We start from the raw sequence: 57,671 nt of genomic DNA, 5'->3' as shown, positions 1-57,671 counted from the left end.
AAAACGCGTTACAATTGTTGTGGTTATTAATTTGTCCAACTATACCAGTTACAGTAAGAGTGATTATGCGTACAGTCCTTAATGTATTGAACTTTGTACTCGGCGGTTTTCTGACCACCCTATCCTGGTTGCTGGCCACTCTGGTCAGTATCATTTTTATTTTCACGTTGCCGCTGACACGATCCTGCTGGGAGATTACTAAACTCTCTTTCGTACCGTACGGTAACGAAGCCATTCATGTTGATGAACTTAACCCTCAGGGTAAAAGCGCAATTATGAATACCGGTGGTACATTGCTGAATATCATCTGGCTGATATTTTTCGGCTGGTGGCTCTGCGTGCTTCATATCGCCACCGGTATCGCCCAGTGCATCACCATTATCGGTATTCCTGTGGGAATCGCTAATTTCAAAATCGCTGTTATCGCGCTTTGGCCTGTGGGCCGCCGTGTCGTTTCTGTCGAAGTCGCACAGGCTGCGCGTGAAGCTAACGCCCGCCGTCGTTTCCAGTAAATTTGACAAATTTAGTGAGTATTAATGCTTAGTCCAATTCTGCGTCGTTATACCTGGAACAGTGCCTGGCTGTATAACTTGCGCATCTTTATTGCGCTCACTGGCACTGCTGCCCTGCCCTGGTGGTTAGGTGAAGTTAAGCTCACTATTCCGCTGACCCTGGGTGTGGTTGCTGCAGCCCTTGCCGATTTAGATGACCGGCTGGCCGGGCGCTTGCGAAACCTTCTGATAACCCTGGTGAGTTTCTTTATTGCTTCGGCGTCTGTGGAGTTGCTGTATCCGTGGCCGCTGCTGTTTGGCATTGGATTGATGATTTCCACCAGCGGATTTATTCTGCTGGGCGGTTTAGGCCAGCGTTATGCCACCATCGCCTTTGGCGCGCTGCTCATTGCCATCTATACCATGTTGGGTATTTCTTTATATGACCACTGGTATCAACAACCGATTCTGCTGCTGGCAGGTGCAATCTGGTACAACTTGCTGACTCTGGCAGGCCATCTGATTTTCCCCATCCGCCCGCTGCAAGATAACCTGGCGCGTTGTTATGAAAGCCTCGCTCGTTATCTTGAAGTTAAAGCTACGCTTTTTGACCCCGATATCGAAGAAGAAAGCCAGGCTCCAATGCTTGAGCTTGCCATGGCTAACAGCCAGTTGGTGACAACGTTAAATCAGACCAAAGGTTCATTATTGACGCGTTTGCGTGGCGATCGTGGGCAGCGCGGCACACGCCGAACGCTGCACTACTATTTTGTCGCCCAGGATATTCACGAACGCGCAAGCTCATCACATATTCAATACCAGGCACTGCGCGACAAATTCCGCTACAGCGATATTATGTTTCGCTTTCAACGCTTGCTGTCCCTGCAATCTCAAGCCTGTTTACAGCTCTCGCGCTCTGTTTTACTGCGGCTGAAATATCAACACGATCCACGCTTTGAGCGTGCATTTACACATCTGGACGCTGCGATTGAAAGGCTGAAAACTGACCCGGCACTGGCGAACGAATTAAAAGCACTGGGTTATCTGGTGAGTAACTTGCGCGCAATTGACGCTCAACTGGCGACGATTGAGTCTGAGCAGGCGCTGGCAGCACCGGAAAATAATATCGAAAACCGCCTGCTTGATGACCGTTTGACCGGCTTTGGTGATATGTGGCAACGGCTGAAGCGCAATCTGACACCGGAGTCTGCTTTATTCCGCCATGCGGTACGCATGTCTGTGGTGCTGTGCGTCGGCTACGCGTTTATCCAGTTTACCGGGCTAAAACATGGCTACTGGATACTTCTGACCAGCCTGTTTGTTTGCCAGCCCAACTACAGTGCCACTCGTCGCCGCTTAGCGCTTCGTATAATTGGCACGTTAGTCGGCGTGGCAGTCGGTTTACCGGTTCTCTATTTTGTGCCGTCACTCGAAGGGCAACTGATTTTAATTGTTATCACCGGCGTGCTGTTTTTTGCCTTCCGCAACGTGCAATACGCTCACGCCACTATGTTCATCACGTTGCTGGTATTGCTGTGTTTCAACTTGTTGGGAGAAGGTTTTGAAGTCGCAATGCCGCGAATTTTCGATACCCTTTTGGGATGTGGGATCGCATGGGCGGCGGTGAGTTTCATCTGGCCTGACTGGCGATTCCGTCGGCTGCCATTAGTGGTAGAACGGGCATTCAATGCCAATTGCCGCTATCTGGATGCCATTCTCGAGCAATATCATCAAGGCCGTGATAACCGGCTGGAGTATCGTATTGCGCGCCGGGATGCACACAACAAGGATGCGGAGCTGGCATCTGTGGTATCGAACATGTCCTCAGAGCCCAGAGTCACACCGGAAGCGCGAGAAACGGCATTTCGCTTATTGTGCCTCAATCATACATTTAACAGTTATATTTCGGCGTTGGGCGCGCACCGCGAGATGCTGACCAATGAAGATATTTTGTTGCTTCTTGATGACGCCGTCTGTTACGTCGATGATGCACTGCATCATCTGCCTGCCGATGAAGAACGCGTTCAAAAAGCCTTGCAAGGGTTGTCCGAGCGGATAACTTCACTGGAGCCGCAACCAGAGACCAAAGAGCCGTTAGTCCTTCAGCAAATTGGCCTGTTGGTTGCACTTTTACCAGAAATCTCGCGCCTCCAGCAGCTTGTCACACAGCAGTACGATTAACCCGCATGCCGTTGTTCGTATAGCTGCCCCCACTCAACTAACTCCTGGCGCGTCGTCGCCGGGAGTGCTGCTTCATGAATACCGCAAATCGCCCCCGCCAGCGCCAGTAGTACTCTAACTCCCAGCCCCTTATTCACGCCCCTCAACTTTATCCATGACCGCTTTGCACCGTAAGCATGTAGCGTTCTGACATCCGCAATACCGGCTTCCCACAGCATCATCTCCAGACTGTGGGTTAAATTCGGGAGATCCTTGAGTCGTTGATGAGACTTATGGCGGGATTTTTCACGGCGGGCGCTAAACAATGCATCCGATGAGAGCTTTAAAAGCGTTTCTTGATCGTTCCACAACCCTTCATCAACTCGGAAGTAATTAAGTTCAATCGTCCGCCCACGTTTGTTATAGAGCAATGGCGCTGCCGCCCTCTTAACAAAATAAACCTCTGACTGCTCACAAGCTCTTAAGTAAAGTTCCCCTTCAGAAACCATAGCAAACACGACATTATCGACCGTCAGACTATAGCCTCCAAATAATGAACGATGGCTGATATCCCCTAGCGGGGATAAGCATTCTTTCGATTGATGAATCCTTGTATAAGATCGCTTCTTCATGAATATATCCTTAAATATCATGCTATAACACATCATTACGGCTTGTTACTGTTTCCAGTAACACGAAAATAGGTAACCTGATGACAGACGGCAATCACATTTTCGCATTCTGCAGATTTACGTGAAGAAATTGCGATATGCTTTCCGAAATTTAGATTGATCTTTGGCCTGACAGGTATTACTGTATATTCATACAGTAACCCATCAGGCGGGATTAACTATGCAATCACATAACGTTCTAACTCACGTTGCCCCTCTTTCTTCTTTGACTCAGTCATCAGCAGGTAACAATACTAAAGGGTTGATAAGTGAAGTGATCTATAGCGAAGATCAGCCATGGGTTACGCAACTGGTTCTGTTGCCCCTGCTCCAGCAACTGGGTCAACAGTCACGTTGGCAGCTTTGGCTAACGCCACAGCAAAAATTGAGTCGTCAATGGGTTAAATCGGCAGGTCTTCCACTTACAAAAGTCATGCAGGTGAGCCAGTTAGATCCACTTTTCACCGTAGATGCTATGGTAAAAGCATTGCAGACTGGAAATTACAGCGTGGTCATCGGTTGGTTGCCTAAAGAATTAACAGATGAAGAACATTTGCAGCTATCATCAGCAGCAGAAATGGGTAATGCGATCGGCTTCATAATGCGTCCGATGCACACCTCCAAAACAGGGTGTCGACCACGAACTGGCCTAAAAATTCATTCTAGTTTGTATCATTAAGTAAATTTAAGAGAAATCCTGGAACTTTTCTTCAGCTCCTGACAAATCTTTGTGATTCATAGTGGAACCGCGTCTCAAGCCGCTTGTAGCGGCATTCTCCAGAAATCTTTGAGTATAAATTCTGCGCAAACTTGTTAGAAAATGTGTACACAAGTCGTTTTTTTTCATATGCCTGACGGACATCACACTTGTAAGTTTTCAACTACGTTGTAGACTTTAGCTCGCCAGGGTTGCTCTTCCATAACACCGATTGATCGGTAGAGTAACAAGTGAGCATAAACTCGGGCGAAGGATTTAACCCTGGGCTTTAGAGCGATTTTAAAGCTCATGGCCTTTTTGGATGATAATGAGGCGCAAAAAATGAAAAAGACAGCTATCGCGATTGCAGTGGCACTGGCTGGCTTCGCTACCGTAGCGCAGGCCGCACCGAAAGATAATACCTGGTATGCAGGTGGTAAGTTGGGTTGGTCCCAGTTCCATGACACCGGTTTCTACGGAAACGGCTATGAGAACAACAATGGTTCAACTCACAACAGCCAACTGGGTGCTGGTGCGTTCGGTGGTTACCAGGTTAACCCGTACGTTGGTCTTGAAATGGGTTATGACTGGTTGGGCCGTATGGCTTACACCGGCAGCGTGAATAACGGTGCTTTCAAAGCGCAAGGCGTTCAACTGGCTGCTAAACTGAGCTACCCAATCACTGACGAACTGGATATCTACACTCGTCTGGGTGGTATGGTATGGCGTGCAGACTCCCAAGGTAACTATCGTAACGTTACTACTGGTGATGTCCGCCGCGTTAGCGACCACGACACTGGCGTTTCCCCACTGGCAGCAGTTGGTGTTGAATACGCAATCACCCGTGATATCGCAACTCGTCTGGATTACCAGTGGGTTAGCAACATCGGTGACGCACAAACAGTTGGTACTCGTCCAGACAACGGCATGCTGAGCCTGGGTGTTTCTTACCGTTTCGGTCAGTACGATGCAGCTCCAGTTGTAGCTCCAGCTCCAGCTCCAGCTCCAGAAGTACAGACCAAGCACTTCACCCTGAAGTCTGACGTTCTGTTCAACTTCAACAAAGCAACTCTGAAGCCAGAAGGTCAGCAAGCTCTGGATCAGCTGTATACTCAGCTGAGCAACCTTGATCCGAAAGATGGTTCAGTAGTTGTTCTGGGCTTCACAGACCGTATCGGTTCTGATGAATACAACCAGAAACTGTCTGACAAACGTGCACAGTCTGTTGTTGATTACCTGATCTCTAAAGGTATCCCAGCTAACAAGATCTCCCCACGCGGTATGGGCGAATCTAACCCAGTTACTGGCAACACCTGTGATAACGTAGCTCCTAAAGCTAAACTGATTGATTGCCTGGCTCCAGATCGTCGCGTTGAGATCGAAGTTAAAGGTATCAAAGACGTTGTAACTCAGCCTGCGGCATAAGTTACCGTTATAAAAAAACCCCGCTTCGGCGGGGTTTTTTGTTTCTGAATTCTAAGTAACCAGGAATAGAGAAGCACAGCGTCACAACAACTGCTCTTATTCTTTACCCAGCAATGCCTGCAGGTCTTGTTTGAGAGATGACATCTGATTGGCGTATTGTTCTTTACGCTCCGCATCTTCAATCAACTGTACAATCGTTTCCGACAGTGTGCATCCACGCCGATGAGCAAGGCCAGCTAAACGCTGCCAGACCAGATATTCCAGGTCGATGGATTTTTTACGCGTATGCTGATGCTCGGCATTAAAGTGCCGTTTACGACGCGCACGGATAGTTTGTTTCATGCGGTTGTGAAGTTCTGGATTCATATGCTGCTCTATCCAGCTCAACACACGCACCGGTTCATTCTCTAAGCGTAACAACTCATCAACAGCTTCTTTCGCTGCACTCGCCTCGATATAACGTGTGATTAGCTCGCCTTCGCGGTGTTTTTTAACCAGATACTTCCACTTCCAGCCGCTCTCGAGATTTTCCAACTGTTGATATTTCATTGTTGTCTCAGTGTGACCGTGTAACTCACTTCAGAATAACAGTTTTTTCTATTTTCGCTTACCTGAAAAATGAAAGCTGTGAGCTAAGTAAACTTGCCGCTCCGCATAAACCGTGTGCTGCCCTGGCTATTCTTGTATAATCGCGCCTTTGACATCTAATTAATAAATAGCGACTTTGACGACTAATCGACTTGAATGGCGTGCTCTTGTACCTGATACCGAAAGCTATCAGGAAATCTTTGCACAGCCTTATGATTCCGAAACTGCCCCTTTCTCCGCTGTACAACCTCGTCTGTCTTATGGACTTGTGCAGCTAAGCCAACCGGTAGCCTCGGCCGATCTGATGCTGGTAAAAGCCGCTGAAGAAGCCGAGTACCTTAATCTCATTGCCGCAGCAGCACGTGAATGCTGGTCGCAGGATAACGCTCTGACAGGCGGACATTACCTGATTGAAGGTTCGCGCATCACGCTACGCCCTGCCGAAACAGCTGAAGACAATTTTGCAGGCCAGTCTGAAGTCGTTGCCGCTGACTGGATTGAAGCGGAACAACTTTTCGGTTGCGTGCGTCAGTTCGCGGGTGAAATCACGCTGACACCGGGTCTGGTTCACCGCGCAAATGGTGGCATTCTGGTGCTGTCATTGCGCAGTGTTTTAGCGCAACCGCTACTGTGGTTGCGCCTTAAACAAATGGTCATTCAAGGCCGTTTCGACTGGATATCCCAGGATGAAACGCGTCCATTGCCTGTTAACATTCCATCACTGCCATTAAGCCTGAAACTGGTGCTGGTGGGTGAACGTGAATCGTTGGCTGATTTCCAGGACATGGAACCTGAACTGGCGACTTCGGCCATTTACAGCGAGTTTGAAGAGAATCTGCAGATCGCCTCTGCCGATGATATGGCGTTGTGGTGCCAGTGGATTTATGCCGTTGCGCAATCAAAATCCCTGCCAGTTCCTGCAACGGATGCCTGGCAGCCACTCATCCGTGAAGCCGTGCGTTATACCGGCGACCAGGAAACTCTGCCGCTGTGCCCGTCATGGATTAGCCGCCAGCTACGCGAAGTTGCCGCCTTCACTGAAAATGAAAGCTTTGGTGCCGAAGAGCTGACGCAAATGCTAGCGCAGCGCGAATGGCGTGAAGGTTATCTGGCTGAACGCATGCAGGATGAAATCCTGCTTGAGCAGATCCTGATCGAAACCGAAGGTGAAATGGTTGGCCAGATCAACGCCTTGTCGGTCATTGAATTCCCTGGTCATCCACGTGCATTCGGCGAACCTTCGCGCATCAGCTGTGTTGTGCATGTGGGTGATGGTGAATTTACTGACGTTGAGCGCAAAGCTGAGTTGGGCGGTAATATTCATGCGAAAGGCATGATGATCATGCAGGCATTTTTGATGTCAGAATTGCAGCTTGATCAGCAAATCCCCTTCTCCGCCTCGCTGACTTTCGAGCAGTCTTACAGCGAAGTCGACGGTGATAGCGCTTCAATGGCCGAACTGTGCGCGTTAATCAGTGCGCTGGCTAATGTGCCTATTTATCAGCATATCGCGGTGACAGGTTCAGTCGATCAGTTTGGTCGTGTGCAACCAGTGGGCGGCCTCAATGAGAAAATCGAAGGCTTCTTCCGTATTTGCCAGCAACGTGAGTTTAACGGCAAACAAGGCGTGATTATCCCGGTTTCTAATGTACGTCACCTTTGTCTGCACCAGGATGTTCTGGATGCCGTAGAACAAGGCCAATTCACGATTTGGGCCATCGACGATGTCACGGATGCACTACCCTTATTAACAAACCTGCCCTGGGATGGCGAAGGGCAAAATACGCTGTTGCGTGCGGTGCAAGAGCGAATCGCTCAGGCATCTGCGCAAGATATTCGGCACCGTTATCCATGGCCATTACGTTGGCTTAACTGGTTCAATCAAAACTGATCGGACTTGTTGAGCGTACACGTGTTAGCTAACATGCGTGCTTCATTATAAAAAGGCTTACTGTAAACATGGTAGATAAACGCGAATCCTATACAAAAGAAGATCTTCTTGCCTCTGGTCGTGGCGAACTGTTTGGCGCTGAAGGCCCACGTTTGCCTGCGCCATCCATGCTGATGATGGACCGCGTAGTCAAGATGACTGAAGACGGCGGTAACTTCGATAAAGGTTACGTTGAAGCAGAATTGGATATCAATCCTGATCTGTGGTTCTTTGGTTGCCACTTTATCGGCGATCCGGTAATGCCTGGTTGCCTGGGTCTGGATGCGATGTGGCAGCTGGTAGGCTTCTATCTGGGCTGGTTAGGCGGCGAAGGCAAAGGCCGTGCGCTGGGCGTGGGTGAAGTTAAACTCGCGGGTCAGATCTTGCCAACTGCGAAAAAAGTCAGCTACCGTATTCACTTCAAACGCGTTATTAACCGCCGCCTGATTATGGGCCTGGCAGATGGTGAAGTATTGGTTGACGGCCGTGTAATTTACACCGCTACCGATCTGAAAGTAGGTCTGTTCAAAGACACTACTGCTTTCTAAGCCTGATTGTATAAAGCTCTGAAACGCGAAACCTCCGCCATGCGGAGGTTTCTTTTTCTAAAGAGACAGTGATTACGCGGTAACCGCCCTGTCTTCCATGGCTTCTCGCCAGCCTCCCATCCAGTACGACCTTTGATTCAGTGTCTGATAAGGACACATCTCTTTGGAACGTCCGACGATACCTGCTTGATAACCACGTTGATGAGCCCGTTCCAGGCGATCTCGTTTTTGTCTCTTCATGCCTCGTTTCCCTCATTTCTTTAATCTGGTGGAAAGAAAACAGTGCCTGCAAAATGTGCAAGCACATATAACGAATACCTCCAAAAACAGCCATCGTCAATGCGCAAAATTCACGCCAATGTCATAAATGTGAGCTACACGTGATGATATTTGAGATAAAAATGTGAGATGGGTCGGGTAATAGGTTAATGCCAAAAGAAAAGCTGCGCCCCGCTTTACAGCGGAAAGACGCAGCTTTTTTGTGCTACTTAAGAAGATTAATTAATACGGGTTAACTGGCTGGCAATGCTTTGCGCCTCTTGCTGCCACGCCTGCGCTAAGGTTTTCACCATCGCATCATAGCCATCTTCTTGCTGCTTAAGTTCCACATGGAACGGGCGTTTAATCAATTGCCCCTGATGATTGAGCAACCATTCACCGCTCACAATCACCTTGCCGTCATAGCGTCCGTGGAAACCCGTCACATTAACATTCAGAGTATCCTGAAGGCTGCCCAACGGTTGTGAAGCCACCACCCAACCGGGTAATGAACTGCTCAGATTGCTCACCAGCGTATTACGCAGTTGCTGATCTAAAGGACTCGCCCACAAGTTGCTGGTAGCGATGACATACTGAACATCACTGGTTTGATAAACCACGCCGTTTCCGGCGAGGTAATCAGGAACCGCCACTTGTTCCACCCATAACAAGTGGGTGCCAGGCTGGCTCACAGCCTGCACAGCAGGCGTTGAGCTTTGAGGCAGCTGGTAATACGTTTTTCCTTCGTCGCTGCTGCTACAGGCCGTTAAGGCTAATGCAGCAATCAATGGGAGCCATCTTTTCATTCTTTTGCCCTCTTCGGCTGGGGATCTTTTTTATCCTTCGCTTCAAAGATAAGCGAATTACTCTTATCGTTCAGCGTTCGTAGCACCGGCTGCAATTCACGCAGAACCTGGTCAAGACGCTGCATATCCGCCACCATCTTGTTATAAGCCGCAGAGCCTGGCTGGAAGCCTTGCATGCTGCGATTGAGCTCACGGAGCGTTGACTGCATATCCTCAGGCAATGATTGCATCGACTTGTTCGACGTAATCTTGTTCAGATTGTCGAGGGTCTGCTGCAAGTGCTTCATGGTTCGCTGACTTTCGGCAAGCGAATTGGTGGTTTGCTCAATCATCGGATTCAATGGCAAGTTATTAATCTTATCCAGAGTTTCCAGCAAGCGCTGTTGGATTTGCGCCAGGCCTCCGCTCATCGTTGGGATAATTGGATAACCGTTAAAGGTCGGCAAATCGGTAACAGGCGGAGCTTTAGGGTTGAAATCAAGATCGATAAACAGTGCCCCAGTCACCAGGCTGCCGGTTTTCATCGAAGCCCGCAAACCACGTTTGATTAACGAGGTCATGTTGTCCTGAATATGGACGTCATCACCAACAAGATTCTGCAAACGTTCAGGTTCAAGACGGATCAGAACCGGGATACGGAAATCATCGTTGATTTTCTGACGCATGCCTTCGGTGAAGAATGGCACCTTCGCCACTGTCCCGAGGCGGATACCACGGAATTCAACAGGTGCACCTGGTTGCAGGCCACGCACGGAATCTTTAAAGAACATCAGGTAATCAATGTGATCGGTATACAAGGAGTCCTGAATACTTTTCTGATCATCAAACAGATTGAATTCGCTGCCCGCTTTCACAGGTTTGCCAAGATCCCAACCTTCCGGCACGTCAAAACTCACACCGCCGCTAAACAGCGTGGTGAGAGAACCCATTTCGACGCGCATCCCCTGGGAAGACATATCCACGGCGATCCCGCTGTCTTTCCAGAAACGCACATTACTGGTGACCAGACGATCGTTTGGCGCGCTGATAAACAGCTGATAGCTGATGCTACGTTTTGCAGCATCGAAAGTGCTGGTTTCAACTGAACCTACGCGATAACCCCGGAACAGAACCGGGTCGCCAGGAGAGAGCTGACCTGCTTTGTTACTATCGAGCGTAATACGAATGCCTTTTGCATCCGGCGGTGCCAGCGGCGGAGCATCCAGCAAATCATAACGTTCCACTTTTGAGCCTTTCGTCCCCGGCTGCAGTTCGATATAGGCACCCGAGAGTAACGTACCCAGGCCAGAAATACCTTCGCGACCGACCTGCGGTTTCACCACCCAAAACACTGAGTCTTTGTGCAGAAGTTTTTCCATACCGGAATTTAAACGTGCCGTAATTTCGACATGCAGCAAATCATCGGACAGGACAGCGCTTTCCACGACACCGACATTAACGCTTCGGCTTTTAATCATGGTCTTCCCACCTTCAATACCTTCGGCATTGGTGGTAATCAGCGTCACTTCCGGGCCTTGATGGCTGTAGTGATAAAATAAGATCCACGCGCCGATTAGCACGGTTACGATAGGGAAAATCCATACCGGGGACCAATTTTTCACCTTTGCGACTTTTGCTTCCCCGCTTTTATTTTCCATGCTCAGACGACTCCTCATGAATTGAATCCGGTGCGCGATCCCAGGACAAGCGAGGGTCAAAGGTCATCGCTGCAAACATTGTCAAAATCACTACTAATGCAAACATCACGGCACCGATCGCCGGGTAGATACTCATCAATCCTCCCATACGTACCAGGGCCGATAATACCGCTATAACGAACACATCGATCATTGACCAACGCCCGACAAATTCGACCACCTCGTAGATCAAATGCATTCTTTCACTGTCACGCTGACCGTGGCCTTTAGCATCCCAGCACAACCAGGCAATCGCTAACATTTTCAGTGTCGGAACCAAAATACTGGCGATAAAAATAACGCCAGCAACCGGATAGGAGCCTTCGCTCCACAATAAGATAACCCCGGCAATAATCGTCGACGGGATTTTGCTGCCCAACACTTCGGTTATCATGATGGGCAATATATTTGCGGGTAGGTACAGCATAATTGAAGTCAACAGCAGAGCGAGTGTCCATTGCAAGCTATGACGGCGACGAACATATCCTTTGGTTTCGCAGCGTGGACAAATTTCCTGATCCTCTGGCACGATGGCTGTGCAGCATGAACAAGAGCGCAACCCCTGGCGAAGGCCTGATACACCGACTTTAAGCGGTACCGAAATCGCCGGTTCAGGCGCAATATCATCCCAAAGCCAACGCCGGTCCACACACTGGAATGCCCGAAGTTGCAACACACAGAACAAGCACCACGGAATAAAACTGCTCCCGACGCCAATGTCGCCGTAAGCCATTAATTTGACGAAACTGACCAAAACGCCCGCAAGAAAAATTTCAGCCATACCCCAGGACTTTAGCTGGAATAGGATTCGTGCCAGACGCTTTTTAAACGTCAGTGGTAATGCCACCTGATTAACCAATAACAAAATCGTAATTAAACAGAACGTAGGCACCGCCTGCACAAAGACCATAAAGAAAGTGCCAAGGCTTGCGTAGTCTTCGTTGAACATGACGCCTGGAATTTCAAGCAGCGAAACTTCACTGCTGAGTCCTGCTACTTTCATGTTGATGAAGGGAAATAGGTTGGCGAGCAGCAACATAAACAGAGCTGCTAGCGCATAAGCTGTAGGACGTTGGCGTGGTGAGGACCACTGAGTGAGAAGTGTTGTACCGCAACGTGGACAGACGGCCTTATGACCGTCCTCCAATACCGGTAGTGCAACCAGTAAGTCACATTGTGAACACAATATGTGTGAACGATGATGATGCGTGGCACACATATCGGGTCTCCTTGGGTTACGCGCCGTTTTTCAGAGCTTCCAGATATTCCCAGCGCTCAAAAGCCTCTTCCAGTGCTTTTTCTGCGGTGGACATATCACTCAATGTTTTTTGCGTCACATCGTGTGGCTGGTTAAAGAACTCAGCATCCCCGACCTTCGCTTGTAGGGCTTCCAGCTCCGCCTCAAGTTGTTCAAGACGTTGCGGTAATTGCTCTAATTCACGTTGCAGGTTATAGCTTAGCTTGCTACTTGCGCGTTTAACAACTTCCGCCTTAGCAGGCTGGTTGTTTTGCGCTTTATCTGCCACAGAGTGGCGTAAAGATTGAGCAGAAGCTTGCTGACCTTTAGCATCATGATAACCGCCCACATAGCGACCGATTTTACCTTCACCTTCAAAAATCCAGCATTCGGTCACTGTGTTATCAACGAATTGACGATCGTGGCTCACCAACATGACCGTGCCCTGGTAACCATCAATCAACTCTTCAAGTAATTCGAGCGTTTCGACATCCAGGTCATTCGTCGGTTCATCGAGAATCATCAAGTTGCTTGGTTTTAGGAATAACTTCGCCAGTAAAAGGCGGTTACGCTCACCACCAGACAACGCACGAACCGGAGTCATGGCGCGTTTCGGGTGGAAAAGGAAGTCCTGCAAGTAGCCCAGTACATGGCGTGGCTTACCATTCACCATCACTTCTTGCTTACCTTCCGCCAGGTTGTCCATTACCGTACGATCAGGATCAAGCTCGGCACGGTGCTGGTCAAAGTACGCCACTTCAAGCTTGGTACCGCAATGCACGCGCCCGCTATCCGCTTTCAGCTGATCTAACATCAGTTTCAGTAATGTGGTTTTGCCACAGCCGTTTGGCCCCACCAGCGCGATTTTGTCGCTGCGCTGCACCTGGGCTGAAAAATCCGACACCAGGTTTTTGTTAGCGATCTGGTAAAACACGTTTTCCATTTCAAAGACGATCTTGCCGGAACGCGCCGCTTCACCAACTTGCATTTTGGCGCTGCCCAACACTTCACGACGAGCACTGCGTTCGTTACGCATCGCTTTCAAGGCACGCACGCGGCCTTCGTTACGCGTACGGCGTGCTTTAATGCCCTGACGGATCCACACTTCTTCTTGAGCAAGTTTGCGATCAAACTCGGCGTTTTGCAGATCTTCAACTCGTAGAGCTTCTTCTTTGGCCAGCAGATACTGATCGTAATCGCCAGGATAAGAAACCAGTTTGCCGCGATCAAGGTCGACGATACGCGTAGCCATATTGCGAATAAATGAACGGTCGTGCGAGATGAAAATAATGCTGCCCTGGAACTCTTTCAGGAAACCTTCCAGCCAGTCGATAGCTTCGATATCCAGGTGGTTGGTTGGCTCATCAAGCAATAGAACACGTGGAGAACTCACCAGCGCACGGCCTAGTGCCGCTTTGCGCAACCAGCCGCCAGAAAGTGCCGACAGTTCAGTATCAGCTTCCAGACCTAATTGTTCGAGCACTTCGTTAATGCGGCTATCCAGTTGCCAGAGGTTCTGGTGATCCAAAATCTCCTGGATACGCGCCATCTCGTTGAGGTTTTTGTCGCTCGGATCGGTCATCACTTTATGGGAAATATCGTGATAAGCCTTCAGATGTTCCGCTTGTTCTTCAACGCCTTCAGCAACGAAGTCATAAACAGTGCCAGCAACATTACGTGGCGGATCTTGCTGCAAACGCGCGACGATTAAATCCTGTTCGTAAACCATGCGCCCATCATCCAGCGGCACTTCACGATTCAGGATTTTCATCAGCGTGGATTTACCCGCGCCGTTACGGCCAACTAAACAGACACGTTCGTTTTCTTCGATATGAAGTTCGGTGTTATCTAATAACGGTGCGTCGCTAAACGACAACCAGGCACCGTGCATACTAATCAATGACATGACAATTAATCCTTGGCTACGTGAGTAACGAGCCAGCAGTTATGAATTTGGCGATTACGGGCAAAGTCTTGCGACAGGGTTTTCTGCGTGATTTCCTGAGCGCTCAGGCCCAGGTTAGCTAACCCGTCAAAGTCCATTTTGAAGCCACGTTTGTTGTTGGAGAACATAATGGTGCCGCCCTGACGCAACAGGCGCTTAAGGTCTTTCATCAGCACGATGTGGTCGCGCTGGACATCAAAAGATTCTTCCATACGTTTTGAGTTTGAGAACGTCGGCGGATCGATAAAAATCAGATCAAACTGTTCATCGGTTTCACGCAACCAGCCCAGGCAATCAGCCTGCACCAGGCGGTGCGCACGGCCACTCAAACCGTTAAGACGCAAGTTACGCTCAGCCCACTCCAGGTAAGTACGAGACATATCGACGGTGGTCGTCGTTTTAGCGCCACCTAACCCTGCGTGAACTGTCGCGCTGCCGGTATAAGCAAACAGGTTAAGGAAATCTTTCCCTTTGCTCATTTTGCCCAGCATTTGACGCGCGATACGGTGGTCGAGGAACAAACCGGTATCAAGGTAATCCGTTAGATTGACCCACAGACGAGCGTTATATTCGCTCACTTCCATGAAGTCACCCTTCTCATCCATTTTCTGATACTGACTTTTCCCTTTCTGACGTTCACGGGTTTTCAGGATCAGTCGGTTGGATGGTAATTCCAGTACAGACATTGTTGCAGCAATCACATCAAACAGACGCTGGCGCGCTTTGTTGGCATCCACGGTTTTCGGCGGCGCATATTCTTGAACCACAACCCACTCGCCGTAGCGGTCAACAGCAACGTTATAGTCTGGCAAATCGGCATCGTAAATTCGGTAGCATTCGATGCCTTCCTGCCGCGCCCATTTGTCGAGTTTTTTGATATTTTTGCGCAGGCGGTTTGCGTAATCATCAGCAATCTGGCCTGATTGCGCACCCGTGCTGGTAGCCGATAATTGATAGTTTTTCTGCACACAATCCAGTGGGCCGTTCTTCGCTTTAAACTGACGTTCGGCACGCAGTTGCAGGCAGCTTAGCAAATCTGGGGATGCGCTAAACAGTGATAAATTCCAGCCGCCAAAATGGTTTTTCATATTGCGGCCAAGCAGACTGTGCAACGCAATCAGCGCAGGCTCACTATCCAGACGCTCACCGTACGGCGGGTTACTAACAACCGTACCAACCGGACCTTCTGGCAGCGGGTTGGTCAATTTAGCCACGTCTTTGACTTCATAGCTGATAATATCGCCCAGACCCGCACGACGGGTATTGGCGCGCGCGCGTTCGATAACCCGAGAGTCATTATCCGAACCATAGAAACGCGAAGTGTATTCACCCAGACCTTTACGCGCACGAACCTGCGCTTCGGTGGTGATCTCTTTCCACAAATCGACATCGTGATTCGCCCAGCCCAGGAAACCCCAGTGCTTGCGATGCAGACCCGGAGCGCGATCGGTGGCGATCATTGCCGCTTCAATTAGCAGCGTGCCGGAACCACACATCGGATCGAGCAACGGAGTACCCGGCTGCCAGCCAGAACGCATCACAATAGCGGATGCCAGCGTTTCTTTAATAGGCGCGGCGCCAGTGCTATCGCGGTAGCCGCGTTGATGCAGGCCTTCGCCACTTAAATCCAGTGCAATGCTGGCGGTGTCTCTATTCAACCAGACGTTAATACGCAGGTCTGGTTGTTCACGTTCGACGTTTGGACGAGGCAGATTTTTGCGCGTGAAGGAGTCAACAATCGCATCTTTCACTTTTAGCGCACCGTACTGGCTATTACGGATAACGTCGTTCAGACCGCTGAAATGCACTGCAAAGGTCGCATCCGGGCCAAACAGCGCAGGCCAGTCGATGGTCTGTACACCGAGGTACAAATCCAGATCGCTATAAACACTGCATTCGTTTAAAGGCAGCAAAATGCGGGACGCAAGGCGGCTCCACATCAGGCTTTGATAGAGCAGACGTGAGTCCCCCTGGTAATGTACGCCGCCCTGAACCACCTGGCATGCTTGCGCACCAAGGCCCTCCAGTTCAGTTTTTAATAGCTCTTCAAGCCCACGCGCCGTACTGGCAAACAGAGAATTCATATCGTCACTTATCAGGTGTTAAAAGAAAATTGTGGCGCATTATAGCCAATCCGCCACGCATGTCATAAAGTTGGCTTCTTATTATTTTTTTACGGGCAAGGAGGACGCCATGATTAGCCTGTCTCAACTTTTTATTCACCCGGTGAAATCAATGCGCGGTCTTGCCCTCTCTCATGCGCAGGTAACCCCAAGCGGTTTGGCCTTTGATCGCATCTTTATGGTGACAGAACCTGACGGCACTTTTATTACCGCACGTACTTCACCGGAAATGGTGCTGTTTACTCCAGCAATCACTCACGATGGTTTGTTCCTGAGCGCACCAGACGGCAGCTCCGCCACCGTGCGTTTTGCGGATTTTCAGCCTCAGGCTGAACCGACCGAAGTCTGGGGGAATCACTTCACCGCGCAAATCGCGCCTGATGAAATCAACCAATGGTTGAGCGGCTTTTTTTCTCGCCCGGTTCAATTACGCTGGTTGGGTGAATCCTTAACGCGCCGCGTAAAACGTCATCAAGAAGTCCCTTTATCTTTTGCCGACGGCTACCCTTTCCTACTGGCTAACGAAGCGTCACTGCGTGATTTACAGAACCGCTGCCCGGCAAGCGTCAAAATGACGCAGTTTCGCCCGAACATTGTGGTGACAGGTGCGCAAGCCTGGGAAGAAGACACCTGGCAAGTGGTGCGAATGGGTGGTGTGACGTTTGATGTCGCCAAGCCTTGCAGCCGTTGTATTTTGACAACCGTCAGCCCGGAACGTGGGCGTAAGCATCCGAGTAGCGAACCACTGGCGACGTTGCAAAAATTCCGTACAGCGCTGGATAATGGCGATGTTGATTTTGGCCAGAATCTCATTGCTCGTAATAGCGGCGTGATTCGTGTCGGGGATGAACTTCAGGTGTTAGCGACTAAGCCCGCCAAAATTTATGGCGCCGGGGCGGTGGCAGAGTTACTCGAACCTTTCGAGCAGCAAGAGAGCATGGTCGCCATTGACTGGCAGGGCCAACAGTTCCGCGGTAACAATCAGCAAATTTTGCTCGAACAGCTAGAACAACAAGGCATCCGTGTACCCTATTCTTGCCGGGCAGGAATTTGTGGAAGTTGCCGAATTAAGTTGGTTAGCGGAGAAGTCAAAGCGTTGAAGAAAAGCGCGATCAATGACGACGGAACAATTCTGTGCTGCAGCTGTATACCGGCGGGCGATGTGGAATTAGCGGGAAATTAAACCGCCTGATCGAGGTTAAGGTCGTTGCTTAACGGTTGCGGCCTTAATCTGTCATTCATCACTTTTATTGCATCACCCAACTGCATCGTGCGGCCAGCCAGTTGTAGACCCGGTTGCGCCAGTAAGCAGAGTGCCGCGTTGTCACCTGTTTCGACCACCAGCAGATTCACTTGCTGCATATCATCGCTTAACCACACACAAGCGGCGTCGCCAGGAATCGGCTGCCAGCAATCACCGTGAGACATAAAGTGCCAGCTTTTTGGCATTTGCGGCTTGAGGTAACGAATCGCCACCAGCGCATTTAATACCAGTTCCGCGCGTTGTTCTTTACTTAAAACCAGGTCGCGACATTTTTCTTCAAAAGAGAAAAAAAGCGCGGCATCGTCGACACAAAATCCAGTATTTTCAAAGGCATCAGGAGTAAGCATTTTACGTGGGAAACGCGAACGGAAAAGCATACCATTGGCTAAATCGAGCATCATACGATCGTGCTCTTCGTCATAATACCAACGCCAATTATCGTCCGGTTTAATCCGCATAATTATTACCTTCTCTCTTCTTCCCGCGATTAAAAATATCCTTATCGCCGCTTCGTAAATGAACACATTAATAAAAGACCAATATGTTCAAATTAGCAACAGTGATGGAATATAAAACAACCGGAGCAGGAAATAAAGCTCCGGTTGTCTGGAAAGTAAAATGATTACAGACCTGAAATGATTTCTTTAATCAGCGGTGGGCCTTTAAATATGAAGCCGGAATATATTTGAACCAGTGAAGCGCCAGCCGCCATCTTCTCACGCGCGGCAATCACTGAATCAATCCCACCGACGCCAATAATCGGCAAGCGACCATTTAATTCTTGCGACAGGCGGCGAATAATTTCGGTACTTTTTAACTGAACCGGGCGACCACTTAATCCACCCATTTCATCGCAATATTTCATGCCCTGAACCAGGCTACGATCCAATGTGGTATTGGTGGCAATTACCCCATCAATATTATGGCGAACTAAACTATCAGCCACCTGGATCAATTCTTCTTCAGAAAGATCCGGCGCGATCTTCACGGCGACCGGCACATATTTATGGTGCAATGTCTGAAGTTCCTGCTGCTTATTTTTAATCGCAATTAAAAGATCGTCTAAGGCTTCGCCGTATTGCAGCGTACGTAATCCAGGGGTATTTGGCGAAGAAATATTGATCGCGATATAACCCGCATAGGGATAAATTTTATCCATGCAGATCAAATAATCGTCTTTGCCTTGCTCAACTGGAGTGTCTTTATTTTTGCCGATATTGATGCCCAAGACCCCATCGAAATGAGATTTTTTGACATTCTCAACCAGGTTATCAACCCCGAGGTTATTGAACCCCATGCGGTTAATTAAACCTTCAGCTTCTACCAGACGAAAAATGCGTGGCTTATCATTTCCAGGCTGTGGGCGAGGCGTGACGGTGCCAATTTCAATGGAGCCAAAGCCCATGGCACCCAGCGCATCAATGCACTCACCGTTTTTGTCCAGACCTGCGGCCAGACCCAATGGGTTCTTAAACGTCAGTCCCATGCACGTCACAGGTTTTGACGGCACATTTTGCCGCACCAGCCATTCGAGAGGTGTACCTGTTACACGACGCAATTGCTGAAATGTCACTTCATGAGCGCGCTCTGGATCGAGCTTGAATAGGGCTTTACGAACGAAGGGGTAGTACATGAACTCTCCTGGATTCCCGGTATGCAAACCGGGGCAGTATTATTAACGATAACGCCCCTGAATGGAATTGACCTGCAACAAAAAACACCGAATCAACGCAAACGTTTTCTTCTCTTTGTCCTTTATGCGATTTCTGGCAAATGAAAACCAGATAAATCATTTAGTGGAATAACACTTCTGCGCGAATATCACACTCAATTGTTATCAATGTTACCTAAAAGCAAACATTTAGTTATAAGGAAACAATATGCGTGTGATAACCCTGGCTGGAAGCCCGCGCTTCCCCTCTCGTTCCAGTGCGCTGCTGGAATATGCCCGCGAAAAATTAAGCGCTTTGGATATCGAGGTATGTCACTGGCATCTAAAGAACTTCGCTCCAGAAGATTTGCTGTACGCCCGTTTCGACAGCCCGGCACTGCTCGCGTTAATTGAACAATTACAGCAAGCCGATGGGGTGATCATCGCAACTCCTGTCTATAAAGCTTCGTTTTCCGGTGCGCTAAAAACCTTGCTCGATCTGCTGCCTGAACGCGCGCTGGATAAAAAAGTCGTTCTGCCTTTGGCAACTGGCGGCACCGTGGCACATATGTTGGCGGTCGATTACGCCTTAAAGCCTGTGCTTAACGCCCTGAAAGCTCAGGAAATCCTTCATGGCGTATTTGCCGACGACAGCCAAATTGCGGATTACCAGCACAAACCGGTGTTCAGCAATAACTTACAACAGCGTCTTGATAGCTCGCTGGAAACGTTCTGGCAGGCACTGCACCGCCGGGAATTTATCGTCACCTCCCCTTTTAAGGCGCAAGGAGTTGCCCATGTTTAATCTGCTAAAACGAACCGCGCCCTGGCTGATGCTGACTGGCGCTCTGAGCCTCAGCGCCACCCTGCACGCCGCAGAAACCGGGCCAGAACAGTTACGCATCGGATATCAAAAAGGTTCTGTGAGCATGGTGCTGGCAAAAAGCCATCAACTGCTGGAAAAAGAGTATCCGCAAACCAAATTCCAGTGGATTGAATTCCCGGCTGGCCCGCAAATGCTGGAAGCGTTGAATATTGGCAGTATCGATCTGGGCAGCACCGGTGACATTCCGCCAATTTTCGCCCAGGCGGCAGGCGCAGATCTTGTGTATGTCGGTTCTGAACCGGCAAAACCAAAAGCCGAAGTGATTCTGGTGCCAGAGAACAGTCCGCTTAAAACCGTGGCCGACCTGAAAGGGCATAAAATCGCTTTCCAGAAAGGGTCCAGTTCCCACAACCTGGTATTGAGAGCGCTACAAAAAGCCGGGCTGAAATTTACTGATGTTCAGCCAGCCTATTTGACGCCTGCCGATGCTCGCGCCGCATTCCAACAAGGCAACGTTGATGCCTGGGCAATTTGGGATCCGTATTACTCCGCAGCACTATTGAACGGTGGCGTACGTGTGTTAACCGACGGCAGCGAGCTGAATCAGACGGGCTCTTTCTATCTTGCTTCACGCTCTTATGCCGAACAAAACGGTCCGTTCCTGCAACACGTTCTGAAGACCTTTAGTGATGCCGATGCGTTAACTCGCACCCAACGTGACGCAAGCGTTGCGCTACTGGCAAAAACCATGGGACTGCCGGAAAACGTGATTGCTACCTATTTCGATCATCGCCCACCAACGGTGATTACACCTGTCAGCGCCGAGACTGCGGCAAAACAACAGCAAACCGCAGATCTGTTTTATGACAACCATTTAGTGCCTAAGAAAGTCGATATTCGCACCCGCATCTGGCAACCCGCTAAAGGAGATAAATCATGAGTCTGAATATGTTCTGGTTCTTACCTACCCATGGCGATGGCCATTACCTAGGCAGCAACGACTCAGCGCGTCCGGTTGACCATGGCTACCTGCAACAAATTGCCCAGGCAGCAGACAGAATCGGCTTTACTGGTGTACTGATCCCAACAGGGCGTTCTTGCGAAGATGCCTGGCTGGTTGCCGCCTCGATGATTCCGGTGACGCAGCGTTTGAAATTCCTGGTGGCACTGCGCCCAAGCGTAACCTCGCCAACCGTGGCAGCACGCCAGGCCGCAACACTTGACCGGCTTTCCAACGGTCGCGCTTTATTTAACCTGGTCACGGGTAGCGATCCGGAAGAGTTAGCGGCAGACGGCGTGTTCCTTAATCATCAGGAACGTTACGAAGCTTCCGCAGAATTTACCCACATCTGGCGGCGCTTGCTGGAAGGCGAAACGGTCGATCACGAAGGCAAACACATTCAGGTTAAAGGCGCGAAACTGCTGTTCCCGCCAGTACAACAACCGCGTCCACCGCTCTACTTTGGCGGCTCGTCAGATGTGGCGCAGGATTTGGCTGCCGAACAGGTGGATCTTTATCTCACCTGGGGCGAGCCACCGCATTTAGTGAAAGAGAAAATTGAGCAGGTTCGTGCTAAAGCCGCAGCACATGGGCGCACCGTTCGTTTCGGTATTCGTCTGCATGTGATTGTGCGTGAAACAAATGAAGAAGCGTGGGAAGCCGCTAATCGCCTGATTTCCCAACTTGATGACGAAACGATCGCCAAAGCACAGGCCGCTTTTGCGCGCACGGATTCCGTCGGCCAACACCGCATGGCGGCGTTGCACGGTGGCAAGCGTGACAATCTGGAAATCAGCCCTAACTTGTGGGCGGGCGTTGGTCTGGTGCGTGGCGGTGCAGGCACCGCGCTGGTTGGCGATGGCCCGACGGTGGCGGCACGTATTAATGAATACGCGGCACTCGGTATCGACAGCTTTATTTTCTCCGGTTATCCGCATCTGGAAGAGGCCTATCGCGTCGGCGAACTGCTGTTCCCACATCTCGATGTTGCGATTCCACAAATTCCCCAACCGCGCCAGATTCATGAACGGGGCGAAGTGGTGGCGAATGACTTCATCCCGCGCAAAGTCGCGCAAAGCTAAGGAGCCGCCAATGACCCCATCAACGCACAAACTATTGTTGAGACTGGCTCCGTGGGCGCTGCCCGTTGCGGTTATCGTCATCTGGCAACTCTCTTCAAGCGCAGGCTGGCTCTCCAGTCGCATCCTCCCTTCTCCGGAAGGGGTAGTTCTCGCTTTCTGGAGTCTTTCAGCCAGCGGTGAATTGTGGCAACACCTGGCGATTAGCTCATGGCGTGCGGTGATCGGTTTCAGTATTGGTGGCTCTCTTGGGTTAGTGCTCGGGCTGATAAGTGGCCTGTCACGCTGGGGGGAACGTTTGCTGGACAGTTCGATTCAGATGCTGCGTAACGTTCCGCACCTTGCGCTTATCCCGCTGGTGATTTTATGGTTCGGCATTGACGAATCAGCGAAGATTTTCCTGGTCGCACTTGGCACGTTGTTCCCGATTTACATCAATACCTGGCACGGTATCCGTAATATCGACCAGGGTCTGCTGGAAATGGCACGCAGCTATGGGCTGTCTGGTTTTAGCCTGTTTGCCCAGGTCATTCTCCCCGGTGCGCTGCCTTCAATTATGGTCGGGATTCGCTTTGCACTTGGTCTGATGTGGCTGACGTTAATCGTGGCCGAAACTATTTCGGCCAATTCGGGAATTGGCTATCTGGCGATGAACGCCCGCGAATTCTTGCAAACCGATGTCGTCGTTGTCGCCATTATTCTGTATGCCCTGCTCGGCAAACTTGCCGATATTAGCGCGCAATTACTTGAACGTGTCTGGCTGCGCTGGCACCCGGCTTATCAGTTACAGGAGGAGAACGCATGAATACCGCTCGTTTAAATCAGGGTACTCCCCTACTACTGAACAACGTGACTAAACGTTACGGCGATAAAACGATTCTTGATGAACTCGAATTGCATATTCCCGCCGGGCAGTTTGTTGCGGTTGTTGGGCGCAGCGGCGGGGGGAAAAGTACGTTGCTGCGTTTGCTGGCAGGGCTGGAAAACCCTAACGGTGGTTCGTTAATTGCCGGAAACGCCCCGCTACGCGAGAGTCAGGATGAAACGCGTTTGATGTTCCAGGATGCACGCCTGCTGCCATGGAAGTCAGTGATTAATAATGTCGGCCTGGGACTGAAAGGGAACTGGAAAGAGGCAGCAACGAAAGCGCTGGAAGCGGTTGGGCTTGCCAATCGTGCTAATGAATGGCCGGCCGCCCTGTCCGGCGGCCAGAAACAACGTGTGGCGCTGGCTCGGGCGCTGATTCATCGCCCACGCCTGCTGTTGCTCGATGAACCATTAGGTGCGCTCGATGCCCTGACGCGCATTGAAATGCAGGAATTGATTGTCTCTTTATGGCAGGAACATGGCTTTACGGTGCTGCTGGTGACGCACGATGTTAGCGAAGCCGTTGCGATGGCGGATCGCGTGTTACTGATTGAAGAAGGAAAGATCGGTTTGGATCTGACGGTGGATTTGCCTCGCCCACGTAAGCTCGGCTCTGTCCGGCTGGCTGAACTGGAAGCGCAGGTGTTAGAGCGTGTGATGAAGCGGCAGGTTGTTGAAGAACCGGAGCGCGTGGTGCGCACCGGTTAGATTTATTGCCCTCACCCCGACTCCGAATAATCCCCTCTCCCTGAGGGAGAGGCTTAGGGTGAGGGTGGTTTTTAAGCCAGTGCTTTAGAAATCTTCTCGAACAAATCGCCCGACAAATTCTCCAGCCCTTTCAGCTGTTCCAGCGCTGCACGCATCATGTCTTGACGTTTCTCATCGTAACGTTTCAGGCGAATCAACGGCTCAATCAGACGTGAAGCCACCTGCGGGTTACGGTGGTTTAGCTCACTGAGCATTTCCACCATAAACTGATAACCGCTGCCATCAAGCGCGTGGAATGCGGATGGATTAGCGGCTGCAAAAGCACCAATCAGCGAGCGCACACGGTTCGGGTTGCTCATGCTAAATGAACGATGGTTCAGTAGCTCACGCACTTTGCTCAAGGTGTCTGCTGCTGGGCTGGTGGCTTGCAGTACAAACCACTTGTCCATCACCAGACCATCCTGATGCCATTTCTCATCAAACGCAGCCATCAATTCTGCGCGACATGGTAACTGCGCAGCAACAGACGCGGCCAGGGCGGCGATAGAATCGGTCATGTTATCAGCGCTTTGATACTGATTACGCACCAGTTGTTCCGCAAGATTTTGCTCGCCAAACGCCAGGTAACGCAGGCAAGTATTGCGCAGCGCACGTTTGCCGATATCCGCATGCTCGACACGATAAGCATCAAGTTTGTTCGCGTTATAAACTGCCAGGAATTCATCCGCCAGTTCGTTTGCCAGCGTGCGTGTTAAGGCTTCATGCACGGCGGCGATCGCTTGCGGATCGATTTTCTGGAACAGTTCGGCAATTTCGTTCTGCGAAGGCAGCGTCAGAATTTCTGCCGCCAGCGCCGGGTCGATTTTCTCATCCAGTAGAATCGCGCGGAACGCATCAGCCACGTGCAGCGGCAGCGACAACGGTTGGCCCTGTTGGCTGCGGTTGACGTTCAGCTTGATGTACGTTGCCAGCAGACTTTGCGCCGCATCCCAACGGGAGAAATCGTTACGCGCATGACGCATCAGGAACGTCAGTTGCTGGTCACTCCATTTATATTCCAGTTTCACCGGCGCTGAGAATTCACGCAGCAATGACGGAACCGGCTGGAAATAAACGTTATCGAAAACAAACGTCTGCTCTGCCTGCGTCACATTCAGCACGTGGTGAATCGGGTGGCCGTTTTTCTGCAATGGAATCACTTTGCCTTCGTTGTCATACAGTTCGATATCGAACGGGATGTGTAACGGATGCTTTTCCTGTTGCTCGGCGGTAGGCGGTGTGTGCTGGCTGATGGTCAGCGTGTACAACTCGGTTTCCGGGTCGTAGTCATCACGCACGGTGACGACTGGCGTACCGGCCTGGCTGTACCAACGGCGGAAGTGAGACAAGTCAACGTTTGACGCATCTTCCATCGCCTGCACAAAATCATCGCAGGTCGCCGCACTGCCATCATGGCGTTCAAAGTAAAGTTGCATCCCTTTCTGGAAGTTCTCTTCACCCAGCAAGGTGTGCAGCATACGGATAACTTCAGAACCCTTTTCATACACGGTCAGCGTGTAGAAGTTGTTCATTTCGATAACTTTATCCGGACGAATCGGGTGTGCCATCGGGCTTGCGTCTTCTGCAAACTGCGCGGCACGCATGGTGCGCACGTTCTGAATGCGGTTGACCGCGCGTGAACCGAGATCGGAGCTAAATTCCTGGTCGCGGAACACGGTCAGCCCTTCTTTAAGGCTTAACTGGAACCAGTCGCGGCAAGTCACGCGGTTGCCGGTCCAGTTATGGAAATATTCGTGGCCGATAACACGTTCAATATCGAGATAATCTTTGTCAGTCGCCGTTTCAGCTCGCGCCAGCACATATTTGGAGTTAAAGACGTTAAGCCCTTTGTTCTCCATCGCGCCCATATTGAAGAAATCAACGGCGACAATCATGTAGATATCGAGATCGTATTCGAGACCGAAACGGGTTTCGTCCCATTTCATCGAGGCTTTCAAAGAGGTCATCGCCCAGCTTGCGCGGTCGAGATTGCCACGGTCAACGAACAATTCCAGCGCCACATCGCGACCGGAACGCGTTTTGAAAGTATCACGCAGGACGTCGAAATCACCTGCCACCAGCGCAAACAGGTAGCAAGGTTTCGGGAACGGGTCTTGCCACTGTACCCAATGATGGCCGTTATCCAACTCACCTTCGGCAATGCGGTTGCCGTTAGATAACAGGAAAGGATATTTGGATTTGTCGGCAATGATTTTGGTGGTGAAACGCGCCAGAACATCCGGTCGGTCAAGATACCAGGTAATATGGCGGAAACCTTCTGCTTCACACTGGGTGCAAAGCGCATCGCCAGAAAGGTAAAGCCCTTCCAGCGCGGTGTTGGTCGCCGGGCTGATTTCATTAACGATAGTCAGCGTGAAGGCTTCTGGCAGTGATTCAATAATCAATGCGCCCTCTTCCTGGCGGTAATCTTCCCAGGCGGCACCATTCACATCAATTGAAACCAGCGTCAGGTCTTCGCCGTCAAGACGAAGTGGCGCGTCTGCTGCGCCCTGGCGGGTAATCTGACTAATAGCAGTGACCAGGGTTTTTGTGGCATCAAGGTCAAAGGTCAAATCGATATCGGTAATCGTGTAATCCGGCGCACGGTAGTCGTGGCGATATTTGGCTTGTGGCTGTTGTGTCATAAAAAACCTTATATATCATCCGTAAGTTTTCGGGGTTCAGTCTATTCCTGTTGCCCTAATGTTGCCACGCAGAATCATCATCTTTTCTGGGCTTCTCACGCGAATTGCTACATTTTTATAACAAGCGGCACGAATTGCCATCGACCAGAAAGTGTCCGTGTGTTGTGATCCGGGTTTAATAAACAGATAATCAGGGTATACTCCTGCGTCTTTTATCTGCTTAGCCCTTGATGGAAACGCTCCTGTGAGAGGATGCTGCAACGCGCCATGACACGACACGCTTCCCCGATTTTGCAAACGCTTCTGGATACTGACGCCTATAAGCTTCATATGCAGCAGGCGGTATTCCACCGTTATCACGACGTGAGCGTCGCCGCCGAGTTCCGTTGCCGTGGTGACGACCTGCTGGGTGTCTATGCCGATGCCATCCGTGAACAGGTGGATTTCATGCGCCACCTCACGCTCAACGATGAGGAGTTCGCATTCCTTGAAAGTCTGCCATTTTTTGAAGCAGATTATCTCGCGTGGCTGCGTACTTTCCGCTACGACCCCGCGCAAGTTCACATCAGCAATAATAATGGTCATTTAGACATTCGTCTGACCGGTTCGTGGCTGGAAGTGATTATGTGGGAAGTGCCCTTGCTGGCGGTTATCAGCGAGGTGGTGCATCAGCATCGTTCGCCGGGCGTGACCCCGCAAATGGCACTCGACAGTCTGGAAAGCAAACTGGTTCAGTTCAAAGAACTGACGGCGCAGGTCGATCTCTCTGCATTCCGCCTGATGGACTTCGGCACCCGCCGCCGCTTCTCGCGTGAGGTGCAAGAGGCTATCGTTACCCGTCTGCAACAAGAATCGTGGTTTGTCGGCACCAGCAATTATGACCTGGCGCGCCGCCTGGATTTAACGCCAATGGGCACGCAGGCTCATGAATGGTTCCAGGCGCACCAACAAATCAGTCCGGTTCTGGCAAACAGTCAACGCGCAGCACTTCAGGCCTGGCTTGACGAATACCCTGACCAACTCGGTATTGCGCTAACCGACTGCATCACGATGGATGCTTTCTTACGTGACTTTGATCACTCGTTTGCCAGCCAATACCAGGGGCTGCGCCATGATTCCGGGGATCCGGTTGAATGGGGTGAGAAAGCTATCGCGCATTACAAGAAGCTGGGCATTGATCCCAAAACTAAGGTATTGGTGTTCTCAGACAATCTCGATTTGCCAAAGGCAGTTGAGCTGTATCGTCATTTCTGCGACCGCGTCAATCTGAGTTTTGGTATTGGTACACGTCTGACCTGCGATATTCCACAGGTTAAACCGCTCAATATTGTTATCAAGCTGGTGGAGTGTAACGGCAAGCCGGTCGCTAAACTTTCTGATAGCCCAGGCAAAACCATTTGCCACGATAAAGCCTTCGTTCGGGCGCTGCGTAAAGCCTTCGATTTACCGCAGATTAAAAAAGCCAGCTGATCCTGATAAAACCCATAAACAATATCCAACTTGTTCATGGGTTCTCTTCTTTATTGTATTTCTTCATCTCCTTTGATTTTTCTGCTTGTCTGAAAGCTCGCGACAGGTAACATAGATAACCCCCAATTGTGGGTAATTATTTTTTTGTCACTGACCATTTAATAGAGAGAAAACTATGAGCGTTGTGCCTGTAGCCGACGTACTCCAGGGCCGTGTAGCCGTTGACCAAGAAGTCACCGTTCGCGGGTGGGTGCGTACTCGAAGAGATTCAAAAGCTGGTATCTCATTCCTCGCCGTCTATGACGGTTCCTGCTTCTCTCCTGTACAGGCCGTCATTAATAATTCTCTGCCTAATTACAATGAAGATGTACTGCGCCTGACAACCGGTTGCTCCGTTGTTGTCACCGGTAAAGTGGTTGAATCTCTTGGTCAGGGCCAGAGCTTTGAAATCCAGGCGACCGAAGTCGAAGTTACCGGCTGGGTTGATGATCCTGATACTTACCCGATGGCGGCAAAACGCCACAGTATTGAATATCTGCGTGAAGTGGCTCACCTGCGTCCGCGCACTAACATGATCGGTGCTGTGGCCCGCGTTCGTCATACTTTGGCTCAGGCGTTGCACCGTTTCTTCCACGAGCAGGGTTATTTCTGGGTGTCTACCCCGCTGATTACTGCATCTGATACCGAAGGTGCAGGTGAGATGTTCCGCGTATCTACGCTGGATATGGAAAACCTGCCGCGTACTGAAGCTGGCAAAATCGATTTCGATAAAGACTTCTTCGGTAAAGAAGCGTTCCTGACCGTATCCGGCCAGTTGAACGGCGAAACTTACGCCTGTGCTCTGTCCAAAGTTTATACCTTCGGGCCAACTTTCCGCGCTGAAAACTCCAACACCAGCCGCCACCTGGCTGAGTTCTGGATGCTGGAACCGGAAGTTGCTTTCGCCAACCTCGACGACGTTGCGGGTCTGGCTGAAGCGATGCTGAAATATGTCTTTAAAGCAGTGCTTGATGAGCGCATGGATGACATGGAGTTCTTTGCCGAGCGCGTTGACAAAGATGCAGTGGAACGTTTACAGCGCTTCATCGAAGCTGACTTTGCGCAGGTGGATTACACCGACGCAGTTACAATTCTGGAAAACTGCGGTCAGAAATTCGAAAACCCAGTTTACTGGGGCGTTGACCTTTCTTCCGAGCATGAACGCTATCTTGCTGAACAACACTTCAAAGCTCCGGTTGTTGTGAAAAACTATCCGAAAGACATTAAGGCCTTCTATATGCGCCTTAACGAAGACGGTAAAACCGTTGCTGCAATGGATGTGTTAGCGCCAGGCATTGGTGAAATCATCGGTGGTTCTCAGCGTGAAGAACGTCTGGATGTGCTTGATGCGCGCATGGCCGAGATGGGTCTGAATAAAGAAGATTACTGGTGGTATCGCGACCTGCGTCGTTACGGCACCGTGCCGCACTCAGGTTTCGGCCTTGGTTTTGAGCGTCTGATTGCCTATGTAACCGGCGTTCAAAACGTTCGTGACGTGATTCCGTTCCCACGTACACCGCGTAATGCAAACTTCTAAGATTTGATTTTTACTCAGGCCAGCATTGCTGGCCTTTTTTCTACCTGAAACAAATTCGTCTTTTTTCTTCAACGAAAGTTAAACAAACGTCAATTTCAACCCCATTTCGCAACTCCCCCGTTACTAATTGTGTCTGCGAAACAGACAATCACAAAATAACCCTACTTTTGGCTTGCATCCTCATTCCGAGGATTGACTTAGCACATTTGGATAATTTTCACACAGAAGTCTGGACATCCAAAAATCACTCAAAGAATGTACAAATGTAAGCGAAATATTCACTGAAGTTTAACTTATGCCAATTAAACATAAGTATTTCATATATATAGGATAAGAAAGGTGGAATTTTAGACGAAGCAGCCAGGAAGTTTGAGATAGTTCACAAAGTTCCGTAAAATACACATTTAGTTACACATAGTTTCTTCTTGTAACTCACTCTCGATGTTTGTAGCACTTTCAGGCTAGCGAAACGGTTTCATGGATGGAAAGATGCCTGACAGATACAGAAAGACACCAAACTCTCATCAATAGTTCCGTACAGAATTATTGACGGCAGTGGCAGGTGTTACAAAAAAACCTAATGAGGGTAATAAATAATGATGAAGCGCAATATTCTGGCAGTGTTAATCCCTGCTCTGCTGGTAGCCGGTGCAGCTAACGCTGCAGAAATCTACAACAAAAACGGCAACAAACTGGACTTCTACGGTAAAGCTGTAGGTGAGCATGGCTGGACAACTAACGGCAACAGCACAAACGCTGACTCTACCTATGCTCGTATTGGCTTCAAGGGTGAAACCCAGATCAATGACCAGATGACTGGTTACGGTCAGTGGGAATACAACATGACCGCTTCCAATCCGGAAGGCGCTCAGAGCCAAAACACTCGTCTGGCATTTGCTGGTCTGAAATTTGGCGATGCAGGCTCCCTGGATTACGGTCGTAACTACGGCGCAATCTACGACGTAGCGGCTTATACCGATATGCTGGTTGTTTGGGGTGGCGATTCTTGGGTTGCTACTGACAACTTCATGACTGGTCGTACCAATGGCGTTCTGACCTACCGTAACAGCAACTTCTTCGGTCTGGTTGACGGTCTGAACTTTGCTCTGCAATACCAGGGTAAAAACGATCGTAACAGCCCAGTGACAGTTGAGTACGACAACACTACCGGTACTCCAACGTCAATTTCCCTGAGCGGTAACGGCGCTAAAGCCAACGGCGAAGGCTACAGCACTGCTGTAACTTATGATTTTGCAGAAGGCTTCAGCGTTGCTGCGGGTTATGCGAACTCTGACCGTACCGATGCACAGAAAAATGCATTAACAGCTTCGACTCCAGCTGGTGTTGCTTACAACGGCGGCGCGAGCGGTGATCAAGCTGAAGCATGGTCTACTGCTGCTAAATACGATGCAAACAACGTCTACGCAGCTATCCAGTATGCAGAGACTACCAACATGACTCGCGAAGCAGATGCTAACTTCGCGAATAAAACTCAGAACTTCGAAGCTGTGGTTCAGTACCAGTTCGATTTCGGCCTGCGTCCATCCATTGGTTACGTTCAGTCTAAAGGTAAAGACCTGGTTGCACGTAATGGCTTCGCTGGCGGTAACGCTGATCTGGTTAAATACGTTGAAGTGGGTACCTGGTACTACTTCAACAAAAACATGAACGTATACGCTGCGTATAAATTCAACCTGTTGGATGATAACGCATACAGCGCTGCTACTGGTCTGGAAACTGACGACCAGACCACAGTTGGTATCGTTTACCAGTTCTAATTATCCCGCAACTTTGTTGCAAGGATGATTTAAAAACAGGGCTTCGGCCCTGTTTTTTTATGCCTGAAAAGATGAAAAAAATTACTTGTGACGGAGCCTGTTTCTTTTTGTTGCAAACGGTTGGCATTTGCTAAAACAGCAGTTAACCTGAGAGCGTTACTCCCTCGATATCAAAATGGAAACCCGTCATGTTTGAGAACATTACCGCAGCCCCTGCTGATCCAATTCTTGGTTTGGCCGATCTGTTTCGCGCCGATGACCGTCCGACAAAAATTAACCTCGGCATTGGTGTTTATAAAGATGAAACGGGTAAAACTCCGGTTCTGACCAGCGTTAAAAAAGCAGAGCTGTATCTTCTTGAGAATGAGAACACCAAGAATTACCTCGGTATCGACGGTATTCCTGAATTCGGTCACTGCACCCAGGAATTGCTGTTCGGGAAAGGTAACGCGCTGAGCGCGGCCAAACGCGCCCGCACCGCACAAACCCCAGGTGGCACAGGTGCATTGCGTGTTGCCGCTGATTTCCTCGCTAAAAACACCACGGCTAAACGTGTGTGGGTGAGCAATCCAAGCTGGCCGAACCACAAAAGTGTATTTAATTCAGCGGGTCTGGAAGTTTGTGAATATGACTATTACGACGCGCAAAACCATTCTCTGAATTTCGATGGCCTGGTTAGCAGTCTGCAAGCCGCACAAGCAGGCGACGTCGTGTTGTTCCATGGCTGCTGCCACAACCCAACCGGTATCGACCCAACGTCTGAACAGTGGAAAGTCCTGGCTGAGATGTCTCAGGCTAAAGGCTGGCTACCACTGTTTGACTTCGCCTACCAGGGCTTTGCTCGTGGTCTGGAAGAAGATGCAGAAGGCCTGCGTATCTTTGCTGCAAGCCACCAGGAACTGATTGTTGCCAGTTCATACTCCAAGAACTTTGGCCTGTACAATGAGCGCGTAGGTGCTTGTACGCTGGTTGCTGCGAATGCCGATACCGTTGACCGTGCATTCAGCCAGATGAAGTCAGTGATTCGCGCTAACTACTCTAACCCGCCAGCACACGGCGCATCTGTTGTTGCTACCATTTTGAGCAACGAAGCGCTGCGTACTATCTGGGAGCAGGAACTGTCTGACATGCGCCAGCGTATTCATCGCATGCGCCAGCTGTTTGTGAATACTCTGCAAGAGAAAGGCGCTGACCGCGACTTTAGCTTTATCATCAACCAGAATGGCATGTTCTCGTTCAGCGGCCTGACCAAAGAGCAGGTGCTGCGTTTACGTGAAGAGTTTGGTGTGTATGCGGTTGCATCCGGGCGTGTGAACGTGGCGGGTATGACGCCAGATAACATGGCACCGCTGTGCGAAGCGATTGTCGCTGTGCTGTAAACAAATAGCAGAGACAAAAAAGCCGCTGATTAAAGCGGCTTTTTTTATTTCACCAGGCTTTACCAGACCGGTAATTCGTCTTGCAGGAACGGGTTGTGCAGGCGTTCGTAACCGAGCGTTGAAAGCGGACCGTGACCTGGAATAAACGTCACATCATCACCCAACGGCAGTAACTTACGCTTAATAGAGTCAATTAACGCGGCATGATTGCCCTGCGGGAAATCACTGCGCCCCACTCCGCCTTTGAAAATCACATCACCGGAAATCAGCAACTGAGATTGCGCATCAAAGAATACAACGTGACCAGGCGTGTGCCCTGGGCAATGCAACACCTGTAAGGTTACATTTCCCACTGACACGCTATCCCCTTCATTTAACCAACGATCGGGGGTCAGCGGCAGGCATTCTTCCAGACCAAACATTTGGCTTTGTGCAGGTAATCCCTGCAACCAAAATTCGTCTTCTTTTTCCGGTCCGACAACAGGAACGCCATAAAACTCGGCCAGTTCAGCAGCCGCACCAACGTGGTCAAGATGACCATGCGTTAGCAGGATTTGCGTGAGTTTCACCCCTTTCGCTGCAACTTGCTGTTTGATCTTTTCGGCTTCACCACCGGGATCAACCAACGCTGCCTGTTGAGTTTCTTCACACCAAATCAGTGAACAGTTTTGGCCGAATGCGGTGACCGGGATAATGTGATAGTTCATGACACTCCAATACCGGCAGCAATCGCCGGATTCCGTTGTTTTACCAGTGCCTTAGTGGCCCGGTATCAATATGCACAAAGTTGCTGCGTGGGTAGTATCCTACACCACCAGCGCGCATAGATAATGCTGCTTTGCGAACATTGCTTAACGAAATCCCTTCAATATGGAAATCCATGGCCTGGCCTTTGGTGTGATAGCTCTTTTTAGCAACACCGCGGCTGTGGGCACGTAATTCATTATTGGTGTCGAGCGAACGATAGCCTGATACCAATTGCACCGGTTTGTTGGTCCCCAACAAACCCTGCAAACGATAAAGCTGATCAAACAATTTAGGGTCGATGGATTTCATTTTGTTCGCGCGATAATCACGGAAGAAATGATTAAGCCTTGCTAATTCGTCCTGAATATAGCCTTTACCATCGAAAAATTCGGCTTTCAATGACTCACCTGTGTGCAGGTTATTGAGAGTCAGAATGCGCGGGCGCGGTGTTGAGAGTGTGGCAAACGCTTGCGATGGAAGCAGAGCGGCACCTAAAGCCACGCCACCCAACGCCAGCAGCTTGCGGCGGTTTGCGTCAAATTTGTCCATGATGTCCAGGCCTACAGGTAAAAAACGATCGAATAATATGCACTTCAGGCGCACTGCCGGGAACCTTAACTGCCAAAACAATGCGAGTCAAGGCGCGCTAAACCCAGTAAAACCGGGGCCTGTAGGGGCCCCGATTGGGTTACACAATTATTACGACCGCTAATTCATTAGAATTACTGCATTTACCGGATCAATAGTTCAGCTTTTGGAAGAATTTGTGCGCCAGATCGCGCGGTGAGATCATAATTGTAAATATCTGTACGGTACTGGGTGCGCCCATCTTCACCAACGAAAGCAGTCAGGTAGTAAAGGTTCACCGGGATGGTCTGACGAATGTTTACGTACTTCGTACTGCCGTCTTTAAGCTGACTCGAAATCCGCGCATCGTTCCAGCCCGCATCCTGTAACAGCATATTTGCCAGTTCAGAAGCTTTGTTTACCCTCACGCAGCCTGAACTCAGCGCTCTTGCGTCTTTCTGGAACAAGTTGTGATTTGGCGTGTCATGCAAATAAATCGCATCAGAACTGGGCATATTAAATTTATATCTGCCTAACGAATTCTGGGTGCCCGGTTTTTGCTGAAAGCGGAAAGGCAAATTGCTGGCCGTGATGGTTTCCCAGTCAACGCGCCATGGGTCGATAGATTCGGCATTGTTACTCCAGCCACGCAGTACGCTATAGCCGTGCCTGTCGAGATAGCCCGGGTCCTGGCGCACTTTTGGCAGAATGTCATTCCGCGCAAGCGTTGGTGGCACGTTCCATGGCGGGTTAACCACCACATTATTGAGCGCACTGCTCATCATCGGAGTTTTACGATCCGGGCGCCCAACAATCACACGCGAAGCCAATACTTCACTGCCGTTAAGGTAATAGCTCAGGGAATAGTTAGGAATGTTAACCATAATGCCGGTATCAAGTTTCTTCGGCAGCAAGCGCAAACGCTGAATATTTAACGCCACCAGCGATGCACGCTGCTGTGGTGTCACATTCAGCCAGTCGCGTGTTAGCGCACCAATTGCGCCATCAACACCCAGTCCCTGCCATTTCTGAAAGCGCTTCACCCCTTCAATCAGCTCTTTGCTATAGGCACTGCGAACAGCAGGTGCTGATTTCTTTTTCTTGCCGGCGACAGCATCTGGAACCTGTTGAGCGGTCTGGTCACTGTCTAACTGAATCGCTGACGGGCTAACCGCCGCAATGGTATCCCCTCTGCCCGAGCGCTCAGGGAGAGGAATAGATGGCTCAGCTTGCAGCATTCCGGTGCGCGCAAGAATTTCACGCAGGGCTGGCACGTCGTTGCTCCACTGGCCAGGGCGCAGTGTTTCGCTCCCGGTCAATTGAGGCCAGGGGCGCGAGTCGCTCAGCAAGTGCACGAGCGATTGATGTAATTTGGCATATTGCGGATGCTGAGGCGCTAAGGTCTCAACAAAACTCACCAGCGTTCCTTGATCGACGGCCACCTGCCACTGGTTAATTACGGAAATTGGCGGGGTCTGCATCTTGTACGGCTTGGTGCTGTAAAGCCAGCGGTTGCCTTCGGTCGGAATACCGTACACAAATTGCAGATAGCCCATCATCGCATCAGATAACACGATGTCGCGGCTCATACCGGTAACGGAGGGGTCGGTTAGCAACTCAACCCAGGTCGTAAACTGAGGCTGTATACCGGCTATGGCAAGTTCCGCGAGCTGTTGCTGGAAGGCCTTAACTGCATCGCGATTTTCCCACATCGGCTTCATTTCACGTGCGGCATAGAAGGCTGATAGGGCATTCAAATAAACCGGTGTGTAACCCGCAGGCAGATGCGCCACGAGCTGAGAGCGGCTTTGCGCGGCTGACATACCGGTAGAATTAAGCGGGAGCACGCCCACCATCGTGGCGGTAGCGGTTGATTGTGGTAATGGCTGGTCAGGTGAGCTGGCTGGTTCAATGCTTACAGCAGAGCTGTCAGATGGAACTACCGCTGGCTCATCGGCCTGCGCCATAAACAGTGGAGCGAAACTGAGTGCCAGCCCGTAACCGAGCGCTGACAGTCGAAAACCGTGCGTTTTTTTTAGCAACATCCTTTGCCCCCTGTTTATACACATTACATTCCCCAGCTTTTAGCGCTGGGTTTTAAACTCAGTATATAAACAGCGAATATTATTTGCCCGTATAAATGTAAATAAAATTAAAGATTAAGAACTATCGAGAAAAGAAAACGCGGGCCGTAGCCCGCGATTATTTATGACGCATCTATTGTTCCGGCAACCGGTTCGGGAAGCGGCGGCGCAAAGCCTCGCAGCCCGACTACGTGTACGTGTTCATGGTTCTGAACAACCTTACGTACCAGCTTATAAGTGGTGCCTTTTTCCGGGCTGATGTTCTCTGGTGCCGCAATGATCAGTTGCATTTCAAGTCGTTCGCACAGCTCAAATAGCGTCGCAATGGACTTGGCATCCAGTCGTGCCGCTTCATCAAGGAACAGCAAACGGCATGGGGAAATGTCTTTTCCGCGCAGGCGGCGCGACTCTTCTTCCCAGCTTTGAACGACCATAACCAGAATTGACATCCCGGTACCGATGGCTTCGCCGGTAGATAATGCGCCACTTTCCGCACGCAACCAGCCATCTGAACCACGGTTAACTTCAACTTCCATTTCAAGATAGTTGCGATAATCCAGCAGTTCTTCGCCAATGGTCTGCGGCGTGCGCTGGCCCATATCGATTTGCGGATTCAGGCGTTGATACAGTTTCGCTAATGCTTCTGAGAAGCTCAGGCGGTTGCTGTTGAACAAATCCTGATGCTGTTCATGCTGTTCTGAAAGCACCTCCAGCAACATCGCATGGGTTTCACGCACGTTCACATTCAGGCGAACGCTGTTTACCTGGCCGAAGGAAACGCTTTGCAGACCCTGATTGAGCATCCGAATACGGTTCTGCTCACGCTGAATCGTCTTGCGAATGATATTCGCCACGCTGCGGGAACTGATCGCCAGTTTCTGCTCGCGTGAGGTCAATTCTTCAGTCAGACGGCTCAGTTCAATCTCCATTTGTTCGATGGCTTCAACTGGGTCGTCAGTACGGATGATATCCTGGCGGATACGCTCGCGAAGATGCTGGTAGACCGCCACAAAGAACTGAATTTTACGTTCAGGACGTTTAGGATCTTCAGACATACGCAGGACATCACGCAGATGCTCGTTATCCGCTACCGCCAGTCGCAAAGCACCCAATGCTTTATCCGAAATAGAACGCAGCTCGTCGCCCGTAACATACGCCAGTTCGCGGCGATGCAGACGGCGCTCAACCCCATTCTCTTTCACCATGCGCATGACGGCACACCAACCCGCTTTCGCTGTCACAACCTGTTCGCGCATTTCAAAATAGCTGCGTTCCAGTTGCTTCAGTTTACGCGTCAGGTTGCTCATTTCCGCTTCACACATGGTCAGCGCTTTTTCAAGCTGATTGCGGCGAGAGCGGTTGTTGCTTAGCGCAGTATGCAGTTCGTCGCGACGCGCACGTGCGCGCTCTTCCGCACCGAGATCGGCACGAACCCCGATATCCTGTAACTCTTTATGGAGGTCGGTCAGCAGCTCTTTTTTAGTGTCAAAGGAGCTTTTCAGCGATGCCATTAGCTGGCTGAACTGACTCAATTGCTGGGCATGGCTACGCAGCGCTTCACGTGAACGAGTACGTTCTGCTTCGGCCTGCTCAAGACGGTTACGCAATTTTTCATTTAAATCGCTATTGCCATCTAGCATTGCGGCGGAATCTGAGTAGCTAAAGTGTGCGCGACGCTGCACAACTTCAGTCAATGCAAACGCCTGCTGACGCGCGTCACGCTGCACTTGCTGCGCGTATTGATAGTCTTCTTTTAACTGCTCGAACTGTTCCGGATCGCTTTGCAGTACCGACGCCACTGCTTCGAGTTTCGCCAGCGGATTACCAAACTGATGAAGGAAACGAGCCGCTTCTTCCGCTTCGTCAAGACGCTCACGGATTTCATCACAACGGTCAGCCAGTGTTTCATCATTTAACAAACTAATGCGCGGCAACAGGCGGTTAAGTTGATCAACGCCTTCTTTAGCCTGATCGTATTGCTGGCGCTGTTGCTGATTGTCGTTTTCATGGCTGTTGATAGCACGTTCAACTTCGCCTCGACGGGTGTTTAGCTGACGAATTTCCGCTTCCGGATCATCGTCAAATGCCACGCCCAAATGCTGGCCGATGAAGCGGCTGAATGACTGGTGCAAACGCTGAGATTTCTGAACATCAAATGACAACGTTGCGAAACGTTCCGCCAGAGTTTCACGCTCCGCATGCAGCTTTTCGAGACGGTTTTCACGGGCCGCGCGACCAAACAATGGCAACTTAGGCAAACGCGAATAGCGCCACTGGCGTTCGGCGGTTTTGACCAGAACAGCGGCATTCAGCTCTTCAACGGTGAAAACGCTGTCATCGAAGGAAGCCGGGTCCCCTTCAATTAAGTACAAGTCTTCCGGGCAATCTTCGAGATTATCGAGTTGCTCGCGCACTAACGATAAGTCTGGCACCACAATGGCGTGACGCGATGGGCCATACAACGCAGAGAAGTACGGTGCGTCGTCGAGGCTGATATCGTCATAAATTTCTGACAGCAGTACGCCGCCAAACCGTTCAGCCAGCGCATTTAAACGTGAGTCTTCAGCACCGCCTGGTTGGCTCAGACGTTCGATTTCTTCATCGATGGCACGCTTACGGGCGCCGACTTCATCACGTTCAACTGTGACTTCACGCTCGCGCTCAAGCAGTTGCTGCATATATTCAGTAACTTGCTGGCTACTTTCAAACTGCTCATGGCTTTGCTCGCAAAGCTGAGTCAGGCTGGTTTGCGCTGCCAGCCAAATCGGGGCGCGCTGTTGCAGGCGTTTAATACGCGCCTGAATTTGCTCTTGTTCCTGACGCAAATTGGCACGCTGATCGCTGGCATCAGAAACGCGTTGCTGCAAGGTTTCGATGCGCTCAGAAAGCTCGTCATGCAACACTTCCAGATCTTCAGGATCGAAGTGTTTGCCCTGACGTTTGCAGAACTCAGCAAACATTCGTTCAGCTTCTTGCTGCTCGCGAAGGCGCTGCTCGAGTTCGTTAAGACGAGCACGCAACGGCTGAACTTGTTCCATCAGGTGGCGCTGATTATTGCTGTCACGCAGTAATTCACGCGCAACGCTCCAGGCATCACTACGACTCACCGGACCATTGATGGCCGTCACCAGCTGATAAGCATGCTCAAACTGGCTGTGCGCGGTTTGCGCCACACTCATTTTCTGCTCAAGATTAAGCAGATTTTCAGTGGTTTCCTGCTCTTTAGCCTGGAAGGTTTCCAGCCATTCTTCCGCACTTTCAGCGGTTAAATCTGGCAGATGGCACAGTGAACGCGCACGCTCGAGCGCCTGCAACGCTTGTTGGTACTGAATCGCGCGAGTTTGCTGCACATCAAGCGCTTGCTGGTAGTCGGCAAGCTGACTTTTCAGTTCATCAACCTCCAGCTCTGCGGCTTCGGCGCGGGATTCGTTTTCTTCTTGTTGCTCAGAGGCTTCAGCAACAATTTCATTTTGTTCTTCAAGGCGCATTTGCAGTTCATCGAGGTCGGCTTCATATCGCTCGATTTTTTCCTGCTGGCGTATCGCCGTTTGCACCAGGTTCAGGTGGTCACTGGCCGCCTGGTAATCTGTTTCCAGATCCCCTTCCGCACCGCTGTGTTCGCCAAGCTCGCGTGCCATTTCGACATGTTTGTATTGTTCCGCAGCCAGTTGCTTACGGCTGGTCAACAATTCACGACGGAATTCGAGCGCTTTATCCAGATGAATGCGGCGTTCGTTGGCATGACGCATGTAGTCTGCGGCCACGTAATTGGTGGCTTCAGAAATCAAATGCTTAAACAGGTCACGGTCTGATTGAGTGACGCGAATCGCTTCAAGCGTCATGCGGTTTTCACGCAAAGCCGCTTCCATATCCTGGAAGGCTTTACGCACGCCGCCGTTTTCCGGCAACAAGTAGTCGCGCAGTGAACGGGTGATCGCGCTGGAAATCCCGCCGTAAAGCGAGGCTTCGATCAGACGGTAGTACTTGCTACGATCTGACGCACTGCGCAGACGACGCGCCACAATGCCCAAATCAAACATCAGCGAGTGGTAATCGGTAATCGAGTTGAACTGTTTAAACTGAACGCCGTCGATGGCTTCCACTTTATCTTTCAACTCTTGCAGGCTTAGTACGCGCGCCTGGCGTTCGTTGAGCGCTTCCGTCAGCAATTGTGTTGGCTGAATAGAAGTCGGCAAACCCTGAATCGCAAACGGTTTGATGTCGACTTTGCGGTCGCGGCCTGCGACTTGCTGCAGACGCACACCGACCACGACACGTTGATGGCGGGAGTTAACCACGTCCAACAAGGAATAACAGACACCGGCTTTTAATTTACCGTGCAGACCTTTATCGCGTGAGCCAGATGTAGCCCCTGCTTCGGTGGTATTACGGAAGTGCAGCAGCGTTAAATCGGGGATTAACGCGGTGACAAACGCCGCCATTGTGGTGGATTTACCGGCACCGTTACCGCCAGAAAGCGTGGTAACCAGCTCATCTAAATCAAAAGTACGCGCGAAGAAACCGTTCCAGTTTATCAGCGTTAGTGAGCGAAACTTTCCGCGTTCAATCATTCCTGTTCATCCTCCGCGTTGTCCTGAACAATTTGCGACTCTTCTGTTTCATCATTGAGTTGCAAACGAGTTTCTACCGGCATCGCTTCTCCATCACGGATCATGCGTAACTGCGCTTCACGCGCATCGTCACCGGCGCGCACATCGGCGCCAAAGCGGAATACGGATTCGGTAATACGGAATTTGCTGCTGTCATGCCCCATAAACCAGATCATGCCGAGACGGCGAAGACGGGTTAGCGAGGCACGCACTTTTTCTTGCAGCTTCTGGCGGTCCAGATCGGAGCCAGTAGAACGGTTATTCACCAGCTTGAGCAGCTTACTTTCATCCGCCAGCGTCAATAACTCGTCGTAAAGTTCAGCCTGAGTAAAGATACCTTCATTAGCCAGGCGTTCAGGGCTGAGATACAGGTAACAAAGGATTTTCCCGACCATCATGTCCAGCTCGGATAACACAGAGCGTGGAATCAGCGTGGTGGAGCGCGGACGCAAATAGAAGAAACCTTCCGGCGCGCGAATTAACTCCACATTATAGCGAGTGTAAAACTCTTCCAGTTCATCCTGGAAGTCCATCAAATAGGCATGATTATCCAGTTCATCAAGCCCGACGTGCCTTCCGGAGCGTAATTGGCTATCGAGTGCTGGAAATAACGGATTGGCCAACGCCTGTGCCAGTTTTACTGGCATCACTTTTTCAATATTTGTTGATGACATGCGCCTGTACCTTGGCTCCGTAATCGTTAATTGCCTGCCACTGTGGCGGCAAGCCAGTAAAGTCTGCTTCAGCCACACCCAGACGGACAGCCTGGTCGACTACGATTCTCGCCACATCGAAATGGCGGGCGCGTGGGTATTGCGCCAGATAGTCCCGCATTACCACACCTAAATCCAGCGGCACTTGTCTGGTTTTGTAGACCTGAAGTGCAGCTTCAATCATGGCAGCAAGCTGTTCGCGGATTTCGTTAAACTCTTCGAATTCCAGATCACTTGGCAGCTCGCCCATGACTTCATCGTCACGCAGCGTCATTTCTTCATCACGCATATCTAACAGACGATCGGCGTTGGCGTAGGTCAATGCCCAAGGGGCATCGAAATAGTTTTGTACCGAAACGCGCAGACGCTGCGCAAAGACACGGTTTTTATCCATGTCGATAGCGGTACGAATGAATTTATGAACGTGACGGTCATAGCCGATCCACAGGTCAATGGCCTGCTGGCCCCAGCTAACGATACGATCAAGTTTGCTCTGCAAATCAAACACCAGGCGGTCAACAAAATGCAGATCATCACGCCCCAGAATGGCATCCTGGATGCGTAATAGATTTGCCTGAAGCTTGTCACCTGCGGCTTCAAGGGTGTCCTGCAACTCACGCAACGTACCGGAAGTTTCGGATAACAACATTTCGCAGCTAGAAATGGCCGCTCGCCAGTCTTTGTTCAGCAATTGCGCGATGTCATCTTTAACCTGTTGTTGGTGCTCATCCATGATGCGCTGGGTGAGATCGATGCTGTCAAAAATCTCGGCGACCGAGTATTTCAGTGGCGCAAAAACGTTGCGATGCCAGTGGAATTCGTCACCACCTTCATCCGCTGAATCTGCCGCGCGCTTCAATTCGCCACCGACAATCGACAGCTGCATGGATAAACGCAAGGTCGAAAACTCGCGCTGGCGAATGTAGTAATCAGTAATACCAATGCCGAGCGGCGTCAGGCGATAAATCGCATTACCTTCATTGATTTCGCTGACAAAACGATTGATTAAACGCTGGCGCACCATGTCATTGATGGCGTTATTGGCGCGAACGTTAATGGTTTCGCTGGTTTGGTCAAAACCTTCGCTGACGTGGCGGAAAGCATCTATCAGCTCGCCTTCACTCATCTCACCGTCCAGGCGCTCACCGTTTAGAGTGGCGATAGCCAACAGGAACGTCAGGCGCTCTGTTGGAAGTGAAATCGAGTAGTCATTTTTCCTGGCCCAGGCAACCAGCTCTGGCACTGTCTGGGAAACATCACTCATAATTTTTCCTTGGCTCAAGCGGCTTGATAGCTGTCACGTGGATATAGCGGCCGAGGCTCACAAAAGGTTCCTGGCGGCAATAACGCGTTTCCAGTTCAAGCAAATTCTCAAAACCATCGCGTTGTTTGTGCTTATCGCGCAAGTAATCGTGGAACACTCGCACACCGGTTTTCCCGGTTATCTGCCAGCCAATTTGCTCCAGCCAGTGGTACACCTGTTCTGGCTGTAGCGGATTGTCAGGCGACAGAGTCTTTCGCTTATTCTTTTTCATGCCCTGGAGAACATATTCGAAGTTACCGACAAACATATTTCTCATCAGTAAGCCGTTAGCATTGTAGAACATCAGGGATAAAGCACCGCCGGGTGCAAGGCTGTCCCACAATGTTTTCAGTACAGCCTGAGGATCTACGACCCATTCCAGCACAGCGTGAAACAATATCAGATCAACCGGCTTTTCCAAATGTTGACCAATATCCTGGGCGGAGGAATGTACGAAATGCATGTTCTCGCTCACACCTTTCTCACAGGCTTGTGCCTGAGCGCGAGAAATCATCTCAGCGGAAACATCACAGAGCAGAACTTCATGACCCCGCTGCGCAAGACCGCAGGCAGTTTGTCCTTCGCCGCCGCCTGCATCCAGAACCCGTAATTTCTCAGGCATGGTGGAGAGCAAAGCATCAAGATCTTGCCATAAGATGGCCTGGCGAAGTTGTCCTTTGGTTGTACCGTAAATGTTGCGTGAGAACTTCTCAGCAATGTCGTCAAAATTGCGGTCACGCACGGGTACGGCTCCATGGGGGAAAAGGGATTATCCGAGATCGGTGGGTATTTTGGCACAGCTGCGCCAGGAATGAACCCGTCTGGTGTAAGATCACCTTCGTTTACCTGCTGTATGGCTAAAAAAGGACCCATAATTCATGCTTTTTATCCTGAAAAAATTTATCGGGGGACTGCTTCTGCCCTTACCTTTTTTATTATTGATGATGGGCGTGGCACTTTGCTTGTTGTGGTTCACCCGTTGGCAAAAAAGCGCAAAGGCGCTGTTAAGCGTGAGTTGGTTAGTTTTGCTGCTGATTAGCTTACAGCCCGTAGCCGACAAAATGCTCAAGCCTATCGAAAATACCTACCCGACCTGGCGCGGAAGCGAGAAAGTGGATTACATCGTGATTTTAGGCGGTGGCTATACGTGGAACCCAGAATGGGCGCCGAGTTCCAATCTCATCAATAATAGTTTGCCACGCGTGACTGAAGGTATTCGGTTATGGCAGGAAAACCCTGGTTCGAAGCTTATTTTTACCGGGGCAAGAGCGATGACAAATCCGGTAAGTACCGCTGAAGCCGGTGCCAGAGTGGCTGAGAGTCTGGGCGTTCCACGCTCCGAGATAATCACTCTGGACTCGCCAAAAGATACCGAAGAAGAAGCGGCTGCGGTGGAGAAAGCCATCGGGCAGCAACCGTTCTTGCTGGTGACTTCCGCCTCTCACTTACCGAGGGCGATGGTTTTCTTCCACAATGCAGGTTTGCATCCCCTTCCGGCACCCGCGAACCAACTGGCGATTGAGTCTCCGTTAAATCCCTGGGAGAGAATCATCCCTTCTCCAGTGTGGTTAATGCACAGCGACCGGGCGGGTTATGAAACTCTGGGACGCATCTGGCAGTGGATGAAAGGATCATCAGGAGATCCAGGGAAGTAAATTTTTCGCAGCCACATCAAAGGCGGGTCGATTTAAGCGGCCCGTCTGTAGCAGTTGATCGACGCCGTCCCATAGAACATATAGCCAACGCCGCCATAAGAATGATTCAGACACTGGCGCACGCTGCAAATAATGCCACAGCAAACTTTCGGACTGCCCTGCATCATACAGGCGGAATATTTCGTATTCCCGCGGTGCCCAAAGCGTCATGCCCGGATTTACCATTGCCAGTAACTGATCGCTACGACCATCTTTTAGCATGCTGCTGAGGGTAAAGTTGCCGTGGATCAACACGCAATTGTCGTTGAAGTCTTCGAACAGACGCGGCAAACATTCCCGTGTACGGAACAGGATGCGCCGATCCTGCATAGTCAGGCCATTATTCGGATATTGATTGATGGTGGCCCAAAGCGTTTCGACGCGCTGCCGATACCATGAAGGCCAGATATTCTCTTGAGTGCTGTCGACATTCCCGACGCAGCCACGGCTATCAACCCGGTGCCAGGCTAGCAGACCTTCTACAATTTGATCTTTGAGATGCTCCCAACGATCTGGCGTGCGGGTGGGAGCTTCAACGGGTACGCCACGTAAACGCTCCATTAACAGTACATCCGGCCCTGGAGTGTCATCGTGAGTCACAACACCGTAAACCACAGGCATACGCACTGTGCCGGATCGTGCAAGCATCGACATTTTCCAGGCTAACTGAGCAGCAATGCCGGGGGTGCTAAAACTTTTTGCCAGCAGAGACATCGCATTCCCGTCGCTGTCATACAGCGACCACAGAGCGGTGTTTGGCTGTTCATTGATGCACTCAATCCGGCTTAGTTTTTCACCCAGCAGATGACTCAATTCCTTGCGTAGCAACTCCATGACTCATTACCCCTTACAACACTGGTGTTTTTATAATGAGCTTGAGAACGCAGGATGTCATCCATTCAGATCAAATTGACTGACGATAATAAAAAACCGGCGCTGAGCGCCGGTTTTTTATTAGAGAAGAAGGATTAGCGCATTGCCTGGCGAACGCGTTCCAAATCTTCCGGCGTATCAACGCCAATACTCGGAATTTCTTTAGCGACAGCGACATGGATTTTTTCACCATTCCACAAAACGCGTAACTGTTCAAGCATTTCGATTTGTTCGAGCTGGCTAGGTTCCCAGGTCACATAGCGGCGGATAAAACCGGCGCGATAGCCGTAGATACCGATGTGGCGCAGCAGAGAATCACCAATTGTTTCACGCGACTGGGCAAAGCGATCTCTATCCCATGGAATCGTCGCACGGGAGAAATAAAGTGCATAACCCTGCGCATCCATCACGACTTTCACTGCATTGGGATTGAAGGCTTCTTCCGCAGAGTCGATTGGCACAGCCAGTGTCGCCATTCCCGCCTGACTGTTTGCCAGATTGAGCGCGACCTGGCGAATGATAACCGGAGGGATCATCGGCTCATCACCCTGCACATTCACAATCACGGTATCATCACTAAAATTATATTTTTCAATAACTTCAGCAAGACGTTCGGTGCCAGAATGGTGATCGGCGCGGGTCATACAAACTTCACCACCAGCCGCTTCAACCGCACGTGCAACATCTTCATGGTCGGTTGCAACGATGATGCGATCGGCACCCGATTCGCGGGCGCGCTCCAGAACATGCACCACCATCGGTTTACCGTTGATGTCTTTCAGAGGTTTGCCCGGCAAACGTGTCGAAGCATAGCGAGCAGGAATAATTGCCACAAAACTCATGGATTCGTCTCGTCAGAAGTCAAAACTCGAGCTTCAGTCTCCAGCAGCACTGGAATACCATCGCGCAGAGGAAACGCCAGGTGATCAGGTTTGCAGATAAGCTCCTGCTTTTCCTGATTAAAGTACAACTTGCCGTTACATACCGGGCAAGCAATGATTTCAAGTAATCGATGATCCATGGTTACTCCAGAATGGCTGCCATCAAAGGCAGCAGAATAACATAATTCACGGGCTTTCCGGGCTAATTTCCCAGCCTTCACCCCAGGATGAAGCTAAAACGGCGGGAATATTTCCAAGAAGAATCCGGCTCGCATTTTGCCATTGAGCAAAATCTGTCAGTGCCGAGTACAAGCCATTGATCAATGCCTGACCCGGTTTAACACCGTCTTCAAGATAGAGACTGATAATTTCCAGCTCACCGATTTTACGATGCATTTTTGCATCAATACGACCGACTAAAGCCCCTTGATGCAGTAATGGAAGCACAAAGTAACCGTATTTGCGCTTTTCAGCAGGCGTGTAGCATTCAAGGCGATATGAGAATCCGAACAACACTTCAGCACGTTTGCGATCCCATACCACCGGATCGAAAGGAGAAAGCACCGCACTATGCGTGGCGCGTAGGGTATTTTTCTCGGCTTTTTCCATTAATGGCAACTGCTCATGATGCAGCCACATTTCACCAATCCCCTCCACATCGACCCGAGTCACGATGCCGTTCTCTTGCCATTGTGCAAGCAGGGGTTTGAGCGAGATATTCTTTAGTCGGTAATAGTCAGCTAGCCATTCGGGGCGGAAAATTCCCAGACTACGGGCACTGTTTGCAAGCATTTGTTGTTCTGCTTCTTGCTGATGAATGAGATGCAAATCATCATTCCAGTGCGGCATAACACGTGAGGTGAGATCGTACACCCTTTGAAAATTACGTCGTTCAACCACCATAACTTTTCCGGCGGTGAACAAACCTTCAAGGTGCTTTTTATGTGGCTTCCATTCCCACCACCCACTAGCACCTTTGCGCGGGTGTTCAAAATCAGCAGATCTAACAGGGCCGTTGCATTCGATATGGGCTAAAAGTTTTTCGATTTCTGCGGCATGTTCTACCATCCATTCAGGGCGATATTTCCAGCCCATCTTTTCTGGATTCAGCATCCGGTGGCGTATCAACGCGAAATCTTTTCGCGGCAAAAAGCAGGCTTCATGCGCCCAATATTCCATTAACTCACCACCAAGCAGAGCATCATCTAACCAGCTTTGCGGATAGCTGCCAATGCGACTGAATAAGACGAGGTAAGGGCTTCGGGCAACAATATTGATCGTGTCAATCTGAAGCAGTGACATGCGAGAAATCGCAGCGATAACATCGGAAGGTTTTGGACGACGGCGAGGTTTTTGTAATAAGCCCTGTGCTGCCAGATGAAGGTTGCGGGCTGCACGTAAAGTCAGTTGCGGTACAGACATGAAAGAGTACCTGTCGTCAGCAAACTTGAATTCTGGTGCGCGAACTTTTGTTTAGCGCACCAGCGCCAATAATGAGTGCAATAATTCATCGGCCTGAGGTTGCGCCAGATGCGCATCGACCGGTAAGTACCACCAGTTATCATGACCGTTAACGAAAGCACGACACTTCACCGCATCTTTCTCGGTCATTAACAAGGTTTGCCCCGTCTGAACGAGTTTTTCCACATCACTTTCACTCAGTGCCTGGTGATCGCCAAGACTGACGGTGTGAACTGGATTTACACCACATTGCTGCAACGTGGCAAAAAAGCGTGGTGGATGTCCAATGCCAGCCATTGCAACCACATTTGTCAACAGATCTACCGGGCGCTTTTCTCCGGTCAACAAATTGACTGCATCACCGGGATAGAGCGCCATCGAGATTTCTCCCGCTTTTGCCACACCACCATTTGTGATAACGGCATCCACAGACGCCAGACGGCCTGTACGTTCACGCATTGGCCCTGCCGGTAACCACCAGCCGTTGCCAAATCGCCTGATGCCGTCAACAACCACAATTTCTTTATCACGAGCCAGCGCATAATGCTGCAAACCGTCATCGGTAATAATCAATTGCGGTTGTACTTTTTCCACCAGTATTTTTACCGCATCACTACGACGGGGAGCCACAGCGACTGCGGCACCAGTGCGCTGATAGATAAGTACGGGTTCATCACCCGCCTGGGTAGTAGTGCTATCCGGGTTCAACAACAATGGGTAGGATTCTGCTTTACCACCATAACCCCGCGAGACCACGCCAACACGAATACCACGCTGCTGTAGTTGCTCAACCAGCCAGATAACAACCGGAGTTTTGCCGTTACCACCCGCAGTCAGATTCCCGACCACCACCACTGGCACAGGAGCGCGCCAGCTTTTTTGTAACCCTATTTTATAGCTAAGACGAATAGCACCGCTCACCAGGCCATAAAGCCAGGAGAGCGGTAATAGCAAAAGATAGAGGGGAGATTTTCCCGACCAAATGCGTTCAATCATGAACCGAATTGCATCCGATGCAGTTGCGCATAGACTCCACGGTGCTCAAGCAGTTCGACGTGAGCACCACGTTCCACAATGCGACCGTCCTCTACCACGACAATTTCATCAGCCTGTTCAATAGTTGATAAACGGTGAGCAATGACCAGAGAAGTACGGTTTTTCTGCAGTTCATCCAGTGCAGCCTGAATTGCACGTTCTGACTCGGTATCCAAAGCAGATGTTGCTTCATCAAGAATCAGGATTGGACTGTCGCGTAACAATGCGCGGGCAATGGCAATACGCTGACGTTGGCCGCCTGAAAGAAGCACGCCATTTTCACCAATGACGGTATCCAGGCCATTATCCATCTTACTGATAAAGTCCATGGCATAAGCCATTTGCGCAGCTTTTTCGATATCTGCACGCGAATACTGTTCATTGCGCGCATAGGCAATGTTGTTCGCAATAGTGTCATTGAATAAATGAACATTTTGCGAAACAAGAGCTACCTGATTACGCAGAGAAGACAGGGTGTATTCACGAATATCCACACCATCAATCGTAATGTTGCCTTCCTGAATATCGTAAAAACGCGTCATCAGGCTTGCGATGGTGGATTTCCCCGACCCCGAACGCCCGACAAGCGCTACCGTTTTCCCTGCTGGAATATTCAGGTTGATGCTGCGCAGTGCAGGCACATCGCGGCCAGGGTAAGTAAAGGTCACATCACGGAATTCAACATCACCTTTAGCACGCTCAATCACGCGAGTCCCGGTGTCTTTCTCTTGCTCAGTATCGAGAATAGAGAACAGCGTCTGGCATGCGGCCATACCACGTTGGAACTGTGCGTTGACGTTGGTTAATGATTTCAACGGACGCATCAGAGCAATCATGGAAGAGAACACAACCGTGATAGTACCGGCAGTCAGTGTTTCCATCACACTTGGGAAGCTTGCCGCATAAATGACGAAAGCCAGAGCCAGAGAAGCGATGAGCTGAATGATCGGGTCAGAGATAGACGATGCAGACACCAGTTTCATGCCCTGAAGACGCATACGGTTACTGACCTTGTTGAAACGTTCGGTTTCAACATCCTGACCGCCGAAGATCAACACTTCTTTATGACCTTTCAGCATTTGCTCAGCACTGGTTGTCACTTGGCCCATCGTGTTCTGCATATTTTTGCTGATATTACGAAAACGCTTTGAAACAAAGCGGATAGCAAAAGAAACGATAGGTGCCAGCACAATCAGAATCAGCGAAAGCTGCCAGCTATACCAGAACATCAATACAAACAGGCCGATGATTGAAGCACCTTCACGGACAACTGTTATTAATGCGCTGGAAGAAGACGAGGCAACTTGTTCGGAGTCATAAGTGATACGCGAGAGCAGAGTCCCCGTTGACTGTTGGTCAAAGAATGCAACAGGCATCCCCATCATATGACTGAACAAACGACGACGCATGTTCATAACCACGTGCCCTGAAACCCAGGAGATACAGTAGCTGGAAACATAGCTTGTTACGCCACGCAGCACCATCAGTGCGATAACAACTAAAGGCATCCAGAGTAAAACCGATTTATCGGTTTTTCCAAAACCATCATCCAGTAACGGTTTGAGTAAAGACAGCATATAGGTATCACTGGCAGCGTTGAGGATTAACGCAATACCAGCCACAATCAGACCTGGCTTAAAAGGAGCAATCATCGGCCAAAGGCGGCGGAAGGTCTGCCATGTGGAAAGATCTTTATCGTTATGCATTCAGTAAACCAGCATTAGATGAAATAGCCGCATATTCTACCCATTATCCCGGGATACACCAAACCACTGATGATACCAACGGGGTGAAATTTGAGCTCTGAGGCTATTGATTTGCCATTTATCACTATTTATATCGATAGTAAGTTGGCCTGATTGCGCAGTGTCGTACCAGGTGTACCCCTGCGACTGATAGCGTTTGACTACTTTTCCAGAAGGTAAATGCCATGCGTTATAGCGCGATGTTGAGGCAAGTGCCGCAGTTCCAGCGACCGCTCGTAGTAAGGGAGCACCAGATGATGTACGGCTGCCATGATGAGGTACCTGAATAATATCAGCATGTAAGATGCCCCATCGCCTCTTCAGCATAGCCAATTCTGCTTCAGCTTCCACATCCCCGGTTAATAAAATACGAAAATGTCCGTCGCTCACCATAACAACACATGAGCCATTATTACCGGTCGAAGTGGGTGAAACGGGTGGCCAGAGCACGGTAAATTGTAATTTCTGCCACTGCCATTTCTCACCTTGAAAACAAGGATTATGCCCCGCCCAGCGTAAAGGGCTACGAACTTTTATAGCTGGCCATTCACGTTGTAGGCTGTTTAACCCCCCTCTATGGTCAAGATGTTCATGGCTTATGACAACTTGCTCGAGTGACAAATGATGCCAACGCAACCATGGAATAATGACTTGTTGCGCAGCGTCACCGCCAGGCCAGGCATTCCCGGTGTCATATAAAAACACTTTTCCTTGCCTGATCAGGGCGATAGCTAGCCCATGCCCCACATCCAGCATAACCACCTGCCATGAATCATCTTTTTTATCTACTCGCATTGTAGAAGCAGCCAGAGACAACATCAGCGCTACTACTGATACAAATGAGCTCCGCCAAAGTGATAAACGATGGATAATGACAGTTAACCAACCGCTCAGGCTCAATGCCTGGAAACGCCTGTCTACAGTCAGCCAACCGTCTGGTAACAGAGATAAAGCGTTAAATAGCAGTGCTAAAAAGCGGTCAACTGCCCACCATAAGTGTTCACCGAGCCACGGAACTGGGGTCAACACTAATCCGGCAAGCAGCAATGGGACAACAACAAATGAAATCAGCGGGACCGCAAACACGTTGGCAAACAGCGCACTGAGGCTGATTCCGTGAAAGATAAAAATTTGGAGCGGCATCAGTAAAAGCATAATGCCAATTTGAAGGTGTAATAAATAAAGCGGATATCGACAGAACCATCGCGCCGTTGCCACACTGCGCGGAAGCGGCATCCATTGATACCAAAAATTAAGTGCCGCCACGGCAAGTATCGATAACCAAAAACTGTCTGATAATACCGCTAGCGGATCGTAAATCAGGATACCGGCAATACAACACAACCAGACTTCCCATCCCGACCAGCTTCGGCCTTGTAACTTAAGTAATAACCAGATGTTCAAGCCAATCAATGCTCTTACTGCCGGAGGATTTCCGCCAGCAAGCCAGGTATATACGCCGGCGGCTATGACACTGGCTATTAAGGGCATCCTGTAGTGAATTCGATGGGCCGGAAAACTCAGTTGCAACAAACGCGCCAGTAACCAACCGACCATGGCCGCCAGTGAAATATGCATCCCGGAAATCGCCATCAGATGAGCGGTGCCACTCTGGCGCAATAAGTTCTTTTGTTCATCACTCACGCCTGAACGTTCACCAAAAGCCAACGCCAGAATAACACCCTGATAAGGCAATGAATCGGTCACTCCCTCTACTGCAGCAAGCCAATGTGCCCGCAAGCTGCATTTTTCAGAGATTTGTTGAGCCGAAATAATACGCGCACTAAAAGGCTGATGCTGTGCAAGTGCGTATCTTTGGCTATCAAAACCGCCCTCATTAAGTTGGCCATGAACCGGGCGAAGCAGGACTTTCATGCGCCAGCGCTGCCCTGCGCACACACTTCCTGCCAGGTAAGTTCCCTGACTTCTGATACCAAAGGTTGGGAAAATGGATTTGCCTTCTACCGAGATTATTTGCAGCTCATGGTTCTGTTTTCCATCCGTGCGAGTAACCGCCGCTTCGACGACAACGGGTTTCGCCGCCCACCTTTCGAAGGGCATAAGACTCTGCCCTGCACTGAAAAGCGCCCAGCCAAAACAAATCACAATAACTGCAACGAAACGCATCAATCGGAATGGAATAAAAGCCAGGCACAAGGCGATGACGAACAGTGCGGCTATAACATTGCCAGCAGGAATAGCAGGAAGCACCATTAAGGGGATTATGCCAATAATTATGCAAAAACACAGACCGATTAGATTGTTCACAGAACCTCCTTGTTGAAGGCAGTCTGAGATATCTAATCATTAGAGTCAGTCTGGTTTTATTGCCTTTCCGATGAGGGTTCCAGGGTTTTACGCTCTAAAAAGTAACGCTCATGAATTTTGCGAGTCTGCTCGAAAAGACAGATTTTGAGTATAAAAAAACGGCACCCTGAGGTGCCGTTCTTGAGGATCAAGTCCGAAGACTTAATTACCGTAAATGTTGGCGCGGTCACGCAATTCTTTACCTGGTTTAAAGTGCGGAACGTATTTGCCTTCCAGATCCACTTTATCGCCAGTTTTTGGATTACGTCCGGTGCGAGGTGCGCGATAGTGTAAGGAAAAACTGCCGAAACCCCGGATTTCAATACGCTCACCTTGGGCGAGAGTAGAGGCCATATGCTCCAGCATCTCTTTCACTGCATCTTCTACAGCTTTCGCCGGGATGTGAGATTGCGAAGTTGCAAGTCTTTCTATCAATTCTGACTTGGTCATGATTCCTCCGGTTTCCTTTCAGGAAAATTAACTTACAGCTATCAATCGAACAAGGGCGGCCGTAGCCGCCCTGATTTAGTGCTCAGACGATTACTCGCCTTTAGCTGCTTTGAATGCTTCAGCCATAGCGTTAGAGAAGTTAGGTGCATCTTCCTGTTTGTTGTTAACAGTAGCGATTGCATCTTTCTCGTCAGCTTCGTCCTTAGCACGAACAGACAGGCTCACAACACGGTTTTTACGGTCAACACCGGTGAATTTAGCTTCAACGTCGTCGCCTACGCTCAGAACCAGAGTTGCATCTTCAACGCGGTCACGGGAAGCTTCAGAAGCACGCAGGTAGCCTTCTACGCCATCTGCTAATTCAACTGTAGCACCTTTCGCGTCAACTGCTGTTACTTTACCAGTAACGATAGTACCTTTCTTGTTCAGTGCAACGTAGTTGTTGAACGGATCTTCTGCGAGTTGTTTAACACCCAGGGAGATACGCTCACGCTCTGCGTCAACTTGCAGAACCACAGCCGCGATTTCGTCGCCTTTCTTGTATTCACGAACTGCTTCTTCGCCTGCAACGTTCCAGGAGATATCAGACAGGTGAACCAGGCCGTCGATGCCACCGTCCAGGCCGATGAAGATACCGAAGTCAGTGATTGACTTGATTTTACCTTCAACGCGGTCGCCCTTGTTGTGGGTTTCAGCGAACAGCTGCCATGGGTTAGATTTGCACTGCTTCAGACCCAGGGAGATACGACGACGTTCTTCGTCGATATCCAGAACCATAACTTCCACTACATCACCAACGTTAACAACTTTGGATGGGTGGATGTTTTTGTTGGTCCAATCCATTTCGGAAACGTGAACCAGGCCTTCAACGCCTTCTTCGATTTCTACGAAGCAGCCGTAATCAGTCAGATTAGTCACGCGACCAGTCAGTTTGGTACCTTCTGGATAACGCTTAGCGATTGCGACCCATGGATCTTCGCCCAGTTGCTTCAGACCCAGAGACACACGAGTACGCTCACGGTCGAACTTCAGTACTTTAACGGTAATTTCATCGCCAACATTCACGATTTCGCTTGGATGCTTAACGCGTTTCCATGCCATATCAGTGATGTGCAGCAGGCCGTCAACGCCGCCCAGATCAACGAATGCACCGTAGTCAGTAAGGTTCTTAACGATACCTTTAACTTCCATGCCTTCTTGCAGGTTTTCCAGCAGTTGATCACGTTCTGCGCTGTTTTCGGATTCGATAACTGCACGACGAGAAACAACAACGTTGTTACGCTTCTGGTCCAGCTTGATGACTTTGAACTCAAGCTCTTTGCCTTCCAGGTGCAGAGTGTCACGTACCGGACGAACATCTACCAGTGAACCTGGCAGGAACGCACGAATACCGTTCAGCTCTACAGTGAAGCCACCCTTAACTTTGCCGTTGATGATACCGACCACAGTCTCAGCTTCTTCGTAAGCTTTTTCCAGCGTGATCCAAGCTTCGTGACGCTTAGCTTTTTCACGGGACAGCAGAGTTTCGCCAAAGCCATCTTCAACAGCGTCCAGAGCAACATCAACTTCGTCACCAACCTGGATTTCCAGTTCGCCAGCAGCATTTTTGAACTGCTCTACAGGAATTGCAGACTCAGATTTCAGACCAGCGTCAACCAGTACGATATCTTTGTCGATAGCAACTACTACGCCACGAACGATGGAACCCGGACGGGTTTCGATTGTTTTCAGGGATTCTTCAAAGAGTTGAGCGAAAGATTCAGTCATGTTGTTAATCTTCAAGGTTCTTTAGTTTAACGTCCATTTAGCATCCCGCCGAATGGGGTTGTTTCACATACCCCGCCATTGGCTCCATGCCGACAGGGTTTAGGTTACAGGGGTAAAAAACTACCCGATATGTCAGGATACCACTATGGCAATATCATGACAAATATGACAAAACACACACCAGCACAATATTGGCTATTGTGCTGGTGTTAAAATTTTCTGCGCATAACTCAGCGCTTGTTTGATGACGTCTTCAATGGACATGCTGGTTGAATCCAACACCAACGCATCTGCGGCTGGCATTAACGGTGCTACTGCACGGTTACGGTCACGGTCATCACGTTCTTTAATTTCTGCCAAAAGGCGCTCAAAGTTAACACTAAAGCCCTTTTCCTGCAACTGTAGCATACGTCTGTGCGCACGCTCTTCGGAAGACGCATCGAGGAATATTTTTACTGGTGCATCAGGGAAAACAACCGTCCCCATATCACGTCCATCAGCAATCAGACCAGGCGCTTCTCTGAAAGCACGCTGGCGACGCAACAGGGCTTCGCGGACACGCGGGAAAGCAGCGACTTGGGAAGCAGCGTTGGCAACTTCCTGGGTACGGATTTCAGCGCTGACATCTTCGCCTTCGAGGATGACTTCCAGGTTGCCATTGTTGGCAACAAAGCGCACATCAAGGTGAGCGGCCAACGGAACCAATGCATCTTCAGAGGTCACATCTACCTGGTGATGCAGAGCCGCTAATGCCAGAACGCGGTAAATCGCGCCGGAATCAAGCAGATGCCATTGCAACGCTTCCGCCATGGCTTTACAAAGCGTGCCTTTACCTGCGCCGCTTGGGCCATCAATCGTTATTACCGGGGCGGATGCCGTCATCTTACTCTCCTCTCGCTGGAATTGCGGACCTGAAATAGAAACGCCGCGTATTATACGCCGCCAGAACCCTGACCGTTATCTTTCGTGCCAATTATCGTCGTTAATAGGGCTGAGTGTAGAAGAATTGCGCGAATTGAGACAGGGCTGGAAAAAACCAGCCCTAAAATCAGAGAGGTAGATTATTTTTTATCAGCTGCTATACGTTCGCGAATATGCTGCGCACGTTCCGTTGAAGGTGGATGTGAATCAAACATAGATTTTGCTGTTCCACTCAGCGTTGCCAGTTTATCAAAACTGCTGGCAAGGCCTTGTGTACTGATACCGCGTTTTTTCAGCAAATCATATGAGAAATCATCCGCTTCAGATTCTTCACTGCGCGAGAATGTTGCATTGATGACCCCTTCGGCCAAATCACCAAGTTGCGATTGAGATAGCTGCGAAGCGACACCACTGGTTGCTGAGACTGCATCACGAGCGGCCATTGTCGCATACGCCGTTTGCATTTTTTCTCGAGTGTGACCCAGCGCAACGTGTCCCATTTCATGGCCCAAAACGCCTTCCACTTCGTTATCAGTCATCATATCCATCAGGCCGCTATACACACGCACGCACACAACCGTTAGCCATTGCCCAGGCATTTACATCACTGGTCAAATACACTTTGTAATTAACAGGGGTGCCATTTTTAACGTCTTCATAGTTATCTTCCATTGATGAGCTATACATGAAACAAATCATTGATTTGTCGATCAAATCGGAAGCGAGATTAACAGCGGTACACGCTGGTGCAATAAAAGCAGGGGTATGAAAACGGAGTTGATATTAAGCGCGGGATTGATACTAAGCGGTGTAGTTAAAATAGGCTCCGGTACACGATCTGTGACCGGAGCATAATGTTGTACGCTACGCGAGAGTGCTGATGCGTGCTAATTGTTCAAAGTAGTCCGGGAAGGTTTTGGCTGTACATTTCGGATCAAGAATCGTGACCGGTGTGTCCGACAATGCCACCAGCGAGAAACACATCGCCATGCGGTGATCGTTATAAGTCCCGATTTCTGCAACTTGTAGCTGAGCGGGGGGAGTCACAGTGATGTAATCTTCGCCCTCTTCCACCACCGCTCCAACTTTGCGCAACTCTGTAGCCATTGCACTCAGGCGGTCAGTCTCTTTCACGCGCCAGTTATAAATATTGCGCAATGTAGTGGTGCCTTTAGCAAACAAAGCCGCAGTTGCAATGGTCATCGCTGCATCAGGAATATGGTTCATATCCATATCAATAGCGTTGAGTTCTCCGCGTTCGCAGGCGATAAAATCCTCTCCCCACGTCACTTTTGCACCCATTGCTTCGAGCACATCTGCAAAGCGAATATCACCCTGGACGCTATTGCGCCCGATACCGGTCACTTTTACCGTGCCGCCTTTAATGGCACCAGCTGCGAGGAAATAGGACGCAGATGAAGCATCACCTTCCACCAGATAAGCGCCTGGTGAGGTGTACTGTTGGCTGCCACGAATCACAAAACTACGGTAATCCCGGTTTTCCACTTCTACACCGAAAGTTTTCATCAGGTGCAGTGTGATGTCGATATAAGGTTTCGAGACCAACTCACCTTTGATAGTGATTTCGGTGTCGTTTGCTGCCAGTGGCGCCGTCATTAAAAGTGCGGTCAAGAACTGGCTGGAGACACTACCATCGACAGAAACCTGCCCGCCAC

Annotated in this window: 47 protein-coding genes and 1 pseudogene (1 of these 48 running past the window's edge); 18 read left to right on the top strand and 30 right to left on the bottom strand. The window is 50.1% G+C overall.

What is annotated here, in order from left to right:
- Nucleotides 1-65: 65 nt before the first annotated feature.
- The gene (locus M2371_RS08365; protein ID WP_172894969.1) at nucleotides 66-512 is read left to right on the top strand and encodes a YccF domain-containing protein; all 447 of its coding nucleotides are present in this window, start codon (nucleotides 66-68) and stop codon (nucleotides 510-512) included.
- A gap of 24 nt (nucleotides 513-536) precedes the next feature.
- Nucleotides 537-2,672 (top strand): YccS family putative transporter, encoded by a 2,136-nt coding sequence (gene yccS, locus M2371_RS08360; RefSeq protein ID WP_259267444.1) that lies wholly within the window; start codon nucleotides 537-539, stop codon nucleotides 2,670-2,672.
- On the opposite strand, the gene M2371_RS08355 is transcribed toward yccS, so the two are convergent.
- A complete protein-coding gene (locus tag M2371_RS08355) occupies nucleotides 2,669-3,283 on the bottom strand; it encodes a TfoX/Sxy family DNA transformation protein (protein WP_172894973.1) in 615 nt (204 codons plus the stop codon). The two genes, yccS and M2371_RS08355, sit on opposite strands and share 4 nt — an antisense overlap.
- 220 nt (nucleotides 3,284-3,503) lie before the next feature.
- Here M2371_RS08355 and sulA point away from each other — a divergent pair, with 220 nt between their 5' ends.
- On the top strand, nucleotides 3,504-4,001 hold the full coding sequence (sulA, locus tag M2371_RS08350; protein ID WP_034494359.1) for an SOS-induced cell division inhibitor SulA: 498 nt from the start codon (nucleotides 3,504-3,506) through the stop codon (nucleotides 3,999-4,001).
- Nucleotides 4,002-4,361: 360 nt separating this feature from the next.
- Nucleotides 4,362-5,444, top strand: coding sequence for a porin OmpA (gene ompA, locus M2371_RS08345; RefSeq protein ID WP_172894974.1), 1,083 nt, complete (start codon nucleotides 4,362-4,364; stop codon nucleotides 5,442-5,444).
- A 96-nt stretch (nucleotides 5,445-5,540) separates the two neighbouring features.
- On the opposite strand, the gene matP is transcribed toward ompA, so the two are convergent.
- On the bottom strand, nucleotides 5,541-5,993 hold the full coding sequence (gene matP, locus M2371_RS08340) for a macrodomain Ter protein MatP (RefSeq protein ID WP_034494358.1): 453 nt from the start codon (nucleotides 5,991-5,993) through the stop codon (nucleotides 5,541-5,543).
- Nucleotides 5,994-6,168: 175 nt separating this feature from the next.
- Between matP and M2371_RS08335 the strand changes: the two genes are divergently transcribed.
- Both M2371_RS08335 and fabA read left to right on the top strand, forming a co-directional pair.
- Nucleotides 6,169-7,923 (top strand): Lon protease family protein, encoded by a 1,755-nt coding sequence (locus M2371_RS08335; RefSeq protein WP_259267443.1) that lies wholly within the window; start codon nucleotides 6,169-6,171, stop codon nucleotides 7,921-7,923.
- Nucleotides 7,924-7,991: 68 nt separating this feature from the next.
- Nucleotides 7,992-8,510: a bifunctional 3-hydroxydecanoyl-ACP dehydratase/trans-2-decenoyl-ACP isomerase gene (fabA, locus tag M2371_RS08330; protein ID WP_034494356.1), complete on the top strand. Its 519-nt coding sequence runs from the start codon at nucleotides 7,992-7,994 to the stop codon at nucleotides 8,508-8,510.
- A 72-nt stretch (nucleotides 8,511-8,582) separates the two neighbouring features.
- Here fabA and rmf read toward each other — a convergent pair whose 3' ends face one another.
- From rmf to rlmKL, 6 genes are all read right to left on the bottom strand, one after another.
- A complete protein-coding gene (rmf, locus tag M2371_RS08325) occupies nucleotides 8,583-8,750 on the bottom strand; it encodes a ribosome modulation factor (RefSeq protein WP_034456319.1) in 168 nt (55 codons plus the stop codon).
- A 257-nt stretch (nucleotides 8,751-9,007) separates the two neighbouring features.
- The gene (pqiC, locus tag M2371_RS08320; RefSeq protein ID WP_172894978.1) at nucleotides 9,008-9,574 is read right to left on the bottom strand and encodes a membrane integrity-associated transporter subunit PqiC; all 567 of its coding nucleotides are present in this window, start codon (nucleotides 9,572-9,574) and stop codon (nucleotides 9,008-9,010) included.
- Nucleotides 9,571-11,211 (bottom strand): intermembrane transport protein PqiB, encoded by a 1,641-nt coding sequence (gene pqiB, locus M2371_RS08315; protein ID WP_172894979.1) that lies wholly within the window; start codon nucleotides 11,209-11,211, stop codon nucleotides 9,571-9,573. Before pqiB ends, pqiC begins: the two co-directional genes overlap by 4 nt.
- Complete coding sequence (pqiA, locus tag M2371_RS08310; RefSeq protein ID WP_259267442.1) at nucleotides 11,201-12,469, bottom strand: membrane integrity-associated transporter subunit PqiA; 1,269 nt, start codon at nucleotides 12,467-12,469, stop codon at nucleotides 11,201-11,203. Before pqiA ends, pqiB begins: the two co-directional genes overlap by 11 nt.
- Nucleotides 12,470-12,485: 16 nt before the next feature.
- Nucleotides 12,486-14,393, bottom strand: a complete 1,908-nt coding sequence (locus M2371_RS08305) for an ABC transporter ATP-binding protein (protein ID WP_172894983.1) — start codon at nucleotides 14,391-14,393, stop codon at nucleotides 12,486-12,488.
- A gap of 5 nt (nucleotides 14,394-14,398) precedes the next feature.
- Complete coding sequence (gene rlmKL, locus M2371_RS08300; RefSeq protein ID WP_115629763.1) at nucleotides 14,399-16,516, bottom strand: bifunctional 23S rRNA (guanine(2069)-N(7))-methyltransferase RlmK/23S rRNA (guanine(2445)-N(2))-methyltransferase RlmL; 2,118 nt, start codon at nucleotides 16,514-16,516, stop codon at nucleotides 14,399-14,401.
- A gap of 109 nt (nucleotides 16,517-16,625) precedes the next feature.
- Here rlmKL and M2371_RS08295 point away from each other — a divergent pair, with 109 nt between their 5' ends.
- The gene (locus M2371_RS08295) at nucleotides 16,626-17,738 is read left to right on the top strand and encodes a YcbX family protein (protein ID WP_259267441.1); all 1,113 of its coding nucleotides are present in this window, start codon (nucleotides 16,626-16,628) and stop codon (nucleotides 17,736-17,738) included.
- Here M2371_RS08295 and zapC read toward each other — a convergent pair.
- Complete coding sequence (gene zapC, locus M2371_RS08290) at nucleotides 17,735-18,277, bottom strand: cell division protein ZapC (protein WP_034494349.1); 543 nt, start codon at nucleotides 18,275-18,277, stop codon at nucleotides 17,735-17,737. The genes M2371_RS08295 and zapC overlap by 4 nt on opposite strands.
- A 164-nt stretch (nucleotides 18,278-18,441) precedes the next feature.
- Entirely contained in the window at nucleotides 18,442-19,452 is a 1,011-nt protein-coding gene (pyrD, locus tag M2371_RS08285) for a quinone-dependent dihydroorotate dehydrogenase (protein ID WP_259267440.1), read from the bottom strand.
- Nucleotides 19,453-19,699: 247 nt separating this feature from the next.
- On the opposite strand from pyrD, the gene ssuE reads away from it, so the two are divergent.
- From ssuE to ssuB, 5 genes are read left to right on the top strand one after another with little or no spacing between them, the layout of a single operon-like run.
- Nucleotides 19,700-20,275 carry an NADPH-dependent FMN reductase gene (gene ssuE / locus M2371_RS08280; RefSeq protein WP_259267439.1) on the top strand — a complete coding sequence of 192 codons (576 nt, stop codon included), beginning with the start codon at nucleotides 19,700-19,702 and terminating at the stop codon, nucleotides 20,273-20,275.
- Nucleotides 20,268-21,236 carry a sulfonate ABC transporter substrate-binding protein gene (locus M2371_RS08275; RefSeq protein WP_259267438.1) on the top strand — a complete coding sequence of 323 codons (969 nt, stop codon included), beginning with the start codon at nucleotides 20,268-20,270 and terminating at the stop codon, nucleotides 21,234-21,236. Before ssuE ends, M2371_RS08275 begins: the two co-directional genes overlap by 8 nt.
- Nucleotides 21,233-22,378 carry an FMNH2-dependent alkanesulfonate monooxygenase gene (gene ssuD / locus M2371_RS08270; RefSeq protein WP_172894989.1) on the top strand — a complete coding sequence of 382 codons (1,146 nt, stop codon included), beginning with the start codon at nucleotides 21,233-21,235 and terminating at the stop codon, nucleotides 22,376-22,378. Before M2371_RS08275 ends, ssuD begins: the two co-directional genes overlap by 4 nt.
- A gap of 10 nt (nucleotides 22,379-22,388) precedes the next feature.
- The gene (ssuC, locus tag M2371_RS08265; protein ID WP_172894991.1) at nucleotides 22,389-23,180 is read left to right on the top strand and encodes an aliphatic sulfonate ABC transporter permease SsuC; all 792 of its coding nucleotides are present in this window, start codon (nucleotides 22,389-22,391) and stop codon (nucleotides 23,178-23,180) included.
- Complete coding sequence (gene ssuB / locus M2371_RS08260) at nucleotides 23,177-23,950, top strand: aliphatic sulfonates ABC transporter ATP-binding protein (RefSeq protein ID WP_259267437.1); 774 nt, start codon at nucleotides 23,177-23,179, stop codon at nucleotides 23,948-23,950. Before ssuC ends, ssuB begins: the two co-directional genes overlap by 4 nt.
- Before the next feature lie 71 nt (nucleotides 23,951-24,021).
- On the opposite strand, the gene pepN is transcribed toward ssuB, so the two are convergent.
- Nucleotides 24,022-26,634 (bottom strand): aminopeptidase N, encoded by a 2,613-nt coding sequence (gene pepN / locus M2371_RS08255; protein WP_259267436.1) that lies wholly within the window; start codon nucleotides 26,632-26,634, stop codon nucleotides 24,022-24,024.
- A gap of 267 nt (nucleotides 26,635-26,901) precedes the next feature.
- On the opposite strand from pepN, the gene pncB reads away from it, so the two are divergent.
- From pncB to M2371_RS08235, 4 genes are all read left to right on the top strand, one after another.
- Entirely contained in the window at nucleotides 26,902-28,104 is a 1,203-nt protein-coding gene (gene pncB, locus M2371_RS08250) for a nicotinate phosphoribosyltransferase (RefSeq protein WP_259267435.1), read from the top strand.
- 175 nt (nucleotides 28,105-28,279) lie between these two features.
- Nucleotides 28,280-29,680 carry an asparagine--tRNA ligase gene (asnS, locus tag M2371_RS08245; RefSeq protein ID WP_034494341.1) on the top strand — a complete coding sequence of 467 codons (1,401 nt, stop codon included), beginning with the start codon at nucleotides 28,280-28,282 and terminating at the stop codon, nucleotides 29,678-29,680.
- A 596-nt stretch (nucleotides 29,681-30,276) separates the two neighbouring features.
- Nucleotides 30,277-31,458, top strand: coding sequence for a porin (locus tag M2371_RS08240; RefSeq protein ID WP_269474334.1), 1,182 nt, complete (start codon nucleotides 30,277-30,279; stop codon nucleotides 31,456-31,458).
- A gap of 188 nt (nucleotides 31,459-31,646) precedes the next feature.
- A complete protein-coding gene (locus tag M2371_RS08235) occupies nucleotides 31,647-32,837 on the top strand; it encodes an amino acid aminotransferase (protein ID WP_259267434.1) in 1,191 nt (396 codons plus the stop codon).
- Between the two features lie 59 nt (nucleotides 32,838-32,896).
- On the opposite strand, the gene M2371_RS08230 is transcribed toward M2371_RS08235, so the two are convergent.
- From M2371_RS08230 to cmoM, 7 genes are all read right to left on the bottom strand, one after another.
- The gene (locus M2371_RS08230) at nucleotides 32,897-33,544 is read right to left on the bottom strand and encodes an MBL fold metallo-hydrolase (protein WP_034494338.1); all 648 of its coding nucleotides are present in this window, start codon (nucleotides 33,542-33,544) and stop codon (nucleotides 32,897-32,899) included.
- Nucleotides 33,545-33,584: 40 nt separating this feature from the next.
- Nucleotides 33,585-34,133, bottom strand: coding sequence for a YcbK family protein (locus M2371_RS08225; protein ID WP_172894998.1), 549 nt, complete (start codon nucleotides 34,131-34,133; stop codon nucleotides 33,585-33,587).
- A gap of 182 nt (nucleotides 34,134-34,315) precedes the next feature.
- Nucleotides 34,316-36,196: a L,D-transpeptidase gene (gene ldtD / locus M2371_RS08220; protein ID WP_259267433.1), complete on the bottom strand. Its 1,881-nt coding sequence runs from the start codon at nucleotides 36,194-36,196 to the stop codon at nucleotides 34,316-34,318.
- 161 nt (nucleotides 36,197-36,357) lie between these two features.
- The gene (gene mukB / locus M2371_RS08215; RefSeq protein ID WP_259267432.1) at nucleotides 36,358-40,806 is read right to left on the bottom strand and encodes a chromosome partition protein MukB; all 4,449 of its coding nucleotides are present in this window, start codon (nucleotides 40,804-40,806) and stop codon (nucleotides 36,358-36,360) included.
- A complete protein-coding gene (mukE, locus tag M2371_RS08210; RefSeq protein ID WP_115629791.1) occupies nucleotides 40,803-41,519 on the bottom strand; it encodes a chromosome partition protein MukE in 717 nt (238 codons plus the stop codon). The genes mukB and mukE overlap by 4 nt, the downstream gene beginning before the upstream one ends.
- Complete coding sequence (gene mukF / locus M2371_RS08205) at nucleotides 41,500-42,822, bottom strand: chromosome partition protein MukF (RefSeq protein WP_115629793.1); 1,323 nt, start codon at nucleotides 42,820-42,822, stop codon at nucleotides 41,500-41,502. Before mukF ends, mukE begins: the two co-directional genes overlap by 20 nt.
- On the bottom strand, nucleotides 42,815-43,603 hold the full coding sequence (gene cmoM, locus M2371_RS08200; protein WP_172895002.1) for a tRNA uridine 5-oxyacetic acid(34) methyltransferase CmoM: 789 nt from the start codon (nucleotides 43,601-43,603) through the stop codon (nucleotides 42,815-42,817). Before cmoM ends, mukF begins: the two co-directional genes overlap by 8 nt.
- A 12-nt stretch (nucleotides 43,604-43,615) precedes the next feature.
- Between cmoM and M2371_RS08195 the strand changes: the two genes are divergently transcribed.
- Entirely contained in the window at nucleotides 43,616-43,900 is a 285-nt protein-coding gene (locus tag M2371_RS08195; protein WP_232062637.1) for a hypothetical protein, read from the top strand.
- Nucleotides 43,800-44,516 (top strand): envelope biogenesis factor ElyC, encoded by a 717-nt coding sequence (gene elyC, locus M2371_RS08190; RefSeq protein ID WP_232062615.1) that lies wholly within the window; start codon nucleotides 43,800-43,802, stop codon nucleotides 44,514-44,516. Before M2371_RS08195 ends, elyC begins: the two co-directional genes overlap by 101 nt.
- Here the strand turns inward: elyC and M2371_RS08185 are convergent.
- The 12 genes and pseudogenes from M2371_RS08185 to aroA form a co-directional block, all read right to left on the bottom strand.
- On the bottom strand, nucleotides 44,496-45,389 hold the full coding sequence (locus M2371_RS08185; protein WP_259267431.1) for a YcbJ family phosphotransferase: 894 nt from the start codon (nucleotides 45,387-45,389) through the stop codon (nucleotides 44,496-44,498). The two genes, elyC and M2371_RS08185, sit on opposite strands and share 21 nt — an antisense overlap.
- A gap of 134 nt (nucleotides 45,390-45,523) precedes the next feature.
- Complete coding sequence (gene kdsB / locus M2371_RS08180; RefSeq protein ID WP_034494330.1) at nucleotides 45,524-46,270, bottom strand: 3-deoxy-manno-octulosonate cytidylyltransferase; 747 nt, start codon at nucleotides 46,268-46,270, stop codon at nucleotides 45,524-45,526.
- On the bottom strand, nucleotides 46,267-46,449 hold the full coding sequence (ycaR, locus tag M2371_RS08175) for a protein YcaR (RefSeq protein WP_034494329.1): 183 nt from the start codon (nucleotides 46,447-46,449) through the stop codon (nucleotides 46,267-46,269). Before ycaR ends, kdsB begins: the two co-directional genes overlap by 4 nt.
- Nucleotides 46,450-46,495: 46 nt before the next feature.
- Nucleotides 46,496-47,731 carry a winged helix-turn-helix domain-containing protein gene (locus M2371_RS08170; RefSeq protein WP_259267430.1) on the bottom strand — a complete coding sequence of 412 codons (1,236 nt, stop codon included), beginning with the start codon at nucleotides 47,729-47,731 and terminating at the stop codon, nucleotides 46,496-46,498.
- Between the two features lie 51 nt (nucleotides 47,732-47,782).
- On the bottom strand, nucleotides 47,783-48,766 hold the full coding sequence (gene lpxK, locus M2371_RS08165) for a tetraacyldisaccharide 4'-kinase (RefSeq protein WP_172895007.1): 984 nt from the start codon (nucleotides 48,764-48,766) through the stop codon (nucleotides 47,783-47,785).
- The gene (msbA, locus tag M2371_RS08160; RefSeq protein WP_034494324.1) at nucleotides 48,763-50,511 is read right to left on the bottom strand and encodes a lipid A ABC transporter ATP-binding protein/permease MsbA; all 1,749 of its coding nucleotides are present in this window, start codon (nucleotides 50,509-50,511) and stop codon (nucleotides 48,763-48,765) included. Before msbA ends, lpxK begins: the two co-directional genes overlap by 4 nt.
- Before the next feature lie 36 nt (nucleotides 50,512-50,547).
- Nucleotides 50,548-52,818, bottom strand: coding sequence for a ComEC family protein (locus M2371_RS08155; RefSeq protein ID WP_259267429.1), 2,271 nt, complete (start codon nucleotides 52,816-52,818; stop codon nucleotides 50,548-50,550).
- A 201-nt stretch (nucleotides 52,819-53,019) separates the two neighbouring features.
- Nucleotides 53,020-53,307: an integration host factor subunit beta gene (gene ihfB, locus M2371_RS08150; RefSeq protein ID WP_034494322.1), complete on the bottom strand. Its 288-nt coding sequence runs from the start codon at nucleotides 53,305-53,307 to the stop codon at nucleotides 53,020-53,022.
- A gap of 90 nt (nucleotides 53,308-53,397) precedes the next feature.
- On the bottom strand, nucleotides 53,398-55,074 hold the full coding sequence (gene rpsA / locus M2371_RS08145; RefSeq protein ID WP_034456368.1) for a 30S ribosomal protein S1: 1,677 nt from the start codon (nucleotides 55,072-55,074) through the stop codon (nucleotides 53,398-53,400).
- A 195-nt stretch (nucleotides 55,075-55,269) separates the two neighbouring features.
- Nucleotides 55,270-55,956 carry a (d)CMP kinase gene (gene cmk, locus M2371_RS08140; protein WP_259267428.1) on the bottom strand — a complete coding sequence of 229 codons (687 nt, stop codon included), beginning with the start codon at nucleotides 55,954-55,956 and terminating at the stop codon, nucleotides 55,270-55,272.
- A 179-nt stretch (nucleotides 55,957-56,135) separates the two neighbouring features.
- Nucleotides 56,136-56,640: pseudogene (locus M2371_RS08135) on the bottom strand (M48 family metalloprotease); the annotation flags it as partial.
- Between the two features lie 219 nt (nucleotides 56,641-56,859).
- A protein-coding gene (gene aroA, locus M2371_RS08130; RefSeq protein ID WP_259267705.1) for a 3-phosphoshikimate 1-carboxyvinyltransferase crosses the window boundary here: on the bottom strand, nucleotides 56,860-57,671 show its 3' portion. Its footprint extends 472 nt past the window's final position; 812 of the gene's 1,284 nt are visible here — the last part of the coding sequence; its start codon lies off the right edge, out of view; the stop codon is at nucleotides 56,860-56,862.

The organism is Buttiauxella sp. BIGb0471, assembly GCF_024807715.1.
In the GTDB taxonomy this organism is placed as follows: Bacteria; Pseudomonadota; Gammaproteobacteria; order Enterobacterales; family Enterobacteriaceae; genus Buttiauxella; species Buttiauxella agrestis.
The sequence above is the reverse complement of the archived record's forward strand: the minus strand, read 5'-3'. Positions and strand labels throughout refer to the sequence as shown.

Excerpts from the sequence above, each read along its gene's own strand:
- M2371_RS08365 (WP_172894969.1), top strand. The coding sequence starts at position 66 with ATGCGTACAGTCCTTAATGTATTGAACTTTGTACTCGGCGGTTTTCTG.
- yccS (WP_259267444.1), top strand. The coding sequence starts at position 537 with ATGCTTAGTCCAATTCTGCGTCGTTATACCTGGAACAGTGCCTGGCTG.
- M2371_RS08355 (WP_172894973.1), bottom strand. The coding sequence starts at position 3,283 with ATGAAGAAGCGATCTTATACAAGGATTCATCAATCGAAAGAATGCTTA.
- sulA (WP_034494359.1), top strand. The coding sequence starts at position 3,504 with ATGCAATCACATAACGTTCTAACTCACGTTGCCCCTCTTTCTTCTTTG.
- ompA (WP_172894974.1), top strand. The coding sequence starts at position 4,362 with ATGAAAAAGACAGCTATCGCGATTGCAGTGGCACTGGCTGGCTTCGCT.
- matP (WP_034494358.1), bottom strand. The coding sequence starts at position 5,993 with ATGAAATATCAACAGTTGGAAAATCTCGAGAGCGGCTGGAAGTGGAAG.
- fabA (WP_034494356.1), top strand. The coding sequence starts at position 7,992 with ATGGTAGATAAACGCGAATCCTATACAAAAGAAGATCTTCTTGCCTCT.
- rmf (WP_034456319.1), bottom strand. The coding sequence starts at position 8,750 with ATGAAGAGACAAAAACGAGATCGCCTGGAACGGGCTCATCAACGTGGT.
- pqiC (WP_172894978.1), bottom strand. The coding sequence starts at position 9,574 with ATGAAAAGATGGCTCCCATTGATTGCTGCATTAGCCTTAACGGCCTGT.
- pqiB (WP_172894979.1), bottom strand. The coding sequence starts at position 11,211 with ATGGAAAATAAAAGCGGGGAAGCAAAAGTCGCAAAGGTGAAAAATTGG.
- pqiA (WP_259267442.1), bottom strand. The coding sequence starts at position 12,469 with ATGTGTGCCACGCATCATCATCGTTCACACATATTGTGTTCACAATGT.
- M2371_RS08305 (WP_172894983.1), bottom strand. The coding sequence starts at position 14,393 with ATGTCATTGATTAGTATGCACGGTGCCTGGTTGTCGTTTAGCGACGCA.
- rlmKL (WP_115629763.1), bottom strand. The coding sequence starts at position 16,516 with ATGAATTCTCTGTTTGCCAGTACGGCGCGTGGGCTTGAAGAGCTATTA.
- M2371_RS08295 (WP_259267441.1), top strand. The coding sequence starts at position 16,626 with ATGATTAGCCTGTCTCAACTTTTTATTCACCCGGTGAAATCAATGCGC.
- zapC (WP_034494349.1), bottom strand. The coding sequence starts at position 18,277 with ATGCGGATTAAACCGGACGATAATTGGCGTTGGTATTATGACGAAGAG.
- pyrD (WP_259267440.1), bottom strand. The coding sequence starts at position 19,452 with ATGTACTACCCCTTCGTTCGTAAAGCCCTATTCAAGCTCGATCCAGAG.
- ssuE (WP_259267439.1), top strand. The coding sequence starts at position 19,700 with ATGCGTGTGATAACCCTGGCTGGAAGCCCGCGCTTCCCCTCTCGTTCC.
- M2371_RS08275 (WP_259267438.1), top strand. The coding sequence starts at position 20,268 with ATGTTTAATCTGCTAAAACGAACCGCGCCCTGGCTGATGCTGACTGGC.
- ssuD (WP_172894989.1), top strand. The coding sequence starts at position 21,233 with ATGAGTCTGAATATGTTCTGGTTCTTACCTACCCATGGCGATGGCCAT.
- ssuC (WP_172894991.1), top strand. The coding sequence starts at position 22,389 with ATGACCCCATCAACGCACAAACTATTGTTGAGACTGGCTCCGTGGGCG.
- ssuB (WP_259267437.1), top strand. The coding sequence starts at position 23,177 with ATGAATACCGCTCGTTTAAATCAGGGTACTCCCCTACTACTGAACAAC.
- pepN (WP_259267436.1), bottom strand. The coding sequence starts at position 26,634 with ATGACACAACAGCCACAAGCCAAATATCGCCACGACTACCGTGCGCCG.
- pncB (WP_259267435.1), top strand. The coding sequence starts at position 26,902 with ATGACACGACACGCTTCCCCGATTTTGCAAACGCTTCTGGATACTGAC.
- asnS (WP_034494341.1), top strand. The coding sequence starts at position 28,280 with ATGAGCGTTGTGCCTGTAGCCGACGTACTCCAGGGCCGTGTAGCCGTT.
- M2371_RS08240 (WP_269474334.1), top strand. The coding sequence starts at position 30,277 with ATGATGAAGCGCAATATTCTGGCAGTGTTAATCCCTGCTCTGCTGGTA.
- M2371_RS08235 (WP_259267434.1), top strand. The coding sequence starts at position 31,647 with ATGTTTGAGAACATTACCGCAGCCCCTGCTGATCCAATTCTTGGTTTG.
- M2371_RS08230 (WP_034494338.1), bottom strand. The coding sequence starts at position 33,544 with ATGAACTATCACATTATCCCGGTCACCGCATTCGGCCAAAACTGTTCA.
- M2371_RS08225 (WP_172894998.1), bottom strand. The coding sequence starts at position 34,133 with ATGGACAAATTTGACGCAAACCGCCGCAAGCTGCTGGCGTTGGGTGGC.
- ldtD (WP_259267433.1), bottom strand. The coding sequence starts at position 36,196 with ATGTTGCTAAAAAAAACGCACGGTTTTCGACTGTCAGCGCTCGGTTAC.
- mukB (WP_259267432.1), bottom strand. The coding sequence starts at position 40,806 with ATGATTGAACGCGGAAAGTTTCGCTCACTAACGCTGATAAACTGGAAC.
- mukE (WP_115629791.1), bottom strand. The coding sequence starts at position 41,519 with ATGTCATCAACAAATATTGAAAAAGTGATGCCAGTAAAACTGGCACAG.
- mukF (WP_115629793.1), bottom strand. The coding sequence starts at position 42,822 with ATGAGTGATGTTTCCCAGACAGTGCCAGAGCTGGTTGCCTGGGCCAGG.
- M2371_RS08195 (WP_232062637.1), top strand. The coding sequence starts at position 43,616 with ATGGGGGAAAAGGGATTATCCGAGATCGGTGGGTATTTTGGCACAGCT.
- M2371_RS08185 (WP_259267431.1), bottom strand. The coding sequence starts at position 45,389 with ATGGAGTTGCTACGCAAGGAATTGAGTCATCTGCTGGGTGAAAAACTA.
- kdsB (WP_034494330.1), bottom strand. The coding sequence starts at position 46,270 with ATGAGTTTTGTGGCAATTATTCCTGCTCGCTATGCTTCGACACGTTTG.
- ycaR (WP_034494329.1), bottom strand. The coding sequence starts at position 46,449 with ATGGATCATCGATTACTTGAAATCATTGCTTGCCCGGTATGTAACGGC.
- M2371_RS08170 (WP_259267430.1), bottom strand. The coding sequence starts at position 47,731 with ATGTCTGTACCGCAACTGACTTTACGTGCAGCCCGCAACCTTCATCTG.
- lpxK (WP_172895007.1), bottom strand. The coding sequence starts at position 48,766 with ATGATTGAACGCATTTGGTCGGGAAAATCTCCCCTCTATCTTTTGCTA.
- msbA (WP_034494324.1), bottom strand. The coding sequence starts at position 50,511 with ATGCATAACGATAAAGATCTTTCCACATGGCAGACCTTCCGCCGCCTT.
- ihfB (WP_034494322.1), bottom strand. The coding sequence starts at position 53,307 with ATGACCAAGTCAGAATTGATAGAAAGACTTGCAACTTCGCAATCTCAC.
- rpsA (WP_034456368.1), bottom strand. The coding sequence starts at position 55,074 with ATGACTGAATCTTTCGCTCAACTCTTTGAAGAATCCCTGAAAACAATC.
- cmk (WP_259267428.1), bottom strand. The coding sequence starts at position 55,956 with ATGACGGCATCCGCCCCGGTAATAACGATTGATGGCCCAAGCGGCGCA.